Source organism: Bacteroides sp. AR29 (assembly GCF_900217715.1).
GTDB lineage: Bacteria > Bacteroidota > Bacteroidia > Bacteroidales > Bacteroidaceae > Bacteroides > Bacteroides uniformis.
Window position 1 is genome coordinate 1 of the sequence record NZ_OBMS01000027.1, and the last position, 57,671, is coordinate 57,671.

The following is a 57,671-nucleotide window of genomic DNA, read 5'->3' on the forward strand; positions in this document are numbered from 1 at the left end:
TGCCCACAATGGAAAAGCTTGCCTTCAAATTCCCAAGACTCTGCAAGATACTTGCTGACGGAGGTTATCAAGGGGATTTGGCTATGTGGACAAAACAAAAGTTCGGATGGGACTTGGAGGTTGTACTCAGACCCAAAGAAAACCCCAGAAAATTCAATGTAGTACCTAAACGATGGATTGTTGAAAGGACTTTCTCATGGTTGGAAAACTATAGAAGGCTCACTATTGATTACGAATTCCTGACGGAAACGGCAGAAGCAATGGTAACGGTGGCATTTATACAAATACTCCTTAAGAGATTTTTCTAAGCATTTCAAAACAAATTCTTAAAGAATATACTGAATATGAGAGAAAATGATGAAATAACCGGTTTGTTCCGCAGTCGTCTTGCCGGCGCAGAGATGACAGTGCGGGAGGACTTCTGGGAAGGGTTGCAACGTGACTTGCCGTCACCGGTTGCCGCAAAAGGCAGGAGGCAGCTTTTTCTTTCTCCGAGGTTTCACCGCGTAGCCGCAGCCGCCTCTGTTGTATTTGTACTGGGAGCTGCTTCTGCCGCTTTCTGGTATTTCTCTCCGAAAGAGGAAATCAAGGAGGCCTTTACACAAGTGGCGGCCATGACGCCGGAAGGTAACTTGAACGGGGATGTGGTGCAGGAAAGTTTTCCCTCTATCCATCAGGCCAACCCCATGGCACAAAAGCCCGGTACACAGCATCCCGCCAACGGCATTCCGGCAGGATTGACGGCGCAGGCCGATGAGGATGAATCCATGTCTGTCCATGTTTCCATCCGGATTACCCAACGGGTGTACGGAAACCAGCAGCAGCCGGGAAACGGTTATTACAGTAACGGAACTCCGGCCGGAAACGGGAACTACCATTCAAATCCTGGCCATAAGGATGCTGATATAGATAGAATGCTGCCATCTTCTGAGGAAGAACCGGCAAAGTCTGTGGCTGTATCGCCATCTAAGCCCCGTAATTGGGCATTGAAAGCAGGCATCGGCACTTCCCTGCCGAAAGGGAATTTCCATATGCCGTTCACGGCCGGGGTAAGCGTGGAACGTTGTTTGAACAAGCATTTCTCCTTGGAAGCCGGTCTTCAGTATAATTGCTTGGATGGTGACCATACGTTGCATACGCTGGGAATTCCGGTAAGGCTGAACATGATGCTGGCCAGTACGCCGAAAGTGGATTTCTATGCTATGGTAGGTGGAGCAGCCGAGAAATGCATTGCAGGTGCTCCGGACAATGGTTTCGGTGCAGAGCCGGTACAGTTGTCGGTTGCTGCCGGAGTAGGGGTACGCTATAAAATGAACAACCGTTTTGCCTTGTTTGCAGAGCCGTCTGTATCCCATCATTTCGATACGGACTCGCAGACAAGAACCTTGCGTACGGAACGGCCCACCAATCTGAATCTGTTGTGCGGCGTGCGCATGACTTATTAATCTTAAATACCATACAAATATGAAGACTCTATACAATAAATTACATATATTCGGGCAGACTATGCTGCTCGTATTCTTTACTCTTTCTGTTCTCTCTTTGGGCTCTTGCAGCAAAGAAACGTTGGACTACAACCATCCGGATGTAGACTTGTTTGTCAAGCAGTTGAAGGCTGGCAAATATTCTACCCAAAGTCCGGATGGATTGAGTAACATGCCCAAGTTCACTTCCGAAGATATAGAGGAATTGCTGAAGTATGCCGAGGACTTGACGGTCATTCCCTCTTTCCCCCTGGCTCCGGTATCCTATTCGGCAGGTGGCAAGCTGCGTTTGGGCGAATGCATCCTGTGGACGGTAGAGACTATCCGCCTCGGGAACAATGCTTCGATGGGATGCAAGATGGTACATACGGATGCGGAGAATTATGAAGGTATCTATTTCCTTTCGGACGAAGAGGTGCTGGATGCCGCTTCGCGCTACCGCCGCTGGTGGGAAACCCGTAAGTATCCACGGACTATGTGGACGATTGATCCCTGCTATGACGAACCGCTTTGTGGCAGCGGATATATGTGGTGGTGAAATGTTTTTAGGGATTAAGTAATCAAAACTGTCAGGTGAAGATATCTATACTTGTTTGGGGGCTGCTCTGTGCAGTAGCCTTCCCTTGCTATGCCCAAAACTGGACCCCTCAGGACTCGTTGAGGCTGAACCGGTTGCTGAAGGGCGAGGGGGAGGTAAAACTGAATCCGGAGGTATTGCAGGAATTGGAAATGAACAATTCTCTGGGTACTCCGAAAGCGGTGATGGACAAGTCGTGGATGGATTTTGATAATTCATTGCCCGTCATGCCGAAAGCGCCCGAGAAAAAAGTGGTGCTTACCTTACGTCCTTATACAGCCAATACCAAATATAATTGGGACCCCATTTATCAGAAAAAAATCAAGGTAGACAAGGATACTTGGCGAGGAGATGAATTCTATGCGCTTAAGATTCTGATGATTCCTACGAACTGGGCTAAACATCCGTTTGATGCCGGTCCGCGTGAGACGGTGGAGCAGATTGAAGCAACCGGTTTGCGTTACCGGGTGACGGAGCGGGCCAATAATATGGCTGTGGGCGGTTGGCAGGGTGCCAGTGGCGGTGGAATTTCCGGTTTAGACCTGATGACACCTTTTACCCGTGAGTTTTGGAATTTCAAAGGCCGCAAGCGCCGTGCCCGTACGCTGGAAGTATTGAAGGCGTATGGAGATTCGATAACTGTTTTGGAACAACAGTAATTTATCACTTTTTGTCAAATTTTGAACTTTCTTTCTCCTCTTCTTGTTTTCATTAGTAAACCTTTAAAAAAAGTAATAATGAACAGAGTGACTTCTCTATTTGGAATAAGATATCCGATAATTCAAGGTGGTATGGTGTGGTGTAGCGGCTGGAGACTTGCTGCTGCTGTAAGCAATGCGGGAGGGCTGGGCTTGCTCGGCGCAGGTTCGATGCATCCCGAAACGTTGCGGGAGCATATCAGGAAATGCCGTGAGGCTACGCATCATGCTTTTGGTGTGAATATTCCCTTGATGTATCCCCAGATAGAAGAGATAATGCAGATTGTGGCCGACGAGGGAGTGAAGATTGTATTTACATCTGCCGGCAGCCCGAAGAAATGGACTGGTTGGTTGCACGAGCGTGGCATCACGGTGGTGCATGTTGTTTCGTCCTCGCGTTTTGCCGTGAAGGCAGAAGAGGCGGGTGTTGATGCAATAGTTGCCGAAGGCTTCGAAGCCGGTGGGCACAATGGGAGGGAGGAGACTACCACCCTGTGCCTGATACCAGCTGTACGTGCAGTTACTACACTTCCGCTGATTGCCGCCGGTGGCATTGCAACGGGTGAGGCCATGCTGGCTGCCCGGGTGCTGGGTGCGGAAGGTGTGCAGATTGGTACACGCTTTGCCTTGACGGCAGAGAGTTCTGCAAACGAGGTATTTAAGGATTACTGCTTGCATTTGGAAGAAGGGGATACCCGTCTGCTTTTGAAGAAATTGGCTCCGGTGCGTCTGGTGCGCAATAACTTTCGCAGCGCCGTAGAGGCTGCTGAGGCTGTGGGAGCTTCAGAGGAAGAACTTCGTATCCTTTTAGGGCGTGGCCGTGCCAAACGTGGTATTTTTGAAGGTGACTTGGAAGAAGGGGAACTGGAAATAGGGCAGGTATCTGCCTTGCTGCATGGAAAGGGAGTGCAGTCTGTGGCGTCGGTCATGCAAGAGTTGGTGGAGGAGAGCAGAAGGGCGTGGGAGAGAATGCAGGAATTGGATTTCTGAATATTCCCTCTTCTGGTATCATATAACAATAAAAAAGGAATATTCCCGGTGATTTCGGGGATATTCCTTTTTTAGTTTCAACTTATAACCTTTTATCCTTTGGGGATATTGGTTGTGTCTTTTGCCGTATTTCCACTTGTGGCGGAATTACTTGTGCCATTGCTGCTGGCAGTGGCGCTACCGGTAGCCATATTTGTTGCACTTTTACCGGCTGTCTGCACAGCAGGTTGCTCTTCCCAATGGAACGGTTCAAAGCTACTGTTCGGGTCAACCCAGGACGGTTTCTTGGAAGCATAAATAATGAATGGGGCAATGACTACAATCAGCGCACCGATGATGAGCACGGAGAACCATACAGTGTTGCTGCCTGTTGAAATCTGGCTGGGTGGGATAAAGCTCAATACGAATGCCAGCAATGACCCGCAGAAACCAAGACCACCGATGAGCCACATCAATCCGTTGCCATTCTTGCCGATACGGAACGGACGGTTCAGCTTCTTCATCTTATAACGCAGCACGATGGCTCCGGAGAACATCAGCATATACATGATAAGATAGAGGACTACGGTCAACTGTGACAGAATCTGGTAGAAACTCTGTACGGAAGGCATGACTACGAACAGAAGGCTCAGTACGGTTACTGCACCGCCTTGTACATAAAGGATGTTCTTCTGTACACCCAGTTTGTTTGTCTTCTGGAAGAACGGAGGCATGTAGCCTGCTTTTCCTACGGCAAAGATACCTTTGGACGGACCGGCAACCCATGTCAATACACCTGCCAGCACCCCGAATGCCAGAGCAATGGCGATGATGGGTGACAGCCAGGAGGCGCGGATGTAATGGAAATAGTTATCGAAGCCTACAAGCAGACTCTGTGTCAGACTGATGTCTTTGGCCGGGATGATGATGCCCAGTGAGAAAGTACCGAGCACGAAGATGATAACCGTAATGGCCGCACCGATGAACACTGCCTTCGGATAATTCTTGGAGGGATTGTTCACGTCTTTTACGTGGATACCGCCCATTTCCATACCGGCATAGAAGAGGAAGATACTGGCAGCAAGCACCACGTTGTCGAAGTTCGTCAAGTCGGGGAAGAAGCTGCTGTGGAAATCCAGGTTGGAGTGTCCGCCGGTGGCAAGGTAGATAATACCCAGGATAATCAGCAGTGCGGCAGGGATAATAGTCCCGACCAGGCCGCCGACCTTTGCCACTTTACCTACCCAGCTCATGCCCTTCATGGAAATGAACGTAGCTAGCCAGTAGATGATGAGGACAACAACGAGTGAGTAATACTTGTTGTTGGCCAGTGACATGTCGTGTACGTCGTTCATGCCGATGAAAGCAATGGATACGGCACCGAATGTCAATACGGTAGGATACCAGATTGTACTTTCAATCCATTGTACCCAGATGGCAAGGAAGCCCAGTTTTTTTCCGTAGGCTTCGCCCACCCAGCGGAACACACCGCCTTGCTTGTCTTGAAACATGGCAGCCAGTTCCGCGGCGACAAGTGACGTCGGAATCAGAAAAACAATGGCTGCAAATAAGTAGTAGAAGGCCGAACTCATTCCGTACACGGCCTCGGCAGGAAGTCCTCGTAGGGATACTACTGCCGTCACATTCATGATTGCCAGGGTAAATACACCCAGCTTCACTGTTTGTTTAATATTTGCCATAAGTTAAGGTTTTAGATGAAAAATATATTCAAAATCAGCGTCTATAACAACACTTGGGGAGAGTTGTTCCCAACGGATAAGTGAAAGTTCCGGTTTTAACTATTCAGGAAGCGTCGGCTTTGGGCGCGGGCTTCTGTGCAACTTTCTTGTAGAACTCTTCTTTTTCCTTATTGCGCCGTTCGACCAGGCTCGTTACATACACTGTAAAGATAGGGAACATCATCATGCCCAGCGCAGCCAGCAGTACGGACAGTACCCGTCCGGTGGGAGTGACTGCTATGATATTGGAACCCACCGTCGTCACATCCATAAATGCCCACCATAAGGCGTCTCCATATCCTTTAACTAAAGGATTGGGACCATGCTCCATGACATAAAAGGCCAGACTGGAAAAATAGACAGTGGCCAGCAACATGGTAAGGTAGGAAACGAACAGTCCCGATGCGCGGTTGTACGTCAGCCAACCCACCACGATAGCCATGGCGTAACCACCCCGCACCAATGGGATGAAACGCAGCATATAGGTTATCTCGGGTGAGAAAGTCCATCCCATATAGGCAATGATGTTTTGATAGGGTATAGCTACCAGCAGGAAAATGAAATGCGTGGCCACGTAGTGACCCTTCTTCTCTGCCAGGAACCATTCCAATACAAAATCTGCCAGGAACAGGGCGCATATCCACAACTGTACTTTCATGTAGACCGACTGTTCGTAAAAGGGGATCCCCTTGAACGTGTCGACAGAGATGCTGATAACTAAAAATAGCGACAGTATCAATATAATGACATGCAGTATGCCATAGATACCTTTTTCCCGCAATACAAATTCTGATAGAGCCATTTTCATGATGAAGTCCATTATAAAGTCATAAGTTATGAGCTATAAGTCATTTGCTGATTACGGTGCCTACCAACAAATAACTCATAACCTATAACTCATAACTAAAAAGAGAAACTTATTCTGTAATCGTTACGTTATCACCGTTGAATACACCCAGGCCGAGCTTGTTCATGATGAACTTGATTGCCGATTGGGCCTTTACGGAGTTTCCCGCTTCGTCTAGGGGAGGAGCGAAGGCCGATACTCCCATGACACCGGGCAATACGGCCATTACACCACCGCCTACACCGCTTTTGGCCGGTATGCCGGCGGTGTACATCCAGTCGCCCGAATGCTCGTAGAAGCCTACGGTAGAAATCATCGACGTGATTTTCGGTGCCAGGCTGGCTTCGAACACCGTTTGTTTGGTGACGGGGTTCACACCGTTATTGGCGATGGTTCCTGCGGCAATGCCCAGTTGCTGGGCCGTGATGCCGAGAGAACACTGGCGAGTATAGAGGTCGAGAGCCATGTCCGGATTATCGTAGATGCGGTTGTAGTTTTTCAGCAGCCAGGCAATGGAGCGGTTGTTGAAGTTGGTAGCCGTTTCCGATTTGTACAGTTCGTCGATGAGTTGTGGGGCGGAGCCGCACAGCTCAGTGACATTCTGTACAATGGCATCCCATTTCTTGTCGGAGTTTCCCACTGGCTGTACCATGGAACAGGCGGAAATGGCACCGGCATTTACCAATGGAGTGGAAGGGTGGTCGTTTTCCAGCAAGATGGCGATGATGGAGTTGAACGGTAGTCCCGTGGCATCGGCACCTATCATGTCCAGCACTTTCTGCGCACCGTATTGGCGCAGGATAAGGATGGCTGTGTGTACCTTCGAGACGGACTCTATACCGAAACGATAGTCTGTGTCACCTATATTGATGGTCTGCCCGTTCATCAGGCAGATGCTGAGTCCGAATAGTTTGGAGTCTATGTTGGCAAGGTAGGGAATATAATCCGCATTCTTGCCTCCTGTGCTGCCCTTCACCTCACTGTAGGCTTCTTGGGCAACCTCCTTTATTTGTGAAATTGATATTTTCTTTTCCATAAACACGTTGTGATGTACGATTAGACGATGTACGATTTACGATTGAAATTACTCCTTTAAACGTAGTCCGTATCAAGAGAAACTCTAATCGTACATCGTAAATCGTTTAATCGTAAATTAATTTATTTTTTATGAGTACGGCATCCGTGGTTGAATATTTTGGTTTCCACCGGCAGGTTCTTTTCCTGTGCCATACGGGTAGGAGTCGGGTAATCCAGTTTCTCCAGCTCCGTGATGGCATTCTTGATGTCACCCAGCAGCATGTCTGCCATGTCGCGGCTGAATCCTTGGCGAACAACGACGCGCATTACGACGTAGTCTTCCAGCTTTGAAGGCAGTGTATAGGCGGGTACCATCCAACCGTGTTGTGACAGCTTGTCCTGCAGGTCATACAGAGTCCATTTGGCAGCTCTTGCATATTCCGGTTTCAAATACCAGATAAACAGCGGGTTCACAACCTCGTCGGAATAGTTTACGAACGGAGCCATCTTGCCGATTTCGTCATGGATATACTTGGCGATGGTCAGAGAGTTGTACTGTACTTCCTTGTAACCCTGGAATCCCAAACGGATGAACTGGTAATATTGACCCAGAATCTGTGCGGCAGGACGGGAGAAGTTCAGGCCTACCTGAGTAATGTTGGCACCGAGGTAGTTTACGCTGAATGACATTTCTTCGGGCAGATATTCCTTGCCTTTCCAGCAAACCCAGCCCAGACCCGGATAAACCAGACCGAATTTGTGTCCGCTGACGCTGATGGAGAGTACCCACTTCAGACGGAAGTCCCATTTCTTTTCGGGATAGAGGAACGGGAGGATGAAACCGCCGCTGGCGGCATCTACGTGGATAGGAATGTCGTAGCCGGTCTTCGCATTGTAGGCATCGAGGGCTTTGTCGAGGGCTTCGACGTCATCGTTCAGTCCTGTCCATGTAACGCCTTGGATAGGCACGATACAGATGGTGTTCTCATCACACATCTTCAAGGCTTCTTCGGGGTCGAGCGTGGTCTTGTCCAGTGTCAAAGGCACTTCACGCATTTCAATCTGCCACAATTGGGCGAATTTTTCCCATACCACCTGGAAACCGGTTGAAATAACGAAGTTGGGTTTGTCGAACGGTTTGCCTTGTGCCTGACGTTTCTTGCGCCAGCGCAACCAGGCTGCCACACCACCCAGCATACATGCCTCCGAGGAACCGATGGCAAGTGCGCCGGTTTTCCAGGTTTCTTTTTCAGGAGAGTTCCAGAGGTTGGCCACGATGTTGATACATTTACCGTTCATTACGGCGATGCGCGGATATTCGGTCTCGTCAATGTAGTTGATGTTGATGGCTTCGTTCATCAACTTGGTGGCATATTCGTCCATATAGGTAGTGACGAATGTAGCCAGATTCAAGCGAGGCTGCGTTTGGGCGAAGGTCTCGTCTTTCACCATCTGATAGGCGATTTCCGGGGTAGTAGGTCCGTCGGGAATCTTTTCTACGGGTGAGGGTTGTAACATACGGTTTGAACCGAATACTTCAGTTTTTGCATCTCCTTTTCTGAAATTCAAATCTTCCATATTAATAAGTTTTTTAAAGGTTTAGGCGGCGGGGCTTTTCCCCGTCGAATTTCCCACAACAACGGGGTTTGCGGATGAAAGTTCCGGGGTTTTGCATTATTTGGCGTTTATTAAAGGGCAGCGTAGTAAAATCTTAAAAAACGAACATTCTGAAGGTAGGTTTGTTGTTCCCACATTATTCATTTAATTAATATACTACTATATGAAAATCAATACCGGAAGGGGTACAATCCCCCTTATCACGCTTGTCGGCATTTGGTCAGTCTCTGCATTGACTTCCTTGCCGGGATTGGCCGTATCACCTATTTTGGGACAACTTACTACCATTTTTCCACATGCCACAGAACTGGATATACAGATGCTTACCTCCCTGCCTTCGCTGCTGATAATTCCTTTTGTGCTGTTGGCGGGCAAGCTGGCCGAGAAACGTGACTTTGTGCGTCTGCTGAAAGCGGGGCTTTGGATGTTTGCCACCAGTGGGGTACTTTATCTTTTTTCGGATAAAATGTGGCAGTTGATGGTGGTCAGCGCTTTGCTTGGCATCGGTTCGGGGGTGATTATTCCGTTGTCCACCGGTCTGGTTTCACGCTATTTCACGGGGGAATATCGGGTGAAGCAGTTTGGTTACAGTTCTGCCATTACCAATGTGACGCTGGTTGTGGCAACGGCGGTGACTGGGTATCTGGCAGAGGTAAACTGGCACTTGCCTTTCGTGGTATACCTGCTTCCGTTGGTTTCTCTGCTGCTTGTCGGATATTTGAAGGGGGATACCGGTCAGCCGCAGATAGCAGAAGATACAGCTGCCGTTGTTCCGGAGGAATCCAAGCGTGCGATTCCCGGTAAATACGGCATCCATGTCCGCCATCTGCTACAGTTGATGCTGTTTTATGGCGTCACTACGTATGTAGTGCTGGCGGTTACTTTTGACTTGCCTTTTTTGATGGAGGCCCATCACTTCTCCAGCGGAAATTCCGGATTGATGATCTCCTTATTCTTCCTTGCCATTATGGCTCCGGGTTTCTTCCTGGGGCATATCGTGAAGTGGATGGGAAAAAATACGAAATTTTACAGTCTTTTGTCCATTGCAGCGGGTTTGCTCTTGATATGGATTTCGCCTAAAGAATGGCTGATAATACCGGGATGTATGTTGGTTGGTTTGGGATATGGTGTCATTCAACCGCTGATTTATGACGAGACAGTAGATACGGCTATACCGGAAAAAACAACCTTGGCACTGGCCTTTGTAATGGTGATGAATTATCTGGCGATTCTATTGTCCCCGTTCATTACAGATTTCTTTCAGACCTTGTTCCACACTAGTTCCAAGGAATTTCCGTTTATTTTCAATCTCTGCATCACACTGCTCGCCATGTGGTGGGAGTATGCGAGGAGGAAGGATTCTTTGTTGGGGGGGAGTTATGAGTGATGAGTGATTTGTTGGTAATTGTGCTGCGCTACCATGCTGAAAGGAAAATACCAACAAATCACTCATCACTTATAACTTATAACTCAATCGCCTCATATTTCAGCCCGAAGACGTCGGCTACAGCTTTGTATGTTACTTTGCCTTCCACTACGTTCAATCCTTGCGCCAGAGCCGGGTCGTCCTTGCAGGCTTGTCTCCAGCCTTTACATGCCAGGGAAACAGTGTAGGGCAGGGTGGCATTTGTCAGTGCCATGGTGGAGGTGAAGGGTACGGCGCCGGGGATATTGGCAACGGCGTAGTGTACAATTCCGTCCACAATGTAGGTAGGGTCGCTGTGCGTGGTGGGGTGGGAGGTTTCGAAACAACCGCCCTGGTCGATGGCTACGTCTACGAGTACCGTACCGGGTTTCATCATCTTCAGCATTTCGCTGGTGATGAGGTGTGGGGCCTTGTCACCGGGGATGAGGACGGAACCGATAACCAAGTCGATGTTCGGTAATTCCATCTTGATGTTATGGGTGGAAGAATAGAGTGTCTTTACGTTTTTCGGCATCACTTCACTCAGGTAGCGCAGGCGGGGAAGGTTGATGTCGGCAATCAGTACCTCGGCACCCATTCCGGCAGCTATCTGTGCGGCATTGGTGCCCACGATACCACCTCCAAGGATAAGTACGCGTGCGGGACGTACGCCCGTTACTCCGCCCATCAGTTTTCCCTTGCCGCCTTGTGGCTTTTCAAGGAAGCGGGCTCCTACTTGGGTAGCCATACGTCCTGCCACCTCGCTCATGGGGGTAAGCAGCGGAAGTGAACGGTCTTCTTTTTCCACGGTTTCGTAGGCGATGCAGACGGCACCACTTTCAATCATGGCTTCGGTCAGCAATTTATCGGCTGCAAAGTGGAAATAGGTAAATACCACTTGTTCCTTTTTAATCAGTTTGTACTCCGGTGCAATAGGTTCCTTTACCTTGACAATCATGTCGGCTGCGGCATACGTGTCTTCAATGGTCGGTAAAGTCTTTGCACCTACGGCGATGTAGTCATCGTCGGAAAAACCGCTGTTTACGCCTGCTGTGGCCTGCACATACACCGTATGACCTTTTTTCACCAATTCGGCTACTCCGGCAGGGGTCATTCCCACGCGGTTCTCGTTGTTCTTGATTTCTTTAGGTACTCCGATAATCATAACCTTAAAGTTTTAATTGGGGGGTTAAACATGGCGCAATATAGCGATTTCCCGGCTTGGGTGTTATTGGTGCATCTATGTTCTTCAACAGAATTTTTATGCATGTTTTAATCAATGATAATTGTAGCTTTCTGTAGGTAGAGAGAACTATTCTTTTTATATTTGCATGCATTTAAAATAATATTGACTGTACAAAATATGAAATATTCTATATTTTTCTCTCTTTTGTTCTTTATTGGTAGTGTGCAAAGCGGCTATGCCCAAGAAACCGATACAGACAAGCCTTCCTTCATCCCGCCTTTTGATTTTCCCATCACTTTCTCCGGTAACTTCGGCGAGATACGTGCCAACCATTTTCATGGCGGACTGGATTTCAAGACCGGTGGAACCATAGGCAAGCCGGTACGCGCTCTGGCCGACGGATATATTTCGCGTATCCGCGTTACCCACGGTTCGGGCTATGTGCTCGATGTGGCTTATGACAATGGTTATTCGACGATAAACCGCCATTTGAGTGCCTTTGTGGGCGATGTGGCCCGCCGGGTTGAAGACTTGCAGTACGAGAAAGAAAGTTGGGAGGTGGAAATTACTCCCGAACCCGATGAATATCCCGTGAAGGCCGGTCAGATAATAGCTTTGAGCGGAAACACCGGATACTCTTTCGGTCCGCACCTGCATCTGGATATGATAGAGACGGCTACGGACGAATATATCGACCCGCTGCCTTTCTTCATGAACAAGGTGAAAGACAAGACTGCCCCGCGTGCCGAAGGTATCATGCTGTTTCCACAGCCGGGAAAAGGAGTGGTGGAGGGCAAGCAGACGCGACGGGCTTTTCCGGCACATCCAACGAAACCCATTACCGCCTGGGGACTGATTGGTGCAGGCATCCGTGCCTACGACTATATGGACGGAGTGCAGAATAAATATGGCGTGAAGACGGTGATTCTCGAAGTGGACGGTGAGGAAGTCTTCCGCAGTACGATAGACCGCTTTGCCTATGAGGAGAACCGCTATATCAATTCGTGGACACACGGTCAGTACATGAAGTCTTTTATAGAGCCGGGCAACCGTCTTCGCATGCTGCAGGCATCCAACGGCAATCGCGGACTGGTGGAAATCAACGAAGAACGCCCTTACCGATTTGTCTATACACTGAGCGATGCGCTGGGAAATACCTCTAAAGTCCGCTTTACAGTCCAGGGACAGAAGACGATAATTGCTCCGGTGGAACATCGTGAGAAATATGCCCTCAAATGGGACAAGGTGAACTATCTGCAGGAGCCGGGGCTGGAGTTGGTTATCCCGAAAGGAATGCTCTACGATGACGTCTTGCTGAACTACTCCGTGCGGGCTGATAGTGGCGACATCGCTTTCACCTATCAACTGAACGATACCCGTATTCCTATGCACAATGCCTGCGATTTGCGTATCGGCTTGCGCCGGCGTCCAGTAGAGGATGTGACCAAATATTATGTGGCGGGCGTAACGGCGCGCGGTGGAAAATACCGTATCGGCGGTAAGTATGAGGATGGTGTCATGAAAGTGCGTATACGGGATTTGGGGACTTATACCGTGGCGGTGGATACGGTTCCGCCGGTGATAACTCCCGTAAACCAAGCCCAATGGGGACGTACGGGAAAAATCATCTTCAAGGCCAAGGACAAGGAAACCGGCATCAATACCTATCGGGGTACGATTGACGGGAAGTATGCCTTGTTTGGAAAGCCCAATTCCATCAGCGGTAACCTGGTGTGCGAGCTTGACCCGAAACATGTGGAGAAAGGCGGCAAGCACGTGGTGGAGATGACGGTGACGGATGGCTGTGGCAACCGTACCACCGAACAGTTTGATTTTGTATGGTAAAGACTGAAATATTTAGTAACATTATAATTTAGAAGTATGAAAAGTAAAAGACTGACTCTTTCCGTCTTGTTTGTTGTGGCAGCCGTGGCGAATGCGCTGGCCTGCACCAATCTTATCGTGGGCAAGAACGCTTCTGCGGACGGTTCTACCATTGTTTCCTATTCTGCCGATTCTTATGGTTTGTTCGGCGAGTTGTATCATTATCCTGCCGGTATGCACAAGAAAGGTACGCTGATTGACATACACGAGTGGGACACCGGCAAATACCTTGGGCAGATAGAGCAGGCGCGTCAGACGTACAATGTCATCGGCAATATGAATGAGTTCCAGCTCACTATCGGTGAGACGACATTCGGCGGACGTCCCGAGCTGGTGGATACCACCGGCATCATCGACTACGGCAGTTTGATTTACCTCGGTCTGCAACGCTCACGCACCGCCCGCGAGGCTATCAAGGTGATGACGGAGTTGGTGCAGGAATACGGCTATTACAGCGGTGGCGAGTCCTTTACCATTGCCGACCCCAACGAGATATGGATTATGGAGATGATTGGCAAGGGACCCGGTGTGCGCGGTGCCGTATGGGTAGCTGTCCGCGTGCCCGATGATTGTATCTCCGCACATGCCAATCAGAGCCGCATTCATCAGTTCAATATGAATGACAAGGAAAACTGCATGTACTCTGCCGACGTCATCTCTTTTGCACGCGAGAAGGGCTATTTTGACGGTGTGAACAAGGATTTCAGCTTTGCCGATGCCTACGCTCCGCTCGATTTCGGTGCCCGTCGCTATTGCGAGGCACGCGTATGGAGCTATTTCAATATGTTTACCGACCGCGGCAACGAGTTCCTGCCTTATATATTGGGTGAGACGGACACTCCGATGCCTCTGTTTGTGAAGCCCAACCGCAAGGTTTCCGTGCAGGATGTGAAGAACGCCATGCGCGACCATTATGAAGGTACTCCTCTCGACATCAGCAAAGATTTCGGCGCAGGCCCGTATCATACCCCGTACCGCCTTTCTCCACTCTCTTTCAAGGTGGGTGACCAGGAATACTTCAATGAGCGTCCCATCTCCACCCAGCAGAGCGGTTTCGTATTCGTGGCACAGATGCGCTCCGAGTTGCCCGACCCTATCGGTGGAGTATTGTGGTTCGGCACGGATGATGCCAACATGACGGTATTTACGCCCGTATACTGCTGTACGGACAAGGTTCCCGTATGCTACACCCGTGTGGACGGCGCCGATTACATCACTTTCTCCTGGAACTCCGCTTTCTGGATTTTCAACTGGGTGGCCAATATGGTTTATCCCCGTTATGACTTGATGATGGGCGACGTGCGTGCCACTCAGACAGAGTTGGAGACAACCTTCAACGAAGCGCAGGAAGGCGTTGAGGCTGCTGCTGCCAAACTGCTGGAAAAAGACCCTGCCAAAGCAAAGGCATTCCTTACCAACTATACGAACATGACTGCCCAAAGCACTTTCGATACTTGGAAACGTCTTGGCGAGTTTCTTGTCGTAAAGTATAATGACGGCGTTGTCAAACGTATGAAAAACGGTCAATTCGAACGTAATTCCATCGGCCAGCCGGCAGGCGTAATCCGCCCGGGATACCCGAAGGAGTTCCTTGAAGAGTATGTTAAGCAGACGGGAGACAGATATAAAATGCCTGAATAAAATTAGGATATTTGAACTTATTCTTCTACATTTGTGTCTTACAAAAAAGTTTATATTAACCCTTAAAACAATAACAGTCTTATGGAAAATCAGGAACTGATTAAGCAGGTGACTGAGAAAGCCGAAAAATGGCTTACCCCGGCATATGATGCCGAAACTCAGGCAGAAGTGAAACGCATGTTGGAAAACCCAGATAAAACCGAATTGATAGACAGTTTTTACAAAGACCTGGAGTTTGGAACGGGTGGTCTGCGTGGCATCATGGGTGCCGGTACAAACCGCATGAACATCTACACCGTAGGTGCCGCAACACAGGGCTTGTCCAACTATCTGAACAAATGTTTTGCCGGAAAGAAGGATATTTCCGTTGTTGTGGGGCACGACTGCCGCAACAATAGCGACAAGTTCGCAAAGATTTCTGCCGACATCTTCTCTGCAAACGGCATCAAGGTATATCTTTTTGATGACCTTCGTCCTACGCCCGAAGTTTCATTCGCCATCCGTCACTTCGGCTGTCAGAGCGGTATCAACATCACAGCCAGCCACAACCCCAGAGAATACAACGGCTACAAAGCTTATTGGGATGACGGTGCGCAGGTGCTCGCTCCGCACGACACGGCCATCATAGACGAGGTGAACAAGGTGACGGTGGCCGACATCAAGTTCAACGGCAACAAGGACTTGATTCAGATTATCGGCAAGGAAGTGGATAAGGTTTATCTGGACATGGTTCACTCCATTTCCATCGATCCCGAAGTCATCCGTCGCCAGAAAGACCTCAGCATTGTGTATACTCCGCTTCATGGCGCAGGCCGCGTGCTCATTCCGGACTCATTGAAGGAGTGGGGATTTGAGAATATCAACTGCGTGCCCGAACAGATGGTGAAGGACGGCAATTTCCCGACAGTGGTTTCTCCGAACCCCGAAAATGCCGAAGCTCTTTTCATGGCCATTGCGCTCGCCAAGAAGATTGACGCTGACATCGTGATGGCAAGTGACCCGGATGCCGACCGTGTCGGTATGGCCTGCAAGGACGATAAGGGCGAGTGGGTGCTTATTAATGGTAACCAGACTTGTCTCATTTTTTTGTACTACATCATCAAGAACCGTATTGCAATGGGCAAGATGCAGCCGAACGACTTCATCGTGAAGACCATCGTGACCACTGAACTCATCAAGGCTGTGGCAGACAAGAACAAGATTGAAATGCGCGACTGCTACACCGGCTTCAAGTGGATTGCTCGCGAAATCCGTCTGAGCGAAGGCAAGCAGCAGTATATCGGTGGTGGTGAAGAAAGCTATGGCTTCCTGGCCGAAGACTTTGTCCGTGATAAAGATGCGGTTTCTGCCTGCTCCTTGCTGGCCGAAATCTGTGCTTGGGCCAAAGACCAGGGCAAGACACTCTATGACGTATTGATGGAAATCTATGTAGAATACGGATTCTCAAAGGAAACCACCGTGAACGTGGTGAAACCCGGCAAGAGCGGTGCCGAAGAAATCAAGGCGATGATGGATAACTTCCGCGCCAATCCTCCGAAGGAAATCGGTGGTTCGGCTGTCAGCTTGATTAAGGATTACAAGACGCTGGAACTTACTGATGCCCAGGGCAACGTAAGCAAGCTGGATATGCCCGAGACTTCCAATGTACTCCAATATTTCACTGTAGACGGCACGAAGATTTCTGTCCGTCCTTCCGGTACGGAACCGAAAATCAAGTTCTATATCGAGGTGAAGGGCGAGATGGGTTGTCCGAAGTGCTATGCCGGCGCCGATGCCGAAGCAGAAAAGAAAGTGGAGGCAGTGCGCAAGTCACTCGGCATTTGATAGGAAAGAGGAAAAAATGTGTATATAGTGTTCGGAGAGGCGTAACCCGTGAGGGCTGCGCCTTTTTCTTTAGCTTTCTGTGTTGAAAGAAAACTTAAATAAAGACTTAAACCCGATGGTTGATGAACAAAACGTTTGCAGGGAAGTTTAGTATATGCAGATTGCGGTTACACACCGATTGGTTGATGTGAATGAGAGTCGTTTCATTCGTAGTTGTTCGTTTGTGAGTGTGTGTGGCGCAATCTGCTTTTTTAAATTTCTTCCCCCCTCTTTTTAATTTTTAATTCTTTAATTTTTAATTGTTCTCCATCCACCAGTCTATCAGCCTTCTTGCGATACTCAGTTTTCGTGGAATTTCGGGCAAGTTGTCTTTGGAATAGAAGGCGGCAGCGGTCAGCTCATCTTCCTGCAGTTTTATCTCCCCACTTTCGTAGTCGGCAATGAAACCCACCATCAATCCGCTGGGGTAGGGCCAGGGCTGGTTGCTGAAGTAGGTGATGTTCTTTACCTTCAGCCCCGTTTCCTCAAAAACTTCCCGTTCCACACATTCTTCCAGTGTCTCGCCGGCTTCGAGGAAGCCTGCCACCAGTCCGTAGAAGGTTCCTCGGAAGTTCCGGGCATGCACCAGCAGGATTTCGTTTCCTTTGCGTATCAGTACGATGATGGCGGTGGAAACGGGAGGGTACATCTCATTGCCGCAGTTGGGACACTTCTTCATGATGGGGGTCTGGTGCTCCATGGCGGTGCCACACACGGGGCAGAAGTGGCTGTGCTCGTCCCAATAGAGTATCTGGAAGGCCTTTCCTGCAGAACGGTACTCGTCCGGCGAGATGTAGTCGTACGATGCGCGCAGGCCTATCATGACCCATTCGTCGGTTTCGGCCACGGGCTGTTCCAAGGCGAATGCACGTACTTGCTTGCCGTTGGGGGGGAACACTTCGTGTATATTACTTCCGGCTTCCGGTGTCAGAGGAGGCTCTATACTGACGGGTACGCTGTATTTTATTTCTCCTTTGTCTGTATATCCTTTTTTCAGCAGCAGTTGGTCTTTGAAGAAGACGAACCACTGCGTGGAGGGTTTGATTTCTGTTGATTTTTCCATTGTTTGTTGTTATTATTGGGGGGATGAACACGAAAATACAGAGGCACAGAGATTTTTTTCAAAGAGATAAAGCATTAATTTCTATGTCTTTGTGTCTCTGTGTTTGCCCCCCTAAATTTCGTTTGCTGTGTCTTTTTCTTGTCGCACATAGACCGTTGACCTTCCCATCCCACGGCGGCGCAGGAACCCTTGCAGGATGAATTTGTTCAGCTCGTCTATGGCGGCATGTCTGGTCAGTCCGCTCAATTGGATGTATTCGTTTTTGTTGATGCATACATTCTGCTTGAGGAACAGTTCCAGTTCGGTTTTTCTTGTTTCTTCGGTGGTTTCTACTGCCTTTTTCGATTTCTTGGTAGTGGAGTGTACACGTTCCAACGTCATTTTCTTCTTGATGTTGTTGCGGAACGTGCTGCTGATACGCAGGTGCACGTTTTGGAATTGGACGGATTCAGAGCGGATTTTCTTTTTCTCGTCGTCGGTCTCGCGCAAGCATTTCAGTGAAGTGCTGAAGAATCCGAGTTCTCCCAGCTCCACGATGTTTCCGTTGGCAAGGAGGTCGCACAACTCGTCAATGCAGGCATCCAATGCTGCCCCTATCACATTCTTGGGCAGATGTTGGAAAGTTGCGATATGTTCCACAAACTCCTTTTGGGTATAAGTCCTTTTCGGGCAGATACGTGCATGGAGTGATTTCTTGTCTTCTTTCCCGTCGGGCGAAGGCGTTTCGTAAAGGTCGTAATACGCGCTCATAAGATATTTATTTTTGTTTATAGCGATAAACAGTTCTCGTCGCTTCGGGGAATTATTTTTGTCGCTAAGCGGATTAATTTTCTTCTTCCTAAAAACTAATCGTCCGACAACTGTTGCATTATCGTCCAACAGTTGTTTAATTATCGTCCGACAGCTGTCGGACGAAACAGAAATGGGTATGGGACGATTATTTCTTAGTGAACAAAGGTATAAAATATTGTGATACGAAGAGTAGTGTTTGGGGAGGAAAGTTTTAGTTTTCGGCAAAAGAGGGGGGATTGTTAAATCCCCAATAATAGGGACTGACCCGATGAAGGACTGGTCACTTACCTGGGGACAATTTGTCTCCAGGTAGAAATGGTAATAGATATAGGAAATGAAAGCAAATCACAACGTGTGTGCGTGTCTGTGTGTATTTGTTTTCCAAAGATAGTGAATCTTAATAAGACTCTCTCTGATTTCCCTACTATTTTGTATCTTTACACACTTTTCTTTATACATGAGTACTGACTATAAATAAATCATATTGTGGAAATAACCCAACGCATTCGTCTCCTCCTTTCCGAAATGAACCGGGGAGTATACGAAAAAGAAACTGAAATAAACCTCTCCCTGCTGGCAGCTCTGGCAGGCGAGAGCATTCTGCTCCTGGGACCTCCGGGAGTAGCCAAGTCAATGGTAGCCAGGCGGCTAAAGTCGGCTTTTACAGATGCCCGTGCCTTTGAATACCTGATGTCCCGCTTCTCTACGCCCGACGAGATTTTCGGTCCTGTCAGCATTAGCCGACTGAAAGAATCCGACAAGTATGAACGTGCCATCGACGGCTATCTGCCCACAGCCGATGTCGTGTTTCTGGACGAAATATGGAAAGCAGGCCCTGCCATACAGAACACTCTGCTGACCGTCATCAACGAGAAACTTTTCCGCAACGGCGACAAGGAACTGCATCTCCCCCTCAAACTGCTCGTAGCCGCCAGCAACGAACTGCCTGCCCAAGGCGAGGGACTGGAAGCCCTATGGGACCGCTTCCTCATCCGCATTCTCTGCACCTGCGTCAAGCAGGAAGAGTCTTTCTACAAAATGCTGCTGGACGATTCTGCCGACCATCCGGAAACGACTGCCTGCGAATGGCAAATCTCCGACCGCGAGTATGCCGAATGGCAAGCAGAGATACGCCGCGTAACCTTGCCTCTCGATGTTCTTTCCTGCATCACAGCCATTCGCCACGGACTGACAAGCGTAGAGATGCAAGACTCCGACCTGCGCCGCAATGTCTACGTCAGCGACCGCCGCTGGAAGAACATCGTGAAGCTGCTCAAGACCTCCGCCTTCGTCCACGGCCGCACGGAAGTCTCCATGACCGACCTGCTTCCCGTCTACCACTGCCTATGGAGTGAGCCTGATGAGAGCGTTGCCATCCGTGACATCGTTATCCGTGCCTTATTCGTGTCCCACACAAAACAGATTGCCGGTATCGCCTCCTCGCTGAAATCCGATTTGAAAGTCAGCCGTGTGCGCGAAGCCCTCGACAAAGCCCGCCTTGCCGGCGACCGTAGGGACGATGACCTGCTGATAACGGAACACTTCTACTACCAGGTGGAGAAACATGGTACGGGCAACACCTACATCTTTATCGTGGACTACAAAAATCTGAAGGAGTACAGCGCCAAAGATGCCCCCACCTTGGGCGTAATGTATGCCGACCCCATCAATCCCAAGCGTACCATCATCCGCGCCTTTGCCGACACCGGCGCCGTGAAAGAGGAAGGCACCGAACGCGTCACCCTCTACCGCGACGACAAGCATCTCTACATCAACGGTGTGCGCTTCCCCATGCGGCGTCTGCAACGAGGTGAGGAGCAACAACTCTGGCTGGGAAACCTCTCCGTCACCGACCGTGACTACGAGACGGAACTGGACGCCGCCGCCACCAGCATAGACCGCCTGGTAAGAGATTTGTCCGACAACCTTTTCGTCTCCGAAGAAGACAAAAAGAGCGTAGCTCAATACGTCTCCATCGTCCGCAAGGAAATAGCCTGGGCGCGTGTGGACATGCGCAAACTGAGATATGGAGACGAATAATCCTCCAGTAACCAAGAAGAAGATGAACACCACCGTCACCCGATATGACACCGCCTTCTATGTGCAGGCACTGGACCGTTTCGTTGCCACCGGAGAGTGCGCAGAGACGGATACCGAGCCCTTGTATGCCTATCTACTCTCTGTGATGAACGACTCCATGGTCAAGGTGCAGGTGCTGGGCGATGAGGTCTGTGCACGTATCTTTTACGACACCATGATTCAGTTCATCCAATTGAACTTGGAGAAGGAGAGGTACAACCTCCGGAAAAGCCAGTCGGAACGGAATGAGATGAAGCTCGTGCTGGAATGGTCCATGGCAAAACGGAAAGATGGCTGGCAAGCCTTGCTCCAGCAGATTTCCGACAAATACCGGGAATACGGCTTCGACTCCCGCTTCTACCGCAGCCACTTCGGCACAGAAGGAGGATATGCGGACGATGAAGTTTGGGAGAAAATGGTGGACGACTGGGAAGACGCCTTCCAACTGAAGATGCACGAAGAAAAGGAGAAAGAGATTGCTTTCCGCAAAGATGCCCTCGAGCGCAGGCTCCGTTCCAATCTGAAAGACATCCCCGAGTACATCCGCCAGAACCGTGTGGATAAGGACGAATTCTTCCAGACCTGGGGCATGATGAGCGGCTTGTGGAATACTGTCGACTTTGAGCGTATACGGAAAATCGTGCGCATCCAGCGCTCTTGCCCCGAGATAGTGAAAGTGGCCCGCAAGATGGGGCGTATGGCAGACGACGAAGGACGTGAGCAAATCCGCGTTGCCGAGGGAAACGTCTACAAAATGGAGCACTCCTCCAAATGTGACATCCTGGGCATCAGTACCGGCAACGACCTCAATACCCTGCTTCCCATTGAGCTTGCCCATTCCGCTGACAGTGAACTGGAAGATTTGTTCGTCTACAAATACCTTACTCGCAAGCTCCAGACCTTCCGTTATAAATCGGAAATCATGCAGCCTGCCCGGCGCATCGAAACCAAGCCTGCCCGTCCCAAAGGTCCGATGATTGTCTGTCTGGACACCTCGGGAAGCATGGCTGGCAAGCCGGAGAAGATTGCCCACTCCCTGCTGATAAAGCTCCTGGAGATAGCCGACCGTCAACGGCGGAACTGCTTTCTGATAGCCTTTTCCGTCTCCATTCATCCGATTGATGTAAGGAAAGAGCGGGCAAGGCTGCTCGAATTTTTCTCAAAGACAGCTTGCGGGGATACAGATGCCACCCGCATGCTGGAAGCCACGTTCCGCCTGCTCAAAGAAGGCAAGGAGTATATGAATGCCGATGTGCTTTGGGTCAGCGACTTCAAGATTCCTCATTCTTCACCTGCCTTTATGGAGGAGATTCGCCGTTGTCGGGAAGCCGGTACACACTTCTACGGTCTGCAGATTGGCATCACGGACAATGAGTGGGCACCATTCTTCGACCATATCTATCGAGTAGAATATACTCCTTCGCAACAGTATTAAAAGTTGATATTTACGCCTCCCATCACCGTGGCTTTCGGCATGGGGAAGCCTGCATTGATTTCATAGCGTTGCGCCAGCAGGTTTTCGCCCTTGACAAAGACGTCGGCAAAACTGCACAGACGGTAGTTGGCACGCAGGTTCCAGAGTACGAAGCTTTCCTGCTTCTCCTTACCCGGGGTGACCGAGGTATGGAGACCCTTCACGTATTGTATACCGGTAGATAGGCCCCAACGTCCTTGCGTAAAGTCCGCACCGGCATAGAGTTTGTGCTCGGGAGCCGCCAGTACCGGATTCTCCATGTGCAGCCAGCTATAATTGGCATTCATCTGCCAGTGGCGGTTGATGCGGTATCCGAGGTTGGTTTCCACACCCCAGTTCTCTATCTCGCCGGAGTTGACGTTCTTGCGCAGGGCAGGGTCTGTCATGATGATGTTGTCCCCGTTGATGTAGTAGAGGTTCACCCCATAGGACATGGCCCCTCCCAAAAGCTGCCCCGTAAAGGAGAGTTCATAGTTCATTAGGCTCTCCGCTTTCAAATCGGGGTTCTGTGGAGGGAACATGTACATCTCCCGGATGGTGGGGTTACGGAATCCTTTGCTCACCATTGCTTTCAGTTCCGCCTGCCGGGGCAGATGGAAAGCCAGTCCCCCTTGGGGAATCCATTCCGTGCCTACGTGCGAATGGTGGTCTATGCGGACACCGGCGTCCAGTGAAAGCCAACTGTTGATGTCCTGCTTGAAATCCACATAGCCTGCAAATTCATCCATCTGCTTGTCCACACCGGGGATATGGTCGCCAATCTGCTGTCCGGGTTTTGCCTCGTCGATGGCGACAACCTTGTTCCAGGACTCTCCGCCGAAGTGCTGGTAATCGAAACCTACGGTCAGGCGGTTGCCGGTGAAGAGCGTGGCGCTTTGATACCACGATATGCCCAGCATCCGGTCCTTGGAGTTGAAGTGCGACTTCTGGGGCTCTTCTCCGGGGTGGTAGCCGTCGTTAATCCAGTGCCGGCCCCAGTTATAGAAGAAGCTCACGGCGCCGGAAGTGCGGTCGTAACGATTTTCCAGTGCGAAGGAGGTCATGCCGCGTGTGATGCGCGAGTCGTTGTCTATATACGGATTGTCGGCTTCGCCGGGATTGGAGGCGTTGAAGCGGGTGATGTTCACGTCGCCCCACAGCTTCCAGGTGTCGCTGAAGTCGTATCCCAGTTTGGCATAGCCGCCATACTGCTCAAATTCCATGTCGTCACGGTGTCCGTCGGTACGGTTGTACGAGCCGGTCACCACGCTGCTGAAACGCCCTTTCCTCACGCGGTTGGAGACTTCCGTCTGCAGGGTATTGTAGGAACCGTATCCTATCTGCGCATTGGTTTTCACCCCGTCCTCCTGCATCTTGCGGGTGACGATGTTGATAACCCCGCCCATTGCATTGGACCCATAGAGGACGGAGGCGGGACCGCGCAGCACTTCCACCCGTTCGGCCATCATGCTCTGGTAGGCGTCGGCGATGGGATGCCCCATCAGGCCCATGTATTGCGGATGTCCGTCTATCAGCACCAGCAGGCTGGTCGTAGGTCCTCCGGCTGCGTTTACTCCGGCGCCTATACCGCGCAGGCTCATGCCTCCTGCGGCTCCCGTGGATACGCCGTAGCCCATGATGCCGCGGCTTGTGGTGAAAAGTCCGGGCACCTGCTCGGTCAGTGCAGGCAGGATGGAGGGCTGGTAGGTCTGTTCCAGTTGCCGGCGGCCCACTACGGAGATGGTCATTGGCAGGTGGCGGATGTCTGTTTCATTTCTTGTCCCGGTCACCACGACTTCATCAAGCTTGTAACTTTTTAGCCGGAGGCTGTCGGCAGGTGCGGACAGCATACTACCCGGAAGGGCGATACTTATTAAAATTGCGGTTAAAATCTTTTTATTCATCGTTTATCTATGGTTCTTTTTGCAAAGTTATACAACAAGAAGAATCTGTATATGATTGGTAATCCTTAAAATGGACAACCGGGGTTAAAGATAAGTCCGTTAAAGGGTTTCCTGCTTCAGCGCTTCCACAAACCGGTCTATCTCCTGCAGTTTTGCCGGGATGTCGATGCCTTGCGGACAGTGCGGGTTACATTGGCCGCAACCAGTGCAACGGTTGGCTTGGCGCAGGCGGGGAACACTGCGGTCATAGCCTATCAGGAAGGCACGGCGTGCCTCGCGGTAATTCTCGTCCTGGCTGCTCTGCGGCACGTTGCCCTCGTTGATGCAGCGGTTGTAGTGCAGCAGGATGGCTGGAATATCCAGCCCATAGGGACACGGCATACAGTATTTGCAGTCGTTGCACGGCACGGTGGGGTATTGCAGCATTCGCTGGGCGGTATCTTCCAGTAAGGTAAACTCCTCTTCCGTACATGGAACAAGCGGGGAGAAGGTACGCAGGTTGTCTTGCAGATGCTCCATGTACGTCATTCCGCTTAGTACGGTCAGCACATCGGGGAAAGTACCTGCGAATCGGAAGGCCCAGGAAGCCACGCTCTCCTGCGGACGGCGTTGTTTCAGACGTGCCATCAAGTGGTCGTTCAGGCGGGATAGGCGTCCGCCCAGCAACGGCTCCATGATAACGGCGGGAATGTTGCGCTTCACCAGCTCGGCATATAGGTATTCGGCATCCGTGTTGCGGGTATTCACTTCTTTGGCATGCCGCCAGTCCACGTAGTTCAGTTGGATTTGTACGAAGTCCCATTTCAGTTCGTCGTGGCGGGAGAGCAGGTAGTCAAAGACTTCGATGTCTCCATGATAGGAGAATCCGAGGTTGCGGATGCGTCCGGCTTCGCGCTCTTTCAGCAGGAAGTCCAGCATGCCATTGTCCAGATAGCGGGAGCGGAGGGCTTCCATGCCGCCCATGCCGATGCCGTGCAGCAAGAGGTAGTCGATGTAGTCCACTTGCAGGTCGCGGAAGGAGCGGTGATACATGGCAAGGGACTCTTCGCGGCTGTGCGTGCTGGGACTGAAGTTGGACAGCTTTGTGGCAAGGAAGAATTTCTCCCGTGGGTGGCGTTTCAAGGCAATGCCCGTGGCGCGCTCCGACAGACCTTGCACATAGGCGGGGGAGGTGTCGAAATAGTTCACTCCGTGGGCAATGGCATAGTCTATTAGGTCGTTCACGGCTTCCTGGTCTATTTCGTCTCCATTCCCGTCGGCGCGTTTCCGGGTGGGCCATCGCATGCATCCGTATCCCAGTAGAGAAACCCGGTCGCCCGTGTTGGGATTGGTACGGTAGGTCATCTTGTCGGTTGGTATCTCGCCCAGCGCGGCCGATTCGCTCTCCCCGTTGTTCTTGTTGCCCGAACAGCCGTACAGGGCTGCTGCCGAGGCAAGCGTTCCTGCACCGGCGAGTTTGAAGAAATCGCGGCGGTTTATCTTGTTCTTATTGTCTTCTTTCATTGTGATAGGACTGAAATTATAAATGGATATTTGGATGATAAAGCTGCTTCAGACAGTTCTGTGCATCACATGGCCTTCCACATAAATGGCACTGAACGGACGCGACGGACAAAGGTTCTCGCATGCTCCGCATCCGATACAGCGTTCGGCGTTGACTACCGGTATCTTGATGGAGGCTTCGTCTTCCGGGTCTGAAGGAACCATCTGTATGGCACCGGCCGGACAATGGCGGGCACAGTTCCCGCATTCCATCTTGTCTGTGATGCAGATGCAATTCTCCTTAATCCATACGGCATGACCGATTTGGACGGCCGATTTCTCGGCGAGGCTTGTCAGATGGATGGCATCGGTAGGACACACCTCCGCACACTTGGCGCATTCGGGGCGGCAGTAACCGCGTTCGTAAGACATTTCCGGCTGCATCAGTTTTGTCAAGTCCGAAGAAGGACGGAGCACTTGGTTGGGGCATACCGATACGCAGAGCTGGCAGGCTGTGCAGTGTTGTGCAAAGTGGCGGGCGCTCAGTGAGCCCGGAGGAGTGATGGGAGTGGCGCGCTCGGGGATTTTTTTGTCCTCGATGACAGCCAGTCCACCGTCCACTTTCTTCTCTTGTGCCTTGAGGGCTGCCGTAGCAGCAAACACGGCGGTTGTAGAGAGAAATGCGCGGCGGGCGTCGTTTACCTGCTCCGGTGCCACGGAGGTTTCCTGAGAGACTGCAGCGGAGGCCGGCTTGCGGCGTGTGTAAGTGATGGCACCTTTCCTGCACTTGTTGATACAGTCCATACATGCCACGCAACGGCTGTAATCTATTTCGTGTGCCTTGATGTTGATGCACGATGCCTTGCAGTTACGGGCACAAAGTCCGCAACTGTTGCACTTCTTTGTGTCAATTACCGGTTTCAGCAAGGAATACTTCGAGAGGAAGCCAAGCACTGTACCTACCGGACAGATGGTGTTACAATAGGTACGTCCGCCTCGCCATGCCAGCACGATGAGGACGACCAGAGTGACCGTGGCAATCAGCAGGATAGGGAGACTCTTCATCCATACATCCGTTTCATAGAAGGCATAGCTGTCAGCACGTTCGGCCAGGTAGGCCAGTCCGTTGTTTGCCCATTGGTAGAGCGGGGAGAAAAGGCTGGAAACGATGCGCCCGTATGAGCTGTAAGGGGCCAGTAGCACGACAAAAGAGTTCAGTCCGCCGATAATGGCAAGTACGAATACTCCCAGCACACCGTAGCGTAGCCATTTCAGTACAGGCGAATAGTGGAAACGGTTCTTCTTCCGTTTGGCGGAGAGCCAGGAAACAATATCCTGGAATACTCCTAACGGGCAGATGACGGAGCAGTAGATGCGTCCGAATACCAAGGTCAGCACTGCAAGAAACAGTACTACACCGATGTTCAGTGCCAGCACGGCCGGCAGGAATTGTATTTTCGCCATCCATCCGAACCAGGCATGCAGTGTTCCCGTGAAGTCGAGGAACAACAGCGTGATGAATGCAAAGAAGATGACGGCAAGGGTCAGTCTGATGGTACGTAGCATAAATGTTTAGTATTCGTTCTTTATACTTTTTTCCCCATCTCGTAGGCTTCGTGCATGGAAGGCTTGTCGTTTATCTCGCCTACCTTCCAGGCACCCACGCCATAAATGGTGCCGCATTCTTTGGGCTCTTCCAGGCAGTCGAGGAAGCCACGGAAACCATCAATGGTACGTTCCATCATGGGGACACTTTCTTCGGCGGCGGCGATGATGAAGTAGAACTCCTTGTTCTTTATTTCAAGGTAGCGTGCACAACAACGGTCAATCAGTGTCTTCATCTGCGCGCTCATGGTGTAGAAGTATACGGGAGTTGCCATGACGATGACGTCGGCGGCAATCATCTTTTCCACCACTTCGGCGGCATCGTCCTTTTGCGGGCAGGGTTTGCCGTACATGCTGCATACGCTGCATCCCGTGCAGTAGTTGATGTGCTTGTCTTTCAGGAAAATCTTTTCTACTTGATGTCCGGCTTCTGCGGCACCGCGCATGAATTCGTTGCACAAGAGGTCGGAGTTTCCATTCCTGCGGGGACTGGAGGAGAGGATTAATACTTTTTTGCTCATATTCGTTGTTCGTTAGTTAGTAAATGATTACGTGCTGCAAAAATAGGCAGGTTTTATGAGAATGGCAGTATACAAATTACGGTTGTTGTTACCTAAATTACTGATTCATTCCAAAAGTATCTCCCGTTCGATGCCGGTGTCTTTCAGAAACTCCCGGTCGTGGCTGATGGCAATTACGGTGCCGGCGTAGTCGCGTATCGTTGCCGTTATTATTTCTATGCTCTCGATGTCCAGATTGTTGGTGGGTTCGTCCAAAATGAACATGTCCGGGGTGTTGTCGGCAATCATCAGGCAGCAGAAGGAAAGACGCATCTTTTCGCCGCCACTCAGTTTGCTGCACGGCTTGTTCCACACGTCGTGGGGAAAGAGATAACGGTTGAGGATGGTTTTCATTTCATGTTCCGGCAGGTGGCGGTGGTTGAAGGCTTCTGCTTGTTGGAGTACGCTGCGCTCATTACGGACGAGGGAGTATTCCTGGTCCAGATAGACGGAGGTGAAGTCGGCACGCTCCATCACTCCGCCGGTGGGGTGCAGTTCGCCCATGATGAGTTTCAGCAGGGTTGTTTTTCCACTGCCGTTTTTTCCTTTCAGGCTGAGGCGGTCGCCGCTTCTCAACTGGAAGGTGAGGGAGGAAGACCAGAGCTCCTTTACTGCCTCCGGACGGGTTGTCTCCATAGGAGAAGCCGCGAGGCTGGGATAATGAAAGTTGACGTCCTTTGCCTTGACCAGAACCTTCCCCACATGCAGATGAGAGGCATTGAAGTCTGTTTTCAGTTTGTCTGTCTGTGGCAGTGAACTTTTGATACCTGACATTTCTGCCTGTAATTTTTCCGTTTTCTCCGTATGAATGCTGCTGAGTCTGCTGCTGCTGTTTTCCGCATTGTTTTTCAGTGCTCCCATCATGATGCGGGGAATCCCCTTTTTAATGGAGTTTTTTTCTCCCCGCACATTCTGTTTGGCCTTCCGTTCTTCTACTTCGCGTGCCACTTTGCGTGCAAGGCGCAGGGCTTTCTGCTTCTCTTCCAGTTGTTGGGTAAGGGCTTTCTGTTGCAGGGCCTTCTGTTCTTTGTAGAAGTCGTAGTTTCCGCTGTAATACGTCAATCCCTGGGAGGAGAGTTCGCAGATGGCAGGCAACTGATTCAGTAGCGTGCGGTCGTGACTGATGACGAGCACGGTAGCCGACGTCCGTCGTATCAAGTTATACAGACGTTTCCGTCCATCCGCGTCCAGATGGTTGGTCGGTTCGTCCAGCAGGATGGCTGTCGGGTTGTGCAACTCCATGCCCGCCAGGAAGATGCGGGTTTTTTCGCCGCCGCTAAGTCTTTCCATCGGACGGGAGAGTGGGATACCGTCCAGTCCCCAATTGTCGAGAGAAGCCAGGGCGTGTTCTTCCACGTTCCAGTCATCGTCGAGCGTATTGAAGTGCTTTTCGGCAGCGTCACCGCTTAGGATGGCATGAAGGGCAGACAGCTTCCGGCTGATTCCCAAAGCTTGTGCTACTGTCTGTCGGTCGTATTGCCCGAAGTGCTGGGGGACGTAGTACAGATGTTCGGGGCGTAGCACCGTTCCCGAACTTGGAGACAAGTCTCCTGCCAAAATACGCATGAGGGTAGACTTGCCGCAACCGTTATTTCCGGTCAGGGCTATTTTATCTCCGGAGTTGATACTCAAGTGGAGGTGTGAAAACAAGATTTCCTTATCTGCATGGATATAGCTAAGGTCTTTAATGATAAAGCTCATAAGTTTCTACTGTGTTTTTAGAAGTAAGAATGATAGGGGGGATGCAAGCATTCCCCGAAATTGAAATTCTCGAAGGGGAGGGGTACAGACAAACACAGTATTGGCTAAACATCTATATAGGTGATGCTCAGCGTTCAGTCTGAAAAAGCATGTTGATAGTGATGTTTACCGAAATGTGTTGTCTTTAGTCGGATATTCTCATCGGTGGAATTAATTGGTTAGTGGGCGCAAAGGTAATAATTTCCACTGAATAACAAAGGCTTTTTGCGATATTAATATCGTGTCGGCAAGAAGTTAATATCGTGTTTGCAAGAAATTAACTTCCTGCAGACACGATGTTAATACTTTATTGGTTCTGTTACTTCATGGCCGAAGCATCGAACGAGAGTGGCAGTAATTCTCCCACATTCTTCAGCTCGTAGATTCCCTTTTTGCCATACAGCAACACCCGCATTGGCTGCTTGAAGCGCTTCTCCGTTTCGAGCATCACTTGCCGGCAGGCGCCGCAGGGCGGGATGGGAGACTCCAGGAATTCGTTGTGCTCGTTGCGTGCGGCAATGGCGAGGGTGGTTACTGCCTGGTCGGGATGTTGGGAGTTGGCATAGAATAGGGTGGTGCGTTCTGCACACAGCCCGGAAGGATAGGCGGCGTTTTCCTGGTTGGTGCCGGTCACTACAATACCGTTTGCCAGTCTGGCTGCAGCTCCTACCGAGAAGTGGGAGTAAGGGGCATAGCTGCGGTTGGTAGCCTCGCGGGCGGCATCCATCAGTTCGCGGTCGGCGGCATCCAGTTCTTCATAGTCGTATATCTTGACGGCGATTTCGATATTTAATTCTTTCATAAGGCAAAGGGTTATATTGTAATTAATGTTACAAAGATAGAAAAGAGATTGGTTATTTCAATTCTTTTACGGACTTTTGTGCAGAACTCAACATTTTAAGCATGAAACGGATTTTCAGACTGACTGCTATCATAGCATTTCTTTTTATTTCCATTACAACAGTGCAGGCACAACGCCGGAATGCCCGCTACAATGAGTATATCAAACAGTATGCTCCCCTTGCCGTGGAGCAGATGCAACGTCATAAGATACCTGCCAGCATCACGCTGGCCCAAGGGCTGTTGGAGAGTGGTGCCGGATACAGCGAGCTGGCGCGTAAGAGCAACAACCACTTCGGCATCAAGTGTGGAGGCAACTGGCGCGGACGGACGGTGAGGCATGATGACGATGCCCGCAATGAATGTTTCCGCGCTTATCGCAATCCGAAAGACTCTTATGAAGACCATTCCGATTTCCTGAAACGGGGAGCACGTTATGCTTTTCTTTTCAAACTGAAGATTACGGACTATAAGGGTTGGGCGCGCGGCTTGAAGAAGGCCGGCTATGCTACCGACCCGTCGTATGCCAACCGCCTGATAACCATTATTGAGGACTATGAACTGTATAAGTACGACAGCCGTGGCATGAGCAAACACGATGTCCGCAGTTGGGAGAAGGAACTGAAAAAGAAACCTTGGCTGGCCAATCCGCATCAGGTGTACATTGCCAACGATATAGCTTATGTCGTGGCACGCGACGGAGACACCTTCCAGGTATTGGGCAAGGAGTTTGACATCAGCTGGAAGAAACTGGTGAAATACAACGACCTCCATAAAGAATATACACTGGAGGTGGGAGACATCATCTACTTGAAAGAAAAGCGCAAGAAAGCTGCCAAACCCCATACTGTCTACATTGTGAAGGACGGCGATTCCATGCACTCCATTTCCCAAAAGTACGGTATTCGTCTGAAGAACCTTTATAAGATGAATCGTAAGGATGCGGAATACGTGCCCGAGGTGGGAGACCGCTTGAGATTAAGATAAAGAAGCTATCCGAAAATGTACAGGGTGTCCGAAAACGGACACCCTTCTTTTTTGCCTTTTCGCTTACTTTCAGTGGTTTATGATTTTGGCATGGATTTAGTATATATTAAGCGTTATGTTCGCAAACAATAAAATTTAAAGATATGGATAGAGAAATTCCGAAAGAAGTGCGTAATAAAGAACGCAATAAGAAAATCATCCGCTACGGTGCTATCGGCGTGGCAGGTATCGTAGTGGTCAGTGTACTCATTTCATTGATGCGTACGGGAGTGAAGGAGAAAGACCTTGTATTCTCCAAAGTAGGCAAGGGTACGATTGAAGTCAGTGTCAGTGCCTCCGGAAAAGTGGTTCCTGCATTCGAGGAAATTATAAATTCGCCTATTAATACCCGCATTTTGGAAGTGTACAGAAAAGGTGGTGATAGTGTGGATGTCGGTACCCCTATCCTGAAACTGGACTTACAGAGTGCCGAAACCGACTACAAAAAGATGCTGGATGAAGAGCAGATGCGCAGCTACAAGCTGAAACAGCTGAAACTTGACAACCAGACCAAGCTGACCGACCTTCAGATGAAAATCAAAGTCTCCGCCATGAAGCTGGACCGCATGAAGGTGGAACTGCGTAACGAGCAGTACCTTGATAGCCTCGGTTCGGGCACCACCGACAAAGTGCGCCAAGCCGAACTGAGCTACAATGTAGCACAACTGGAATACGAGCAATTACAGCAGCAGTATGCCAACGAGAAGGAAGTGCTGGCTGCAGAATACCAAGTGCAGGAACTGGATTTCAGCATGTTCCAGAAGACACTGGCCGAAACCAAACGTACGCTCGACGATGCGCAGGTGCGTTCGCCCCGGAAGGCCATCCTTACTTATATCAACAATCAGATTGGTGCCCAGGTTCCCGAAGGCTCACAGATTGCCGTCATCTCCGACTTGAGTCACTTCAAGGTGGAAGGCGAGATTGCCGATACTTACGGTGACCGTGTGGCTGCCGGCGGCAAGGCCATTGTGAAGATTGGCAGCGAAAAGCTGGAAGGTTCCGTAAGCAGTGTTACTCCGCTTTCAAAGAATGGCGTCATCTCCTTTACCGTGCAGTTGAATGAGGACAACAACCGCCGACTGCGTTCCGGTCTGAAAACCGACGTCTATGTGATGAATGCAGTGAAGGAAGACGTGATGCGCATAGCCAATGCCAGCTATTATGTGGGACGTGGGGAGTATGAACTTTTTGTACGCAATTCCGACAAGGAAATTGTAAAGCGCAAGGTGCAGCTGGGCGATTCCAACTTTGAGTTTGTAGAAGTGGTCAGTGGTTTGCAACCGGGTGATGAAGTAGTGGTGAGCGATATGAGTAACTATAAGAACAAGAATAAGTTGAAGCTAAAATGATAAAGGTTTACTTGAAACAAGCCTGGGAGCTGTTGAAGCAGAATAAACTGTTCAGCATGCTCTACATTGTGGGTACGGGGCTGGCCATTGCCATGACAATGATTATGGCGGTGGTGTATTATGTGAAGATTGCGCCCGTCTATCCGGAGGCAAACCGCATGAATACGCTTTACCTCAGCAATTCAAAATTCACGCAGGGAAGCGGCAACAATACCAGGACCATGCAATGGGCTGTTTCCTACAAGGCACTGCAAGACTGGTTCTATCCCGTAGAGAATGCCCTTGTCGTTTCGGCCGAGCTGCATAATGATTTGTCGGAAAACAGTTATATACAGCCTGCCGACCGCAGCGGTGATTTTCCGGTTATGGTAAAGTTGACAGACCCTGCTTTTTTCAAGATATATTCTTTCCAATTCCTGGAAGGTAGTCCATTCACGGCATCCGACCTGGCAAGTGGCATTTCCACTGCTGTCATTACCGATGATTTGGCACGCCGCTTGTTCGGTACGACGGAAGAGGTAGTAGGACGCTCGTTCAGCCTGAACTATATCGACTATCGGGTTTGTGGGGTGGTGCGCAGTGCCAGTTACCTCACCTCTAAATCCTATGCACAGCTTTATATACCTTATACGGTGTCGCCCGATTACAGCACTCCCAAGTACGACCTTCCCTATCTGGGAGCTTTCAGTGCTACCTTTCTGGTGCAGGACAGTAAGCAGGGAGATGCTCTGCGGGCTGAGATAAAGGAAATCTGCCGCAAGGAGAATCTTATGCATCCCGATGAATGGAAAGTAGATTTCTGGGAGCAGCCCACCTCCCATCTGTTGAGTGTCTTCAAGACTTATGCAAGTATGGAGTTTGACCTTTGGGCCACAGTGCGCCACTTTCTGCTTGTCCTGCTCGTATTGCTGTTGGTGCCTGCCCTGAATCTGAGCGGCATGATATCGAGCCGTATGGAGGGACGTCTGGCAGAGATGGGCGTGCGGAAATCGTTTGGAGCCGGACGTAAGATACTGCTTTCACAAGTGATGTGGGAAAACCTGCTGCTGACCGCACTGGGCGGAGCATTGGGCTTGCTGCTGGCATGGCTGGCACTTTACGTGGGACGCGAGTGGATATTTACGGTATTCGACAGCTGGCCGAATATGGTACCCGAAGGAGTGGAGGTCCGCGTATCGGGTGAAATGCTGTTTGCTCCGCTGGTTTTTCTCGCCGCATTGGCGCTGTGCGTCGTGCTGAATCTGTTGTCGGCCCTTATACCGGCGTGGTATTCCTTGCGGAAACCGATTGTGAACTCACTGAATGAAAAACGATAAGACACGGGAGGTTGGTATGTTTAAGTTAATATGGAAGAATCTTTGGGCGCGCCGCCGCAAGAACGGATGGTTGTTGGCCGAATTGATATTGGTGAGTATCATCAGTTGGGTTGTATTGGACCCGGTGATTGTGGTCACGCACGATCGTAATATCCCGTTGGGCTATGATGCGGAGCGGCTTTGCCTCATTTCATTGGGCGCATTGCAGCCCCAGGCACCGGGATACGATGCCGAAGCGCAGGACTCTGCTACGTTGGTGGACAACTATTATAATTTGGTGCGTTATGTCAAGGACTTTGACGGTGTGGAATCGGCCACTCCCGTGCTGGGATTCTGTTATCCCAATTCTTCGGGAAGTTCGAATAGTCAATTGTTTGCCGAAGGGGATACGATTCCCTTATCTATTATGATGATACAATTTCTGCCTCATACGAACTTTTTCGATACGTATGGTTTCCGTTCCGGTAAGGGGCGGACACCCGGACAGCTGTCCGACTACGCCTATGCCCCGAATGACATTGTACTGACAGAGAATGCTGCCGAACAGTTGTTCCATACCAAAGACGCGCATGGCAAACGCTGTGTAAGCAGAGACCATGGAGATACCTTGTACATGCCGGTTGTCGGTACGATAGGAGCCATGAAGATGTATAGCGAGTGGCGTCCCGTCCCCGTTGCATTTATGCCGATGCTTACCATCGATACAAGTTATATCCCTGAAAGTGCTCATATCCTGGTACGTCTCAAAGAGGGTGTCAGCATGGAGCGTTTTCTGCACGATTTCCGTCCCTGGATGGTGAAGGAGATGAGGCGGGGTAATCTGTTTGCCCGTAGTGTCCGTTCCTATGAGCAGATTATAACGGAGAGCGAAGCCAGCAATTCCACACCGATTTACCGCCGTAATTTGGCGATGGCGTCTTTCTTCCTGGTGAATCTTTGCCTGGGTGTCATCGGTACCTTCTGGTTGCAGACACGTACGAGGCGCGAGGAAGTGGGAGTGATGCTGTCGTTCGGAGCTACACGCAGTGACATTGTCCGCCTGCTGATGGGCGAAGGCACGGTATTGACCGTGGTCGCTTCACTGACTGGTTTTCTGCTTTATTTGCAATATGCACTGAAAGAAGGGCTGGCCAAAGGACAGAATTGGGTGGAGAGTACAGAGAGCTATTGGGTATCGGATTTTACCTTGCATTATTTGCTCGTGTCGCTCGTCATCTTTCTGATACTGCTGGTGGTAGTGTTGGTGGGAATCTATATCCCGGCGCGCAACATCAGCTGCATTCCACCTACGGAAGCCCTGCGTGACGAATAGATGAAAACGGACAAAGTGTTCATTTTCGGACACCTTACTGCATGTATAAATAGCAGATAATCAATGATAAACGGTTTTGGCATAACTTTTGACCTCTTGAAGCAGAAATTGTGCGGAATAGAAACAGAACAGAATAATAACAATTAAATACTTACCATTATGATTAAGTTAACTAGCATCAACAAGATTTATCGTACAAACGAGATTGAAACCGTGGCATTGGAAAATGTAAACCTCGAAGTGAACAAGGGAGAATTTCTCAGTATCATGGGACCTTCCGGTTGCGGAAAATCTACGTTGCTGAACATTATGGGTTTATTGGATGCACCCACCAGCGGTACCATCGAAATAGCCGGTACGAAAGTGGACGGCATGAAGGACAAGGAGCTGGCTGCTTTCCGTAACCAGAAGCTGGGTTTTGTGTTTCAGTCTTTCCATCTGATTAACTCGCTGAATGTACTGGATAATGTGGAGCTGCCTTTGCTGTATAGAAAGGTGTCTGCCAAAGAACGCCGTCGTTTGGCGGAAGAGGTGTTGAAGAAGGTCGGTTTGAGCCACCGCATGCGTCACATGCCTACACAGCTTTCCGGCGGTCAGTGCCAGCGTGTAGCCATTGCCCGTGCCATTATCGGCAACCCGGAGATAATCCTCGCCGATGAGCCCACCGGTAACCTGGACTCCAAGATGGGTGCCGAAGTCATGGAACTGTTGCATCAACTGAACAAGGAAGACGGACGTACCATCGTGATGGTGACCCACAATGAAGAGCAGGCCAAACAGACCTCACGTACCGTCCGCTTCTTCGACGGACGTCAGGTGGAATAATTACTGCTTAGCAACTGTCAACTATTAATTATCAACTATCAATTAATGAAATGCAAACCGTAAGACAAGCTTTTACAATCTTGAAGCAGAATCCGCTGCTAAGTACGATTTCCATATTGGGTACGGCCTTTGCTATCACCATGATTATGGCTATTGTGATTACTTGGCAGACGAAATATGCTGACTTGGAACCGGAGGTGAACCGCAGTCGGTGTCTTTACTTTTCCGCTATGCACGTATACGACAAGGAAAAGGACGGCAATAATAATTGGAGTAATCCTTCGGCGGCATTTATGAAAGAATGCGTGCAGCCGGTGCCCGAAGTGGAATACTGTACGGCATTTTCCCCAGCCGGTTTGTCATTGGCTTCGTTGACTGACGGTAACAATCGGGTGAAAGTGGATGCTATGCGGACAGATCCCGACTTCTGGAAAGTGTTCAGCATGCAGTTTCTTGCCGGACGCGGCTTCAGCGAAGCCGACCGTGCTGGAGAAAGCAAGGCTGTAGTAGTCTGTGCGTCTGTAGCGCGGAAACTGTATGGAAGTACAGATGTAGTGGGACAGGAATTCCTGCTGAACCGGGAACTTGCGCGTATCGTGGGAGTGGTGAAAGATGTTTCCGTCACTGCTAAGGATGCATATGCACAAGTATGGGGTATGTACAGTGCCGACGAACTGAAAATTACCGGAGTCCACAGTTATTTGGGAGGCATGCAGATTGCTGTATTGGCACGTACATCCGATGACTTTCCTGCCATCCGGGAGGGCATTGCCAAGCAGGTGGAACGTGTTAATGCCGGATTGGGTAATAAACAGATAGACATCATGGAACAGCCGGACAATATCGTGGCGCACGTCAACCACGTATGGGCTAATGTAGGGCCAGACTTGACAATGCTTTATCTTCAATATGCCGTAGCTTTATTTATCATTTTGTTGGTACCGTCACTCAATCTGTGTGGCTTGAGTAACAGCCGCATGCAGCAACGTATTACCGAATTAGGTGTACGTAAGGCTTTTGGAGGAACGAAAAGTGTGCTTGTGCGGCAGATACTGAACGAAAATCTGATGTTGACATTACTGGGTGGAGTAGTGGGACTGCTTTTCAGTTATTTGGCAGTATATGCCATGCGTATGTGGCTGTTCACCAATAATCAGAATGTGGGTACGTCGGGCGAGTTCAGCTTGAACATGGAGGCACTGTTTAGTCCGTGGGTATTCCTGCTGGCATTTGTTTTCTGTGTGGTCATCAATCTGTTGAGTGCGGCACTGCCTGCATGGATAGCGGCACGGCGCACTATTGTAGATTCTTTGAATGATAAATAGAAGGAGGTACTTGATATGAAATTTACGATACATAACTTACGTATGATAAAGGCACGCTTCAGCAGTAACGGCTGGGTATTGGCTGAATTGTTCTTGGTATTCATCGTGATGTGGTTCCTCTGTGACTCACTGGGATGCATGAAATATACTTTCTACCGTCCGCTGGGTTATAATATTGAACATGTCTATAAATTATCCACCGTTGTAGGTGGAGAAAGTCGGGATACGAGTCTGACTGATGCCGATAAATATCTGGGTATATTGGCGAAATTGGAACAAGAGCCTTCCGTAGAGGCAGCTGCCCTTTGTTATTGGAGCCTTCCGATGAGTGGCAGTAATAGTTACAATGCGTTGGTTGTGCAAGATACTTCCTGGGTGCAAGGACGCTGTATTTATACGACTGGAGGATATATGGATGTTTTCCGGATAAGTGAGGACCCGCGTCACCCGTTCCGGGACACTCCCGCAGGATGGAACAATGTGACACTGAGTAATGCCGCTTTTGAACGTTTTCGTAAGAAAATGCCGGAGTTTTCGCAGACTACGCCGTTAGGTAATGGTGATTCTGTTACAATCATCAAGCAGATGGGGAAGACCGGTGCTTTCCGTTCCTATCGTTATGGAGTTGAGGAACCTTGGTTCTTTTATCATTTGGGAGAGAATATGATTAAGGCAGAGTTTGCCGACAATTGGTCGCAGATTGTTTTCCGCGTGAAGCCTGCTGCCGACGGACCGGATTATCGGGAGAAGTTTCTGCGCGAAATAGCGCCTAAACTGGACACGGACAATGCGTTTGTGGCAGATGCCGCTCCCTATACTGAACAACAGTTGCAGTTCGAGGTGATGAATGGCGATACGGATAAGGTGAACAGTCAGGCTGTGGTGGTGCTCTTCCTGCTGGTGAATGTATTTTTGGGGTTAATAGGCACCTTCTGGTTCCGTACTCGCCGCCGCCGTTCGGAGATAGCTCTACGGATGACGATGGGCAGTACGCGTGGCGGTGTGTTTCGTTTACTGATAGGTGAGGGGTTACTGTTATTGGCGTTAGTGACATTGCCTGCCATGGTTGTATGCTACAATGTGGGGATGGCGGAATTTACTATAGGACGTACCTCTCTCATATCCACTTGGCCGATAGAGTGGAGTGTGATACGCTTCCTTGCAGGTTCTCTAGGGGCTTGGTTACTGATAGCTCTGATGGTAGTGATTGGAATATGGTTTCCGGCACGGCAGGCTATGAAGATTGAGCCGGCAGAGGCGTTGCATGAAGAGTAGTATGAAAAACAATAGAGGATTAACAATAAAAAAGAAGAAAAATGAAAACTAATATAGTAGGTATTATCATTGCATTGATATTGACATTTGTAGGTATGCTGAGTGTTTATGCACAAGATACCAAAGTGAGTGAAGTGCGCAAAGTGGATGCCTTTTCGTCCATTGAGATAACGTCTGTGGGAACAATTTATTTTACACAGAGTGACACTTATTCTTTCAAGATTGAAGGTAAGGAGAAGCACGTGAAGAATACAGAAACCACAGTGAAGGACGGCTGTCTGCTGATAGGCTTCAAGGATAGGAAAAACAAGAGCATGAGAAATCAGAAAGATGGCGTGACCATTTGGATTTCGGCTCCTGATTTGAAGAAGGTGGAGTTTACCGGTGTAGGGGAGTTCAATTGTGAGAAGCCCTTGAAACTGGATGAGGTGTCATTTGAGGTAAAGGGAGTGGGTGAAGTGAATGTATCCGATTTGACGTGTGACGAGCTGAAAGTTGCTTTGCGCGGAGTAGGTAGCGCCGATATTCATGTAGTCTGCGATTATTTGACTGCCAGAATGAGTGGTGTGGGTGACGTCACTTTGAGCGGAACTGCCGGGCATGCTGACATTTCTAAAGGAGGCATAGGCGGAGTGAATACATGTAACCTGAAGGTGGGCCGTTGAGTAGCGGTAACACCAATCGTAAATAGTAAATCGTCTAATCGTAAATATCAATATGATAAAGCAATACTTCACACAAGCCTGGGCACAGTTGCGGCAGCAACCGATGATTAGTGCCGTCAGCATAGCCGGTACGGCACTTGCCATCTTCCTCATCATGCTGGTGGTGATGATGCAGCAGGTGAAGGTAGCTCCGTTTGCTCCGGAGAGCAACCGCGACCGCTTTCTACATGTGCATTATATGAGCATCACCAACAAAAGCTGGGGAGAGGGAAACAGTTCCAACGGACCGATGGGGATAAAGACTGCGCTTGAGTGCTTCAAATCGCTGAAGACCCCCGAAGCAGTAACGATTTATACCTGTATGGTCATTTCTACCCCCGTGAATCTGCCGGGACAACCTGCAACGGGTATCGACCTGTTGCAGACAGATGATACTTTCTGGCGTGTGTTTGATTTCTCTTTTGTTGCCGGGAAACCTTATGACCAGGCTACATTCGATGCCGGACTACCCGTAGCGGTAATTACGGAAAGTGTAGCGCGCAGGTTATTCCAGACAACGGAGGCTGTTGGTCGCGAATTCCTTTTGAACCATGCTCCTTATACAGTGTCCGGTGTAGTGAAGGATGTTTCTACTTTGGCCAACACTGCCTATGCGCAGGTATGGGTGCCCTATACTTCTACTGAGATAACGAAAAGCACATGGAGTGATGAGCATATGGGGATGATGAGCGTTACCATTCTGGCGAAAAGCCGTGATGATTTTCCCGCTATTCGTGAGGAGACGGAACGCCGCCGTCAGGAGTACGACACTGTAATTGGCGAGAATGGTTATTCGTTGATTTACCGTAACCGTCCTTATGACCAGGAGAAAAATGCCGCAGGAATGGCTGCCAACATCGAACCGGACGTGGACCAGGCACGCAGGCAGCGTCTCATTATCTTCATCATTCTACTGATTGTTCCTGCCATCAACCTCAGCTCGATGACGCAGAGCCGTCTGCGCCAGCGTGTGGCAGAGATTGGTGTGCGCCGGGCATTCGGTTCAACGAGACTGGAACTGATGGGGCAAATCATTGCAGAAAATCTGGTGGTGACATTGCTGGCAGGGGTGATGGGATTGTTGCTGAGTGTAGCATTCGCTTATTTGGGAAATACACTGCTGTTTGCGCAGGAATTCAGCCAGACGCTGAGTCCTCCGGCAGTGGATGCAAGCATATTGCTGCATGGCTCCACCTTTGGCTGGGCGTTGTTGTTCTGCTTTGTGCTGAACTTACTAAGTTCCGGTATTCCCGCATGGCGTGCATCAAGAATAGGGATTGTAAATGCATTGGGCGGACGTTTGCATAAATAACTCCATCACAAAACATTAATCATTGAAGAAAATGACTAAGAAACTTCTTACACAGATAAAGAATGAATGGCTCTCAAACCTATGGTTGGTGTTGGAGTTATTGGTAGTGAGTGTAGTGATGTGGTACGTGGTAGACTATCTCTACACGCGCGCCGCCACCTATCTGGAGCCGAGAGGCTTTAATATAGAGCACTGCTACCTTATAGAGTTGGGGGAACTGACACCCAAAAGTCCCGACTACATAGCCGGGCATACCTCTCAGCAGACCCACGATGACATAGCCGAGTTGTTGGAGCGTCTGCGTCGTCGGCCGGAGATAGAAGCGGTCAGCCTTTCGCAGAATTCATATCCTTACAACGGAAGCAATTCAGGCGCTGAAGTAAGCTATGACACTTTGCGTTCTCCCGGTTGGACCATCCGCAGGTTAGTGACACCGGACTTTCCCCGTGTATTCCGCTATCGGGGCACGCGTGGCGAGACACCCGAACAATTGGCTGAAATGTTGGAGCGCGGGGAGTTTATGGCTTCGGATAACCTCTACCGGAAATACGACCGCCGGATGACAGATCTCGTAGGCCAGCGGTTCTATCTTTTTGGTGATACTACGAAGACCTACCGGCTGGGTGCTGCACTGCAAAATGTACGCTATCACGATTATGACCAGGCGCGAAGCTCATATTCCATGATGGTGAAGCAGAGTTTCTACTATATCGGTCTCGAACTTTGTGTCCGCGTCCGTGAAGGGCAGGACAATGACTTCATTGAGAGGCTGAAGGCAGACAGTGAGAGCCAGTTCCGCATAGGCAATATCTTCATTTCGGAGATACGTTCTTTCAAGGATATTCGTCGCAACTACCAGCAGGCATGGACCAATGACATCCGTAACTATGTGATGGGTATGGGATTCCTGCTGCTGAACATTTTCCTCGGCTTGCTCGGAACATTCTGGTTCCGTACGCAGCAACGCCGTTCGGAGATAGCACTGCACAAAGCGCATGGAGCGACAGACCGTGCCATCTTCAGCCGGCTGCTTAGTGAAGGGATATTGTTGTTGGCAATTGTCACCCCCGTTGCATTGCTCATCGATTATAATCTTGCACACCTGGAGTTGAATTCCTGGAGGAACGGTACGACGTTGGAGTGGGACCGCCTGCTGCTCTGTGCTGCCATCAGCTTTGTGCTGATTACCCTAATGATTGTCATCGGTATAGGTATTCCCGCCCGCAAGGCGATGAAGGTGCAGCCTGCCGAAGCATTACATGATGAATAGAAAGTTATGAAACAAATTTTAGCTCTTATCCGCCAGAATCCCTTTTTCAGTGCTGTTTCCGTCATCGGTACGGCAGTGAGCATCACCTTTGTCATGGTCATTTACATGGTGTATGACATCCAGACGGCTGACTTGGCTCCCGAGTCGCACCGCAGTAGCATGGTATATTCTTCTTATGGATACTCTTACCGCAAGTCCGACCACAGCAATTCCAATACGGGCATGTCTTATCGGGCTGTCAACGCTATTTTTGCAGAACTTCCGGGTGCGGAACTTGTCACCTATCTGGGACCTACCTATCTTAGATACTGTGGGGATTCGCCCGTGCGGGGAATGCGCCGTACGGTTCGTCAGGTGGATTTGAACTATTGGCGTGTCTACGATATCCCTCTTGTGGCGGGCCGTCTTTTCAGTACCGAAGAGTTCGATGCTTGCCGGGATGTCGTGGTTATAGGTGAACAGCTTGCCCGCGAAGCTTTCGGGTCTGCCGAAGCAGCCATTGGCAAGAATTATTTTGTTAACTTTCGCCCTAAGCGCATTGTCGGGGTCACCAAAGATGTGAGCTCTCTGTTCACATTTGCCTATGGAGAGTTGTGGATGCCTTATTCCACCCGGGATTCCGGTCTGGGCAGTGAAGGGCTACGGGGAGATTTCGAGGCTGTGGCCCTTGTCAAGCCCGGTGTCGGCAGAGAGGAACTCAAGCAGCAGATAGAACAGTCGCTTGCCCGCTTCAACGAGACACTGACCGAATATAAACTGGAACTTCCCGATCTCAGCACTTATACGGAACGGCAGTTCTTCCGTAATGACACGATGAGTCCTGCCGTAACTTGCATAATCCTGGGTCTGATATTGCTGATTGTACCCGCCATCAATGTCAGCGGACTTATATCTTCGCAAATGTCCCGTCGCATGGCTGAGCTTGCGGTAAGGAAAGCATACGGCGTCAGCCGTTCTACCTTGATGGTGCAGTTGCTCCGCGAGAACCTGGCCTTGGCATTTGCCGGCGCATTGCTCGGTTTTCTCTTTTCGTGCATATTCCTATGGCTGGGTAAGGACTGGATGCTTGGCGATGGTGCTCCCGGAACGAATTTTGATGTAAGCGTCTGGCTCTTCCTCCGTCCTGCGGTTTTCGTGGCTGTATTGGTGGTGTGTCTGTTGTTCAACCTGCTTTCTGTGTTTATTCCTGCCTGGCATGCCACCCGTCGCCCTATAGCCGAGGTTCTTGGCGGAGAATGAGCGGATAAACGAATCCCAATTAAAACAGTAACGAGTATGATACATTCTATTTTACACCAGATATGGAACCAGCGCCGCAGTAACGGCTGGCTGTTTGCCGAGCTGTTGATTGTATTTACATTGATGTGGTATTGTGTGGATGTACTCTATGGCTTTGCCCATGCAGAACGGCAGCCTAAGGGGTATGATTTGGAGCATGTCTATAAGATAAGGATTTCCTGCAATCCCACACAGATAGTGCCGTGCACGTCGGAAGACAGCCTGCAGACCTTCTGGTTCAAGCCGATGGAGGAAGTGCTCCGGCGTATCAGGCAATATCCTGCAGTGGAAAGTGCTGCCACGTGGCTGGGTACCGATACTTATACCCGCGGGCGTGTTTACCAGGGGTATACGACGGACAGCGTGCATGTTGTCGAGACTACAGTGCGCTATGTGTCTCCCGAATATTTCGACGTCATGCGCATTCCGCTGTTGCAGGGGAATGTCTCGGATTGGAATTCCACTGCCAGTCCTCTGCCTGCCGTGGTGACCCGTGATTTGGCAGACAGTCTTTTTCAGACAAGTGCCGGGGCGGTGGGCCGCGAGTTTCTGGATTATTACAGCGGAGGTCTCCGTTACCGTGTCTCTGCAGTCTGTGCCTTGCAGAAGACGGATGACTATGCCCGTTACGGACCTTTTGTCCTGACTCCTTTCCCCGGTTGGTTCTATGAGGACCAGTACCTCCCGTTCATCTCCCTACGGATACGTCCGGAGGCGGATACGGATAATTTTGCAGCTCGTTTTTATCAGGATATGATGTCGCAGCTGCAGGTCGCTCCATTCTATCTTTTCGACATACAGAGCTATAAGGACCAGAAGATAGAGCGGGATGCTGCCGAAGGAATCACCCCGTATATCCGCAGCGCAAGGCTCATTGTGATATTCTTTGTTTTCAATGTATTCATCGGGCTGATGGGAACTTTTTGGTTCCGTACCCGCCATCGCCGCAGCGAGATTGCTTTGCGCATGGCCATGGGCAGCAGCCGCGGAAGAATACGCTGGCAATTGCTGGGTGAAGGGTTGCTGCTGTTGGCACTTGCTTCCATCCCCGCTTTGATGATATGTATCAATATGGTTATGGCAGATGTCACTTTTACGGAAGCCACGGATGCCACTTGGGGGAGATTTGTCATATGCGTTTCTATTGTCTGGATATTGATGGCATTGATGGTGATTGCAGGAATCTGGTATCCGGCTTCACGGGCCATGAAGGTACAGCCTGCCGAAGCATTGCACGATGAGTGAGTTTTTTTTGAATAATCTGTGCTCATTCTCAATATAACTTGTATATTTGCGTGACGAATAAGAGTTTTGCGTTGAGTATACAAAATCTATATTATGATGAAACGCCTTTTCTTTCCATTGTTTGCAGGCTTGTTGTGGTTGATGTCGGGAACACTTTCGGCTACGGAACGTACGTACAATGTACTTTTCATACAGTCCTATACAAAAAATACTCCTTGGCACAGCCTTCTGACAGAAAATTTGGAGAACGGACTGGACAAGGGGGGAGTTAAAGCCAATATCACTACTGAATATCTGAATGCCGATTACTGGTCTTTCGCTTCCGAGTGCTTCATCATGCGCCGCATCTGCGAGCGTGCCAGGCAACGGAAAACGGACTTGATTGTGACCTCCAGCGATGAGGCTTTCTTCACATTGACCCATTGCGGTGATTCCCTGCCTTATCAGATACCGGTAGTGGTTTCGGGTATCAAATACCCGGATGAGAGAGTCTTTGAAAGAATGCCCAACGTCTCCGGCTATGTTTCGAAAACGGATTTCGATGTCTTGCTGGATGCGGCTGTCCGCATGTTTCCTTCCCGCAGGGAGTTGGTCTGTCTGTCCGACAGCAGTTTCCTGAGCCTTAAAGGGGTTAAGGCTGTGGAGGAATCCTGGGAACGCATAAAGAGCAACTATCCGGAGCATGAGTTGAAAGTGCTGAATGTGCAGGCCAAGTCCTTGAACTCTATCATCACTTCCATTTGCTATGACTACAATGCCTACAAGCATATTGTCATTGCTCCCAAATGGATTCCCTTTCTTTCCTTGAAGTTGAAGGCCCCCGTGTTTACCAGCCAGAACCTGGCTATGACGAACGGTGTTCTGTGTGTGTATGATGCCGTTCCCGGAGAGGATGCTTTTGCTGCCGGCCGGCAGGCTGCAAGTATTTTGAAGGGCAAGTCACCCGCCTCATTGGAAGTAAAGGACTTTGGGGGCAAGTTGCTGTTCGATTACAAACAGTTGCAGTTTTTCCGTGTGGACACGAACCGTGCGGAGAGCAAGGGCATCATTTTGAATATACCGTTGATGGAGCGTTACCGTGTCTGGTTCATTCTGTTCTATTCGCTGATTGTCGGGGCATTGGTGCTGCTGGTTGCCTGGCTTTTCCGTGCCAACCGCAGGGAGTCGCGTAAGCGCATACATGCCCAGACCCGCTTGTTGATACAGCACCGCCTGGTGGAGCAGCGCGACGAGTTCGACAATATCTTCTGTTCCATTCGCGACGGCTTGATTACGTATGATACCGACCTGCGCATCCATTTTGTCAACCGTCCGTTGTTACAGATGTTGGGACTTTCTTCCGAAACCTATACGTCCCGTTTCTATGAAGGGCAGATGGCCGGCTCCATTTTCAGGATTTACATGAATGGAGAAAACATCTTGCAGGACTTGTTGAAGAAAGTACGTACCGGAAAGAGACCTATTTCTATTCCGGAGAAAGCCTTCATGCAGGAAAACCATCAGGGAACGTATTTCCCCGTTTCCGGCGAGGTAGTACCTATCTTTGCCAATGAAAAGATGACGGGAATGGCGATTGTATGCCGCAATATCTCCGAAGAAGAGATGCAGAGACGCTTCTTCAATATGGCGGTGGAGGAAAGCTCCATTTATCCGTGGCAGTACAACATGCATATGAACCGTTTCCATTTCCCGGGTGGATTGCTGCGCCGTTTCGGGTATACCGATGATACGGACTTGCTGGCACGTGATGAGATGGACACCCTTATACATCCGGAAGACTTGCTGCATACGCGCAGGAATTTTGATGCCATTCTGTTGGGCAATGAAATCAATTCACGGATGAGTTTCCGGTTGAAGAGTGCGGATGGGAGCTATGAATGGTGGGAGTTCCGCAGTACCGCTTATGACGGACTGACGGTTGATACCCCATACATGGTATTGGGAGTATGCCAGAGCATCCAGCGTTACAAGGATACGGAAGAGGCCTTGATTGCCGCACGTGACCGTGCCTTGCAGGCCGACAAGCTCAAATCTGCGTTTCTTGCCAATATGAGCCATGAGATACGCACCCCTTTGAATGCCATTGTCGGCTTCTCGGATTTGTTGAAGGATTTGGACGCTTTTTCTCCGGAAGAGGTAAAGCAGTTCGTCGAAACAATCAACATCAACTGTACATTGCTGCTGGCGTTGATAAACGATATTCTGGACCTCTCGCGCATAGAATCGGGCACGATGGACTTTAAGTTCGGAGCATTCAACCTGGCGTTTATCATGCAGGAGGTCCATGAATCCCAGCGTCTGAGTATGCCTCGGGATGTAGAGCTGCGTATAGAGATTCCGGAAGGGGAAGACAAATTGGTCATCACCGATTCCGTCCGCTTGAAGCAGGTCGTGAACAACCTGATAAACAATGCCAAGAAATTCACGGTAACGGGCAGCATCACCTTCGGCTATGTCACGAACCGGGAAGGATATACCACCATCTTTGTCGAAGACACGGGAAGCGGTATCTCTGAAGACGCCCAGAAACATATCTTCGAACGCTTTTACAAAGAAGACAGCTTTACGCAGGGCGCCGGTTTGGGGCTGAGCATTTGCCAGACCATCGTAGACCGCCTGCATGGTTCTATCTCGGTCTCCTCAGAGTTGGGAAAAGGAACGCGTTTCGAGGTGGTGATACCGGATGCGAACGAGTAATCATTCAATCCGTTTGCAGGCATTGGCTTGCAGGAACTCTTCCAATATATCCTCGTAATTGCCATACAGCATGATGTGGTGGTTGCCCAGCGGTGTCTTGAGGAAATAATCGGCAGGGGAGTTCATTTTTATCCGCACTTGGGTGCGGCACATATTGATGTAGTTTGTATTCTCAACAAGCGTGCCGGTGCTCAGGTAATATTCGTCCAGGCTTTCGCTTCCGCATTTTACGATGGTTACATCTCCCGTCGGCAGGATTCCCTGAATACCGATGCCGCTTTCCGTCTCAAAATGGTTGCGTATGATGAACTGCTCCGTTTGTGCGATGCCGATGGTGCAGTGTGCCAATATGATTTCATTGGTACGGGCATTTATCATGGAAGGATTGGCCATGAAGGAGTTTTTCCCCGTCAGCACTTTTACGGCCAGCATGGTGAAGACGGATTGCAAATCGCCTTCACATCCGGCAATGATTCCTTCGTCGTTCAGCAAGGCAAGGGCAAGGCAGCCGGTGGTTCCCGTTTGGTCTATCAGGCGGAAGCAGCTGAGGGTAATGGCGCTCAGTCGCTCTTCCTCTACAATCCTCTTGATGGCTCGATACAGCCGCATGGCTTTTATCATGTCTTCGGGGCTTGCCTCTCGGCAGGCAAGCGCTTTTCCTGCCAGTCCGGCGCATGCTTCGCCCACCTCGTCGTCCGTTATCTGTCCGTAGTATTCATAAATGCGGTCCAATGAGACGTCTGTGTACTCGATACCCCAGCGGCGTTTGGCAAGCAGATAATCCACATTGCTGGCAACGAGCCAGCTGGACGGAGTGCCCATTACGCCGATGCGCATGCCGAAAAGGCTGCGTTGTGCCACGAAATTGCTGTGCAGGACAAAAATACGCTTGATGGTCTCGGGGAGCTCTCCGTGAAGAATCTCGCTTTTCATTCCCCGGCCGCGCAGCCAGGAAGATATTTCGAGAGCGGCGGCCAGTGAGTTCTGCATGCCGTCTGCCAAGAGGATGGCGGGGCGGGGAAGGGATTCGAAATGCTGGATTACCAGCCGTTCCACACCTCCGGTGGCAATGAATATAATACTGAAGTCATCGGGTGATAACTTGTCTATGTCTTTGTAATCAATGAAGTTGACGGTAAAGTATTTTTCCAATTCAGTCAATATCACTTCGTGGGAGCTACGGACTGATGCTTGTTTATGCAGTATGGAAGCAAAAGTTATAAGGTTGATGACCATGGTGTTATTTACTATTTGACTATTTACTATTTACAATTGATTCTACTTGGCTCGTTTGCTTTTTCAAAGATACAAGTTTCTGTTTACATATCATAGAGTTTTTACGATAGATAAGTTTTTTAAAGTTTTTATGGTCTTGCCTTCCTTTTGGTTTCAAATAATTCGCTACATTTGCAACTTTAATGATAAAGTGATAGCAATATCACCTATAAATACTCTATTAAATAGTAAATCATAAATCGTCAAATAGTAAATAAACCTCATGCCAACAATATCTATTCGCGGAATGGAGATGCCCGCATCTCCTATCAGAAAACTGGCTCCTTTGGCAGATGCTGCCAAGCAGAGGGGCATACATGTATTCCACCTGAACATCGGACAACCCGACCTGCCTACTCCGGAAGTCGCGATTGAAGCGATACGGAACATCGACCGGAAAGTTCTGGAATACAGTCCCAGTGCGGGGTATCGCAGTTACCGCGAGAAGTTGGTGGGTTACTATGCGAAGTACAATATCAATCTGACTGCAGACGACATCATCATCACTTCCGGTGGCTCGGAGGCGGTGTTGTTCTCTTTCCTGGCTTGCCTCAATCCGGGGGATGAAATCATTGTTCCCGAGCCGGCCTATGCCAATTATATGGCGTTTGCCATCTCTGCCGGAGCCAAGATACGCACCATTGCCACGACCATCGAAGAGGGTTTCTCGTTGCCCAAGGTAGAGAAGTTCGAGGAGTTGATTAACGAGCGCACGCGTGCTATTTTGATTTGCAATCCCAACAATCCTACGGGTTACCTCTATACACGCCGTGAAATGAACCAGATTCGCGACCTTGTGAAGAAGTACGATTTGTTCCTCTTCTCGGACGAGGTGTACCGTGAATTTATTTATACGGGTTCTCCCTATATCTCTGCCTGCCATCTGGAGGGCATTGAGAACAATGTGGTGCTGATTGATTCCGTGTCCAAGCGCTATTCGGAGTGCGGCATCCGCATCGGTGCCCTGATAACGAAGAACAAGGAAATCCGGGATGCTGTCATGAAGTTCTGCCAGGCACGTCTCAGTCCTCCGTTGATTGGCCAGATTGCCGCAGAAGCATCGCTGGATGCCGGTGAGGATTATCTGCGCGACACATACGATGAATATGTAGAACGCCGTAAATGCCTGATTGACGGATTGAACCGTATACCGGGCGTATATTCGCCCATCCCGATGGGAGCATTCTATACGGTGGCAAAGCTTCCAGTAGATGATTCGGACAAGTTCTGTGCCTGGTGTCTGTCGGAGTTCGAATACGAGGGACAGACGGTATTCATGGCGCCTGCGTCCGGATTCTATACTACGCCGGGTTCCGGTCGCAACGAAGTGCGTATCGCATACGTACTGAAGAAAGACGACTTGAACCGCGCCTTGTTTGTTCTGCAAAAAGCATTGGAAGCCTATCCAGGACGAACCGAATAAAATGAAATAATTCATTAGGCGCGGATTACGCGGATTACACGGAAAACTTAAGATAAAGACGTTTGTTTCAAATCTTCCGTGTAATCTGCGCCTAAAAAATAATAGCCCATGAACTTATCTCGCTTTATAGCGTTGCGCATTTATCGCAACTCGGAGCCGGGCAAGCAAGTTTCCCGTCCGGCTGTCCTTATCGCCATGGTGGGCATTGCCCTCGGACTGGCGGTGATGATTATTGCCGTGTCCGTCATTGTCGGCTTCAAGAGCGAGGTAAGGGATAAAATCGTAGGTTTCGGTGCCCATATCCAGATAGGCAACCTGGATGCTGCACGCTCTTATGAGACGCGCCCAGTGGTGGTGGGCGACAGCATGATGGCTGCGCTTTCCGATTATCCCGAAGTGAAGCATGTACAACGCTACTCCACCAAGCCGGGGATGATAAAGACCGTCGATGCCTTTCAGGGAATGGTGCTGAAAGGTGTGGGGCAGGAGTATGACAGCACCTTTTTCCACCGCCATCTGCTGGAGGGGGAGTTTCCGCAATTCAGCGATTCCGCTTCGTCCAACCGCGTAGTCATCTCAAAGTCTCTTGCCAACAAGCTGCAATTGAAACTCGGTGACAAGATAGACACCTACTTCATCCAGGACGATGTGCGTGCTCGCCGCCTGAAGATTGTAGGTATCTACCAAACCAACTTCTCCGAATACGACAACCTATTCCTGCTTACCGACCTCTATTTGGTGAATCGCCTGAACAACTGGGAGCCGGACCAGGTGAGCGGTGTGGAGCTGGAAATACGCGATTATGACAAGCTGGAAGAAACCACCTATGAGATAGCTGTCGATACGGACGAGAATCCCGACCGCTATGGTGCTGAGTATTGCGTCCGCAATGTAGAGCAGCTCAATCCCCAAATCTTTGCCTGGCTGGGCATCTTGGATGTCAACATCTGGGTCATTCTCATTCTGATGATTGGAGTGGCGGGGTTCACCATGGTATCCGGCCTGCTGATTATCATCATAGAGCGTACCTCCATGATAGGCGTGCTGAAGTCTTTGGGAGCCAATAACTTTACCATCCGTAAAGTCTTCCTTTGGTTTTCGGTCTTCCTCATTGGGAAAGGCATGCTTTGGGGGAACATAATCGGCCTTGCGTTCTATTTCGTGCAGCGCTGGTCCGGCTTGTTCAAGCTCGACCCTGAAACCTATTACATGGCTACTGTTCCGGTATCTTTCAATATCTGGCTGTTCCTGCTGCTGAATGCCGGCACATTGCTGGCTTCGGTCCTGATGTTGCTGGGCCCATCATTCCTGATTACACGCATCCATCCGGCAACTTCCATCCGTTACGAATAAGAGAATCACTTTCTCAGAAAACCGCTTTTCTTGCGGAACAGACAGTACCATTTCCAACGCAAAGACTGTATCGGCTGCAATAGGTCGAAAGCCGGTAGTGTGAAGTAATATCTGCGCTGTTCTTCCAGGTCGCGGGCGGTCTTGTTCACGATGACGGCCTGCATGGTGAAACGGAGCAGGAACAAAAGGAAAGCGACGCCTGCTGCCAGCCAGTGGAAGTGCAGAATGCCGATGACCATCGCGGCTATCCAGGATGCGTGGAATGCCAGGCGGGTCAAGGTCTCAAAACCGGCCAGCCAGCGTTGCATTCCATGATACAGCCGTGCTGTGGAGGCGTAGCCTATTTTCTCTTCTTTCCAGTCCTTGGCACGCAGAAGCGGCTGCATGCGCACAATGGCATTGGCATCCGTTTCTACCCGCGTGTTCTCCGGGGTAGCCACGTGGTTGATGAACAAATCGTCGTCTCCCCGTTGCAGGTTGAGGTGTGCGGAGAATCCTTTCTGTTGGTAGAAGAGTTCCTTCCGGTAGGCCAGGTTACGCCCGATGCCCATGTAGGGGCTGCCTGCCAGGGCAAATCCCAGATAGCGCATGGAAGTGAACAGATTGTCGAATGCCGCCCGTTTGTGCAGCCAGCCTTTGCCGCGTTCGTAGCCGCTGTATCCCAGCACCACTTGGGTACGTGATGTGAAGTTGCGTGCCATCAGTCGCAGCCATTGGTTGCTTTGGGGCATGCAGTTGGCATTGGTGAACACCAGCCATTCATATTTGCTGGCCTTGATTCCAAGCGTCACGGCCAGCTTCTTGCGGCTGATGTAGCGGGAGGAATCGGGCACGAAGCTGTGGTAGAGATGGGGATATTTCTCCTCGAGGATGGTCAGGTAATCCTCGCTCTCATCGGTGTTGCCGTCGTTAATGACGATGACTTCAAATTGGGGATAGTCCTGCTCCAGCACGGCGCCCAGGTTGCGGCGCAGATTCTCGGATTCCTCGCGGGCGCAGATGATGACGGATATGGGGGGCAGTTCCTGGGTGAAGTGCGTGTCTCCCTGCTTCACGGCACGGCTGCGCGCATGAATACGGTTGTAGAGACAGAGGTAGTAGATAATTTGAATAAGGAACAGACCACCCGCCGTAGCGAGTACGATAATTTCAGTTGAATCTAATGTAAATGCTTCCATGTGCAGTAGGACGTTTATGTGCTGCAAATTTACACAATTTCCGGCACTACCTCAAACTTTGTTCCGGGAAAGTGCTTGGACAAATACTGCTTGATGTATTTCATCGTGTCTTCCTGGATAGTCTTGTCCTCTACCGTGGGATAGAGGTTGTAGAGTACCGTATCGAGCGCGATGCCCCGGTTCTTGATGGCTTCGAAGCTCAGCAAGGTGTGGTTGATGCTGCCCAGCTTTCCGGAGGTGACAAAGATAAGCGGGTACTGCTTCTCCGCAATGTAGTCTATCGTCAGGAAATCTTCGGTAAGGGGAACCATCAGACCGCCGGCGCCTTCTACGAGCACGGTATCATAGCGATGGGAAAGTTCCCTGGTGGCACGCTCTATTTTTTCGAAGTCTATCGGGCGCTTGTCTATGCGGGCGGCGAGGTGGGGAGAGCAGGGATAGGAGAATATCTCGGGCATGGTCAGCCCCTCTTTGTCTTCCGGCAGGTAGCCGGTTCCGGTGAGGCGGCGGTGCAGGTCGATGTCCTCGGAATGACCGGTGTTGCCGGTCTGGATGAATTTTTGGGTGATGACGCGCAGGCCGCGTTGCATAAGCTCACGGGCGTACCAGGCGGTGCAATAGCTTTTTCCGGCATCTGTATCAATGCCGCTGATGAAGTAGATGTTTTTTGTTTCCATTATTTTGTTTTTTTTCGTGCGATGATATAAATGGGGTGATAGGTCAGGTTTACGTTGCCTGCGGCATCACTGAACCGGGTTGTGTATTCTTTGCAGAAGGATTGCAGGCGGCTGCGCGTCCATATCCTTTTTTCCGTTCCCGTCACTCCGGTTTGCTTCAGATGCTTCAGCACTGCCTGGGGAGTGGGGAAGGGCAAGGATATCACCTCTTCTTCGGCATGAAGAATATCGAAACCGGGAGACAGCAGGGCTTGCAGCTCCTCAACGGAGAGATAGTCCAGCCCGTGCCCAGTCAGTTGGCGTATTTCGTGCATGTTTGTGGCGCCGAAGGTGCTGAAGGCAAGCAGGCCGTCTGCCACCAGTGCTTGGTGGCAGCGGGTGAAGAAAGCACCTGGGTCGTTGAACCATTGCAGGGTGGAGCACGAGGTTATCAGGTCGGTTTCTCCGGGGAAGTCGATGGCTTCGGCATCACCGGGGACGAACTGCACGGTAGTGCCGTCGCAAAGTTCCTTGACGCACTCCTCCATTTCCCGGCACAAGTCGTTCAGCAGCAGAGCTTCCGGTTGCAAGGTGTGGAGGAGGATACGTGAGTAGCTTCCCGTTCCGCAGCCAAACTCTACGACACGGCGGAAACGTGTGTATGGTTCCTTTATGAGCTGCATCATCTTCTCGGCGACTTGTTGCTGCACGCGGGCCTCCCGGGTATAGGTATTCCGGGCTTTGGCAAAGCGGGCGGCTATCAGTTGTTTGTCCATCGGGTTCAGTGGCTTGTCCATAGGTCTTGCAGGTAATGTCTGAATAACTCTTCCTGGTAGTGGGCATCCTCCGTTTGCAGTACGGGGGTGCCGAGTATTTCCCAGGCTTGCAGCTGGTTGGCTGGTGGAATGATGCGGTCGTTGCCTCCCGTTACTGCCTGCTGCCAATGGAAGGTGGCAGCAGGCAGTGTGTGGTACATCTTCTCAATCTCCGTCAACTCATCTCTCAACTCTTCCAGCGGACGGCGGGGGGTGATTTCCAGGAAAGCTTTGAAGGCTGCTCCGTTGGCGCACATGCGGCGGAGGAATTTGTGCAGTGAAGCCCCGGTCAGTCCGTCCAATGTCCCGTGGTAGATGGCGGGTGGAATGCCCATATGCTGGTCTATGGGGTAGGGCGTTCCGTTGATGGCGATGCTGTTTGCCATATGGATACCTTCGCCGGACGTACCTGGCGATGAGAGCTGTGGCACGGTCTGCGAAGCCGCCCATACCCCCATAGACCAGCCGATGAGGTTGATTTCGCGGTATTCTTCCAGTCCGGAGGCGTCAAAATCCAGTGTGCGGTAGTCATAGCACACCATGAAGTCGCTGGCTACCGGACGATACATTTTGAAAGGCGTCTCATCGGCTCCCCAGCCGGCAAAGAACAGCAATAGCCGGGGATGATGCTCGTGTATAATGTAACTTTGTTTCATCTGTTTTTAGAATCGTATAGCGTTAGTATTCCTCTCTTCCTTTAGGGGAATAAGGGGTATAAGTTCTCCAATCTCATCTTCCCGTATGTCTGCCGTCAGCGAGAAGCGGATGCGTGATGTCCCTTCGGGCACCGTGGGCGGGCGTACCGGCAGTGCATAAAAGCCATGCCTCTGCAGCAGCTCTGCGCACAGCACGGTGTCGGCACTGGGGCCGATAATCAAGGGGACGATATGGCTTGCGCTGGGGCATCCGTACCCCTTGGCTTGTAATGCTTCGCGCAGTGTCCGACTGATTCTTGCCAGATGCTCGCGGTGGTCCTGCATTCCGGCAAGTTTCCGTACGATAAACAGTGTCCAGGCAATACTTGTCGGAGGCAATGCCGTGGTGAAGATAAGGGTTCGCATCCGGTTGACGAGATACTCGCGTATCGTCCGGCAGCAGGCGATGTATGCACCGGCAGACGCAGCCGCCTTGCCGAAGGTGCCCACGAGGAAATCTATATCCCGGATACATCCGGTTTCTTCGGCGCAGCCCAGGCCGCGCAGTCCCCTTACGCCGAATGCATGGGCTTCGTCCACATAGAGCAGTACGTTGGAGTATCTTTTTTTCAAATGCACCAATGCCGTGAGGTCGGCTTGGTCACCGTCCATGCTGAAGATGCTTTCTGTGACGATAATCAATTGCCGGAATGTTGCATGGTGTTGTTCCAGCAGGCGTTCCAGTTGCACCAGGTCGTTGTGGCGGAAGCGGATGCAGCGTGCGGTGGATAGGCGGATGCCGTCGATGATGCTGGCATGCACCAGCTTGTCTGCCAGTATTAGGGTTTGTGCATCGCTCACGGCGGGCAGAATCCCCATATTGGCATGATAGCCGCTATTGAGCACCAGTGCTGTCTCTGTGCCGAAAAGTGTGGCGAGTTCCGTCTCCAGTTCTTCGTAAATCCCGAAGTTCCCCGTCAGCAGGCGGGAGGAGGAGGAAGTCGGCAGGAAGGTGTCCGGTGTCAGTGTCTGCAGGAATTCTTCCTTTAGCTGGCGGTCGGCAGCCAGGCCCAGGTAGTCGTTGGACGAAAGGTTCAGCATATGCCGGCCATCGGCTATAACCGTGCGTCCCTCGTGTGTCAGTTGCGGCAGGCGGCGCAGGTTGCTGTGTTCTTTCAATGTTTGCAGCTCTTGCTGCATATATTCTATTGCATTCATAATTCTTTTAAAATGTGCCAATGTGGTTTTAATGTGCTAATGTGCCAATGTGCTAATATGCCAATGACCTGCGGCGTGATAGCGCAGCGTAAACATTGCGCAGCCAATTGGCACATTAGCATATTAGCACATTCTTATAATTTTCATCAATCCCCCCGTCAGCTTCCTCAGCTGTTCCGGCTCTATAATGAACGGAGGCATCAGGTATACCAATCTTCCGAACGGGCGTACCCAGATTCCCTCCTCAACGAAGCGTTTTTGCATCCACGCCATGTCTACGGGTTCTTTTGTCTCAATCACCCCGATGGCTCCCAGCACACGTACATCCGTCACTTGCGGTAATCGGCGTGCCGGTTCAAGCTCTTCTTGCAGTTGCCGGCTGATGCGAGTCACCTTGCCTTGCCAGTCGTATTCGGGCGAGGTCAGCAGCTTCACCGAAGCGCACGCTACGGCGCATGCCAGTGGGTTTCCCATAAAGGTGGGTCCGTGCATAAACACCTCCGGCGTATGGTTGGAGATGGTATCCGCCACTTCATTCGTCGTCAGTACGGCGGACAGCGTCATGTATCCGCCCGTTATGGCCTTTCCTATGCACATGATGTCCGGTTCTACACCCGCATGCTCCCAGGCAAAGAGTTTTCCCGTCCGTCCGAAGCCCGTGGCTATCTCATCGAATATCAGCAGCAGGCCATGTTCCTTGCATATCTGTGCCGCTTCGCGCAGGTACTGGGGGTGGTAGAACCACATGCCGCCAGCGCCCTGCACCACAGGTTCGAGGATAAGCGCTGCCAGTTCCTCGTGATGCTCCTCTACCAGTTTCCGCAGTTCCACCGTATCCCGTTCATCCCATTCGCCGTGGAAGCGCGAGCGCGGCTGCGGCACGAAATAGCGCATCGGCAATGATGCCCCGAACAGCGAATGCATGCCCGTCACCGGGTCGCAGACAGACATGGCATTCCATGTATCCCCGTGATAGCCCGAACGGATAGTCACAAAATTGTTCTTCTTCGCCTTTCCCTTGCCATACCAGTACTGCACGGCCATTTTCAAGGCCACCTCTACTGCCACCGAGCCCGAGTCGGCATAGAATATCTTCTGCATGGACGGCGGGACAAGCGGTAGCAGCAACTGGCCCAGTTCAATGGCAGGGTCGTGTGTCAGCCCTCCGAACATCACATGCGACATCTTGCCCAGCTGTTCCTCTGCCGCCCGGTTCAGTGTAGGGTGGTTGTACCCGTGGACGGCGCACCACCACGACGACATTCCCTCTACGAGTGTTTCTCCGCTTTCCAGGGTGATGGTGGCGCCTTCGGCATGCTTCACCTTGTACACCGGTAGCGGGTTGGTTGTGGAGGTATAGGGGTGCCATAGGTGCTCTCTGTCGAACTGCGAGCCGCAGAACCGGTATCCGGCATCTTCTATCAGTACCTTGTCTTCCGACACTTTCGAGCCGAGCGTTGTCAGCAGGTCGCCCACGATGGCGGAGTTGATGCCGATGTGCAGCGCTTGCTTCACGGCCTCCTTGCTCAGTTGCGAGCGTCCTCCGGCAAAGCGGAGGAAAGCTGTCGGGTTGATGAAGCGGAAGAGGGCGATGGTGGTCAGTATTTCCTCCTCGCTGAGTGGTGCCTGCCGTTCCAGCGGTGTGCCGGGGATGGGGCTCAGGAGGTTGATGGGGATGGACTGTACTTCCAGCTCGCGCAGTGTGAAGGCGAATTCGATGCGTTGCTCCATGCTCT

General features: G+C 50.5%; 46 protein-coding genes (1 of these 46 running past the window's edge). 26 read left to right on the forward strand and 20 right to left on the reverse strand.

Annotated elements, in window-relative coordinates:
• From CSD97_RS15905 to CSD97_RS15925, 5 genes are all read left to right on the forward strand, one after another.
• Window positions 1–308: transposase (locus CSD97_RS15905; protein WP_143272413.1), on the forward strand; the 308-nt coding region annotated here is incomplete at its 5' end.
• Between the two features lie 36 nt (window positions 309–344).
• Complete coding sequence (locus CSD97_RS15910) at window positions 345–1,445, forward strand: outer membrane beta-barrel protein (RefSeq protein WP_055288597.1); 1,101 nt, start codon at window positions 345–347, stop codon at window positions 1,443–1,445.
• Between the two features lie 19 nt (window positions 1,446–1,464).
• Entirely contained in the window at window positions 1,465–2,022 is a 558-nt protein-coding gene (locus tag CSD97_RS15915) for a DUF4943 family protein (RefSeq protein ID WP_009038260.1), read from the forward strand.
• Window positions 2,023–2,057: 35 nt separating this feature from the next.
• Window positions 2,058–2,720, forward strand: a complete 663-nt coding sequence (locus CSD97_RS15920) for a DUF4858 domain-containing protein (protein WP_016274375.1) — start codon at window positions 2,058–2,060, stop codon at window positions 2,718–2,720.
• A 78-nt stretch (window positions 2,721–2,798) separates the two neighbouring features.
• Complete coding sequence (locus CSD97_RS15925; protein ID WP_005831206.1) at window positions 2,799–3,749, forward strand: nitronate monooxygenase; 951 nt, start codon at window positions 2,799–2,801, stop codon at window positions 3,747–3,749.
• A 92-nt stretch (window positions 3,750–3,841) separates the two neighbouring features.
• Here CSD97_RS15925 and gadC read toward each other — a convergent pair whose 3' ends face one another.
• The 4 genes from gadC to CSD97_RS15945 form a co-directional block, all read right to left on the reverse strand.
• The gene (gadC, locus tag CSD97_RS15930) at window positions 3,842–5,428 is read right to left on the reverse strand and encodes a putative glutamine/gamma-aminobutyrate antiporter GadC (protein ID WP_005832260.1); all 1,587 of its coding nucleotides are present in this window, start codon (window positions 5,426–5,428) and stop codon (window positions 3,842–3,844) included.
• 103 nt (window positions 5,429–5,531) lie between these two features.
• Window positions 5,532–6,275, reverse strand: coding sequence for a potassium channel family protein (locus CSD97_RS15935; RefSeq protein WP_005832258.1), 744 nt, complete (start codon window positions 6,273–6,275; stop codon window positions 5,532–5,534).
• A gap of 109 nt (window positions 6,276–6,384) precedes the next feature.
• A complete protein-coding gene (gene glsA / locus CSD97_RS15940) occupies window positions 6,385–7,350 on the reverse strand; it encodes a glutaminase A (RefSeq protein ID WP_098032695.1) in 966 nt (321 codons plus the stop codon).
• A gap of 122 nt (window positions 7,351–7,472) precedes the next feature.
• On the reverse strand, window positions 7,473–8,909 hold the full coding sequence (locus CSD97_RS15945; protein WP_005831197.1) for a glutamate decarboxylase: 1,437 nt from the start codon (window positions 8,907–8,909) through the stop codon (window positions 7,473–7,475).
• 202 nt (window positions 8,910–9,111) lie between these two features.
• Between CSD97_RS15945 and CSD97_RS15950 the strand changes: the two genes are divergently transcribed.
• Entirely contained in the window at window positions 9,112–10,335 is a 1,224-nt protein-coding gene (locus tag CSD97_RS15950) for an MFS transporter (protein WP_098032696.1), read from the forward strand.
• A 76-nt stretch (window positions 10,336–10,411) separates the two neighbouring features.
• On the opposite strand, the gene ald is transcribed toward CSD97_RS15950, so the two are convergent.
• Window positions 10,412–11,518, reverse strand: a complete 1,107-nt coding sequence (ald, locus tag CSD97_RS15955) for an alanine dehydrogenase (RefSeq protein WP_057256418.1) — start codon at window positions 11,516–11,518, stop codon at window positions 10,412–10,414.
• Window positions 11,519–11,701: 183 nt separating this feature from the next.
• Between ald and CSD97_RS15960 the strand changes: the two genes are divergently transcribed.
• The 3 genes from CSD97_RS15960 (at window position 11,702) to CSD97_RS15970 (ending at window position 16,888) form a co-directional block, all read left to right on the forward strand.
• Complete coding sequence (locus CSD97_RS15960; RefSeq protein ID WP_098032697.1) at window positions 11,702–13,384, forward strand: M23 family metallopeptidase; 1,683 nt, start codon at window positions 11,702–11,704, stop codon at window positions 13,382–13,384.
• Window positions 13,385–13,420: 36 nt separating this feature from the next.
• On the forward strand, window positions 13,421–15,064 hold the full coding sequence (locus tag CSD97_RS15965) for a C69 family dipeptidase (RefSeq protein WP_098032698.1): 1,644 nt from the start codon (window positions 13,421–13,423) through the stop codon (window positions 15,062–15,064).
• Between the two features lie 81 nt (window positions 15,065–15,145).
• Window positions 15,146–16,888, forward strand: coding sequence for a phospho-sugar mutase (locus tag CSD97_RS15970; RefSeq protein ID WP_098032699.1), 1,743 nt, complete (start codon window positions 15,146–15,148; stop codon window positions 16,886–16,888).
• 295 nt (window positions 16,889–17,183) lie between these two features.
• Here the strand turns inward: CSD97_RS15970 and nudC are convergent, their stop codons facing one another.
• Together nudC and CSD97_RS15980 are read right to left on the reverse strand one after the other, a co-directional pair.
• The gene (gene nudC, locus CSD97_RS15975; RefSeq protein WP_098032700.1) at window positions 17,184–17,990 is read right to left on the reverse strand and encodes an NAD(+) diphosphatase; all 807 of its coding nucleotides are present in this window, start codon (window positions 17,988–17,990) and stop codon (window positions 17,184–17,186) included.
• 111 nt (window positions 17,991–18,101) lie between these two features.
• Window positions 18,102–18,740, reverse strand: a complete 639-nt coding sequence (locus tag CSD97_RS15980) for an HU family DNA-binding protein (RefSeq protein ID WP_098032701.1) — start codon at window positions 18,738–18,740, stop codon at window positions 18,102–18,104.
• 528 nt (window positions 18,741–19,268) lie between these two features.
• Between CSD97_RS15980 and CSD97_RS15985 the strand changes: the two genes are divergently transcribed.
• The gene (locus CSD97_RS15985) at window positions 19,269–20,822 is read left to right on the forward strand and encodes an AAA family ATPase (RefSeq protein ID WP_008664763.1); all 1,554 of its coding nucleotides are present in this window, start codon (window positions 19,269–19,271) and stop codon (window positions 20,820–20,822) included.
• Window positions 20,823–20,844: 22 nt separating this feature from the next.
• A complete protein-coding gene (locus tag CSD97_RS15990; RefSeq protein ID WP_098032718.1) occupies window positions 20,845–22,296 on the forward strand; it encodes a hypothetical protein in 1,452 nt (483 codons plus the stop codon).
• Here CSD97_RS15990 and CSD97_RS15995 read toward each other — a convergent pair.
• The 6 genes from CSD97_RS15995 to cdd form a co-directional block, all read right to left on the reverse strand.
• Window positions 22,293–24,218, reverse strand: coding sequence for a TonB-dependent receptor (locus CSD97_RS15995; protein WP_098032702.1), 1,926 nt, complete (start codon window positions 24,216–24,218; stop codon window positions 22,293–22,295). The genes CSD97_RS15990 and CSD97_RS15995 overlap by 4 nt on opposite strands.
• 99 nt (window positions 24,219–24,317) lie before the next feature.
• Window positions 24,318–25,721 carry an aldo/keto reductase gene (locus tag CSD97_RS16000; RefSeq protein WP_098032703.1) on the reverse strand — a complete coding sequence of 468 codons (1,404 nt, stop codon included), beginning with the start codon at window positions 25,719–25,721 and terminating at the stop codon, window positions 24,318–24,320.
• 48 nt (window positions 25,722–25,769) lie between these two features.
• A complete protein-coding gene (locus CSD97_RS16005) occupies window positions 25,770–27,266 on the reverse strand; it encodes a 4Fe-4S binding protein (RefSeq protein ID WP_098032704.1) in 1,497 nt (498 codons plus the stop codon).
• 20 nt (window positions 27,267–27,286) lie between these two features.
• On the reverse strand, window positions 27,287–27,826 hold the full coding sequence (locus CSD97_RS16010; RefSeq protein ID WP_087333058.1) for a flavodoxin family protein: 540 nt from the start codon (window positions 27,824–27,826) through the stop codon (window positions 27,287–27,289).
• Between the two features lie 105 nt (window positions 27,827–27,931).
• On the reverse strand, window positions 27,932–29,566 hold the full coding sequence (locus tag CSD97_RS16015; RefSeq protein WP_098032705.1) for an ABC-F family ATP-binding cassette domain-containing protein: 1,635 nt from the start codon (window positions 29,564–29,566) through the stop codon (window positions 27,932–27,934).
• Between the two features lie 358 nt (window positions 29,567–29,924).
• Complete coding sequence (gene cdd, locus CSD97_RS16020) at window positions 29,925–30,407, reverse strand: cytidine deaminase (RefSeq protein WP_098032706.1); 483 nt, start codon at window positions 30,405–30,407, stop codon at window positions 29,925–29,927.
• Between the two features lie 101 nt (window positions 30,408–30,508).
• On the opposite strand from cdd, the gene CSD97_RS16025 reads away from it, so the two are divergent.
• From CSD97_RS16025 to CSD97_RS16085, 13 genes are all read left to right on the forward strand, one after another.
• A complete protein-coding gene (locus tag CSD97_RS16025) occupies window positions 30,509–31,432 on the forward strand; it encodes a glucosaminidase domain-containing protein (protein ID WP_008664751.1) in 924 nt (307 codons plus the stop codon).
• 143 nt (window positions 31,433–31,575) lie between these two features.
• Window positions 31,576–32,823 carry an HlyD family efflux transporter periplasmic adaptor subunit gene (locus CSD97_RS16030; RefSeq protein WP_005831166.1) on the forward strand — a complete coding sequence of 416 codons (1,248 nt, stop codon included), beginning with the start codon at window positions 31,576–31,578 and terminating at the stop codon, window positions 32,821–32,823.
• Entirely contained in the window at window positions 32,820–34,139 is a 1,320-nt protein-coding gene (locus CSD97_RS16035; RefSeq protein WP_005837418.1) for an ABC transporter permease, read from the forward strand. The genes CSD97_RS16030 and CSD97_RS16035 overlap by 4 nt, the downstream gene beginning before the upstream one ends.
• A gap of 16 nt (window positions 34,140–34,155) precedes the next feature.
• Complete coding sequence (locus CSD97_RS16040) at window positions 34,156–35,451, forward strand: FtsX-like permease family protein (protein ID WP_098032719.1); 1,296 nt, start codon at window positions 34,156–34,158, stop codon at window positions 35,449–35,451.
• Window positions 35,452–35,610: 159 nt separating this feature from the next.
• Entirely contained in the window at window positions 35,611–36,276 is a 666-nt protein-coding gene (locus CSD97_RS16045) for an ABC transporter ATP-binding protein (RefSeq protein WP_005837416.1), read from the forward strand.
• A gap of 50 nt (window positions 36,277–36,326) precedes the next feature.
• Complete coding sequence (locus tag CSD97_RS16050; RefSeq protein WP_005831160.1) at window positions 36,327–37,601, forward strand: ABC transporter permease; 1,275 nt, start codon at window positions 36,327–36,329, stop codon at window positions 37,599–37,601.
• Between the two features lie 15 nt (window positions 37,602–37,616).
• Window positions 37,617–38,876 (forward strand): FtsX-like permease family protein, encoded by a 1,260-nt coding sequence (locus CSD97_RS16055; protein WP_005837558.1) that lies wholly within the window; start codon window positions 37,617–37,619, stop codon window positions 38,874–38,876.
• A gap of 41 nt (window positions 38,877–38,917) precedes the next feature.
• Window positions 38,918–39,541, forward strand: a complete 624-nt coding sequence (locus tag CSD97_RS16060; protein ID WP_005837414.1) for a DUF2807 domain-containing protein — start codon at window positions 38,918–38,920, stop codon at window positions 39,539–39,541.
• Between the two features lie 52 nt (window positions 39,542–39,593).
• A complete protein-coding gene (locus CSD97_RS16065; RefSeq protein ID WP_005831154.1) occupies window positions 39,594–40,892 on the forward strand; it encodes an ABC transporter permease in 1,299 nt (432 codons plus the stop codon).
• Between the two features lie 31 nt (window positions 40,893–40,923).
• The gene (locus tag CSD97_RS16070; RefSeq protein ID WP_005831152.1) at window positions 40,924–42,162 is read left to right on the forward strand and encodes an FtsX-like permease family protein; all 1,239 of its coding nucleotides are present in this window, start codon (window positions 40,924–40,926) and stop codon (window positions 42,160–42,162) included.
• A gap of 6 nt (window positions 42,163–42,168) precedes the next feature.
• Window positions 42,169–43,401 carry an ABC transporter permease gene (locus tag CSD97_RS16075; RefSeq protein ID WP_098032707.1) on the forward strand — a complete coding sequence of 411 codons (1,233 nt, stop codon included), beginning with the start codon at window positions 42,169–42,171 and terminating at the stop codon, window positions 43,399–43,401.
• A gap of 36 nt (window positions 43,402–43,437) precedes the next feature.
• Window positions 43,438–44,685: an ABC transporter permease gene (locus CSD97_RS16080; protein ID WP_005831148.1), complete on the forward strand. Its 1,248-nt coding sequence runs from the start codon at window positions 43,438–43,440 to the stop codon at window positions 44,683–44,685.
• 93 nt (window positions 44,686–44,778) lie between these two features.
• Window positions 44,779–47,382: a PAS domain-containing sensor histidine kinase gene (locus CSD97_RS16085; protein ID WP_008664738.1), complete on the forward strand. Its 2,604-nt coding sequence runs from the start codon at window positions 44,779–44,781 to the stop codon at window positions 47,380–47,382.
• On the opposite strand, the gene CSD97_RS16090 is transcribed toward CSD97_RS16085, so the two are convergent.
• Window positions 47,383–48,618: a fucose isomerase gene (locus CSD97_RS16090; RefSeq protein ID WP_005831144.1), complete on the reverse strand. Its 1,236-nt coding sequence runs from the start codon at window positions 48,616–48,618 to the stop codon at window positions 47,383–47,385.
• Window positions 48,619–48,880: 262 nt separating this feature from the next.
• On the opposite strand from CSD97_RS16090, the gene CSD97_RS16095 reads away from it, so the two are divergent.
• Window positions 48,881–50,080 carry a pyridoxal phosphate-dependent aminotransferase gene (locus CSD97_RS16095; RefSeq protein ID WP_057256410.1) on the forward strand — a complete coding sequence of 400 codons (1,200 nt, stop codon included), beginning with the start codon at window positions 48,881–48,883 and terminating at the stop codon, window positions 50,078–50,080.
• A gap of 108 nt (window positions 50,081–50,188) precedes the next feature.
• Complete coding sequence (locus CSD97_RS16100; RefSeq protein ID WP_098032708.1) at window positions 50,189–51,433, forward strand: ABC transporter permease; 1,245 nt, start codon at window positions 50,189–50,191, stop codon at window positions 51,431–51,433.
• Window positions 51,434–51,438: 5 nt separating this feature from the next.
• Here CSD97_RS16100 and CSD97_RS16105 read toward each other — a convergent pair whose 3' ends face one another.
• The 6 genes from CSD97_RS16105 to bioA all read right to left on the reverse strand — a co-directional run.
• Complete coding sequence (locus CSD97_RS16105) at window positions 51,439–52,611, reverse strand: glycosyltransferase (RefSeq protein WP_022400571.1); 1,173 nt, start codon at window positions 52,609–52,611, stop codon at window positions 51,439–51,441.
• Between the two features lie 29 nt (window positions 52,612–52,640).
• Window positions 52,641–53,288, reverse strand: a complete 648-nt coding sequence (bioD, locus tag CSD97_RS16110) for a dethiobiotin synthase (RefSeq protein WP_098032709.1) — start codon at window positions 53,286–53,288, stop codon at window positions 52,641–52,643.
• On the reverse strand, window positions 53,288–54,064 hold the full coding sequence (gene bioC / locus CSD97_RS16115) for a malonyl-ACP O-methyltransferase BioC (protein ID WP_098032710.1): 777 nt from the start codon (window positions 54,062–54,064) through the stop codon (window positions 53,288–53,290). The genes bioD and bioC overlap by 1 nt, the downstream gene beginning before the upstream one ends.
• On the reverse strand, window positions 54,049–54,738 hold the full coding sequence (locus CSD97_RS16120) for a pimeloyl-ACP methyl esterase BioG family protein (RefSeq protein ID WP_057282102.1): 690 nt from the start codon (window positions 54,736–54,738) through the stop codon (window positions 54,049–54,051). Before CSD97_RS16120 ends, bioC begins: the two co-directional genes overlap by 16 nt.
• 6 nt (window positions 54,739–54,744) lie before the next feature.
• Window positions 54,745–55,935: an 8-amino-7-oxononanoate synthase gene (locus CSD97_RS16125; RefSeq protein ID WP_098032711.1), complete on the reverse strand. Its 1,191-nt coding sequence runs from the start codon at window positions 55,933–55,935 to the stop codon at window positions 54,745–54,747.
• Window positions 55,936–56,058: 123 nt separating this feature from the next.
• On the reverse strand, window positions 56,059–57,671 hold the 3' portion of the coding sequence (gene bioA, locus CSD97_RS16130; RefSeq protein WP_098032712.1) for an adenosylmethionine--8-amino-7-oxononanoate transaminase. 619 nt of this gene lie beyond the right edge of the window; the window shows 1,613 of its 2,232 coding nt (coding positions 620–2,232); its start codon lies beyond the right edge, outside the window; the stop codon is at window positions 56,059–56,061.

Excerpts from the sequence above, each read along its gene's own strand:
- CSD97_RS15925 (WP_005831206.1), top strand. The coding sequence starts at position 2,799 with ATGAACAGAGTGACTTCTCTATTTGGAATAAGATATCCGATAATTCAA.
- CSD97_RS16125 (WP_098032711.1), bottom strand. The coding sequence starts at position 55,935 with ATGAATGCAATAGAATATATGCAGCAAGAGCTGCAAACATTGAAAGAA.
- CSD97_RS15950 (WP_098032696.1), top strand. The coding sequence starts at position 9,112 with ATGAAAATCAATACCGGAAGGGGTACAATCCCCCTTATCACGCTTGTC.
- CSD97_RS15980 (WP_098032701.1), bottom strand. The coding sequence starts at position 18,740 with ATGAGCGCGTATTACGACCTTTACGAAACGCCTTCGCCCGACGGGAAA.
- CSD97_RS16100 (WP_098032708.1), top strand. The coding sequence starts at position 50,189 with ATGAACTTATCTCGCTTTATAGCGTTGCGCATTTATCGCAACTCGGAG.
- CSD97_RS15915 (WP_009038260.1), top strand. The coding sequence starts at position 1,465 with ATGAAGACTCTATACAATAAATTACATATATTCGGGCAGACTATGCTG.
- nudC (WP_098032700.1), bottom strand. The coding sequence starts at position 17,990 with ATGGAAAAATCAACAGAAATCAAACCCTCCACGCAGTGGTTCGTCTTC.
- gadC (WP_005832260.1), bottom strand. The coding sequence starts at position 5,428 with ATGGCAAATATTAAACAAACAGTGAAGCTGGGTGTATTTACCCTGGCA.
- CSD97_RS16025 (WP_008664751.1), top strand. The coding sequence starts at position 30,509 with ATGAAACGGATTTTCAGACTGACTGCTATCATAGCATTTCTTTTTATT.
- CSD97_RS16055 (WP_005837558.1), top strand. The coding sequence starts at position 37,617 with ATGAAATTTACGATACATAACTTACGTATGATAAAGGCACGCTTCAGC.
- CSD97_RS16105 (WP_022400571.1), bottom strand. The coding sequence starts at position 52,611 with ATGGAAGCATTTACATTAGATTCAACTGAAATTATCGTACTCGCTACG.
- CSD97_RS16070 (WP_005831152.1), top strand. The coding sequence starts at position 40,924 with ATGACTAAGAAACTTCTTACACAGATAAAGAATGAATGGCTCTCAAAC.
- CSD97_RS16095 (WP_057256410.1), top strand. The coding sequence starts at position 48,881 with ATGCCAACAATATCTATTCGCGGAATGGAGATGCCCGCATCTCCTATC.
- CSD97_RS16040 (WP_098032719.1), top strand. The coding sequence starts at position 34,156 with ATGTTTAAGTTAATATGGAAGAATCTTTGGGCGCGCCGCCGCAAGAAC.
- ald (WP_057256418.1), bottom strand. The coding sequence starts at position 11,518 with ATGATTATCGGAGTACCTAAAGAAATCAAGAACAACGAGAACCGCGTG.
- CSD97_RS15995 (WP_098032702.1), bottom strand. The coding sequence starts at position 24,218 with ATGAATAAAAAGATTTTAACCGCAATTTTAATAAGTATCGCCCTTCCG.
- CSD97_RS16080 (WP_005831148.1), top strand. The coding sequence starts at position 43,438 with ATGATACATTCTATTTTACACCAGATATGGAACCAGCGCCGCAGTAAC.
- CSD97_RS15935 (WP_005832258.1), bottom strand. The coding sequence starts at position 6,275 with ATGAAAATGGCTCTATCAGAATTTGTATTGCGGGAAAAAGGTATCTAT.
- bioC (WP_098032710.1), bottom strand. The coding sequence starts at position 54,064 with ATGGACAAGCCACTGAACCCGATGGACAAACAACTGATAGCCGCCCGC.
- CSD97_RS16045 (WP_005837416.1), top strand. The coding sequence starts at position 35,611 with ATGATTAAGTTAACTAGCATCAACAAGATTTATCGTACAAACGAGATT.
- CSD97_RS16010 (WP_087333058.1), bottom strand. The coding sequence starts at position 27,826 with ATGAGCAAAAAAGTATTAATCCTCTCCTCCAGTCCCCGCAGGAATGGA.
- CSD97_RS16075 (WP_098032707.1), top strand. The coding sequence starts at position 42,169 with ATGAAACAAATTTTAGCTCTTATCCGCCAGAATCCCTTTTTCAGTGCT.
- CSD97_RS16000 (WP_098032703.1), bottom strand. The coding sequence starts at position 25,721 with ATGAAAGAAGACAATAAGAACAAGATAAACCGCCGCGATTTCTTCAAA.
- CSD97_RS15945 (WP_005831197.1), bottom strand. The coding sequence starts at position 8,909 with ATGGAAGATTTGAATTTCAGAAAAGGAGATGCAAAAACTGAAGTATTC.
- CSD97_RS16030 (WP_005831166.1), top strand. The coding sequence starts at position 31,576 with ATGGATAGAGAAATTCCGAAAGAAGTGCGTAATAAAGAACGCAATAAG.
- CSD97_RS15965 (WP_098032698.1), top strand. The coding sequence starts at position 13,421 with ATGAAAAGTAAAAGACTGACTCTTTCCGTCTTGTTTGTTGTGGCAGCC.
- CSD97_RS16060 (WP_005837414.1), top strand. The coding sequence starts at position 38,918 with ATGAAAACTAATATAGTAGGTATTATCATTGCATTGATATTGACATTT.
- CSD97_RS16005 (WP_098032704.1), bottom strand. The coding sequence starts at position 27,266 with ATGCTACGTACCATCAGACTGACCCTTGCCGTCATCTTCTTTGCATTC.
- cdd (WP_098032706.1), bottom strand. The coding sequence starts at position 30,407 with ATGAAAGAATTAAATATCGAAATCGCCGTCAAGATATACGACTATGAA.
- glsA (WP_098032695.1), bottom strand. The coding sequence starts at position 7,350 with ATGGAAAAGAAAATATCAATTTCACAAATAAAGGAGGTTGCCCAAGAA.
- bioD (WP_098032709.1), bottom strand. The coding sequence starts at position 53,288 with ATGGAAACAAAAAACATCTACTTCATCAGCGGCATTGATACAGATGCC.
- CSD97_RS16090 (WP_005831144.1), bottom strand. The coding sequence starts at position 48,618 with ATGGTCATCAACCTTATAACTTTTGCTTCCATACTGCATAAACAAGCA.
- CSD97_RS15990 (WP_098032718.1), top strand. The coding sequence starts at position 20,845 with ATGAACACCACCGTCACCCGATATGACACCGCCTTCTATGTGCAGGCA.
- CSD97_RS16050 (WP_005831160.1), top strand. The coding sequence starts at position 36,327 with ATGCAAACCGTAAGACAAGCTTTTACAATCTTGAAGCAGAATCCGCTG.
- CSD97_RS15910 (WP_055288597.1), top strand. The coding sequence starts at position 345 with ATGAGAGAAAATGATGAAATAACCGGTTTGTTCCGCAGTCGTCTTGCC.
- CSD97_RS16015 (WP_098032705.1), bottom strand. The coding sequence starts at position 29,566 with ATGAGCTTTATCATTAAAGACCTTAGCTATATCCATGCAGATAAGGAA.
- CSD97_RS16035 (WP_005837418.1), top strand. The coding sequence starts at position 32,820 with ATGATAAAGGTTTACTTGAAACAAGCCTGGGAGCTGTTGAAGCAGAAT.
- CSD97_RS15970 (WP_098032699.1), top strand. The coding sequence starts at position 15,146 with ATGGAAAATCAGGAACTGATTAAGCAGGTGACTGAGAAAGCCGAAAAA.
- CSD97_RS16065 (WP_005831154.1), top strand. The coding sequence starts at position 39,594 with ATGATAAAGCAATACTTCACACAAGCCTGGGCACAGTTGCGGCAGCAA.
- CSD97_RS16120 (WP_057282102.1), bottom strand. The coding sequence starts at position 54,738 with ATGAAACAAAGTTACATTATACACGAGCATCATCCCCGGCTATTGCTG.
- CSD97_RS16085 (WP_008664738.1), top strand. The coding sequence starts at position 44,779 with ATGATGAAACGCCTTTTCTTTCCATTGTTTGCAGGCTTGTTGTGGTTG.